Source organism: Variovorax sp. KBW07 (genome assembly GCF_003852515.1).
In the GTDB taxonomy this organism is placed as follows: domain Bacteria; phylum Pseudomonadota; class Gammaproteobacteria; order Burkholderiales; family Burkholderiaceae_C; genus Variovorax.
Map to the genome: position 1 here is coordinate 3,277 of NZ_QAJK01000040.1, position 54,561 is coordinate 57,837.

Here is a 54,561-nt window from a genome sequence, read left to right on the forward strand (position 1 = left end):
GGGCTTCTTTGGCGTCGTGGTGTAGACGCGGGTGCAGACACCGCGACGTTGCGGCGAGTTCTGCATGGCAGGGCTCTTCGAATTGATCTTTTCGACCGTTCGACCCTGACGCACCAGTTGATTGATGGTTGGCATGAATGAATTAGTCCCAAAACAACCCGGCCCTGGTTGCGAAACCGCCCTTGGTCGTGACTCAAGGAAGCCGGGAATAACGAAAACGTGAAACCCTTCGGAAAATTCCGAAAAGCCCACGAGTATAGCAAACGTACCTGAAACGGCAATGTCCGCAGCAACCGGCGCGGGCCGGAACGGCCTCGGCCGCCCTGCCGCCTTACTTGATCCAGAGGCGCACGGCGTCCCAGGCGCGGCCGAAGATGCCCGCCTGCTCAACGGCTTCGAGGGCCACCAGCGGCACGTCCGCCACCGGCTGGTCGTCCAGGGTGACCTTGAGCGAGCCGACGGCTTGGTACTTGGTGAACGGCGCCACCAGCGGGTCGGGGCGCGACACCTGGGTCTTGATCTTGCTGGCGCTGCCGGCTGGCACCGCAACCACGATGGCTTCCGGACGGCCCAGCTTCAGCGTGTTCGCCTTGCCCTTCCAGACCGCCGGGGTGGCGGCCGGTTGGCCGGCGTCGAACAGGCGGACCGCGTCATAGGCGGTGTAGCCCCAGTTCAGCAGCTTTTGCGATTCGTTGGCGCGCACCGTCTCGCCCGAAGCGCCCAGCACGATCGACAGCAGGCGGCGGCCGCCCGTCAGGTTGGGAAAGTCGCGCTTGGCGGTGGCGATCATGCAGTAGCCGGCCGCATCGGTATGGCCGGTCTTCAGGCCGTCGACGGTCGGGTCGCGGAACAGCAACAGGTTGCGGTTGGTGTCGTTGGTCGACGGCGTGCCCGGGTAGCGGTACTTCTTGATCGCGTAGTACTTGGCTTCTTCAGGGAAGTCGCGCACCAGGCGCGTCGCCAGGATGCTCAGGTCGCGGGCCGTGGTCGTGTGGCCGGGCGCGGTGAGGCCTTCGGGGTTCTTGTAGCTCGTGTTCTTCATGCCCAGGGCCTTGGCCTGGGCGTTCATGAGTTCGACGAAGTGCTCCACCGTGCCGCCCACGCCTTCGGCCAGCGCCACCGTGGCGTCGTTGCCCGACTGCACGATCAGCCCCTTGATCAGGTCTTCGACCGGCACCTGCATCTTGGGGTCGATGAACATGCGCGAGCCCGGCATCTTCCAGGCGCGCGGGCTGACCGGGAAGGTCTGCGTCAGCGTGATCTTCTTGGCGCGCAGCGCGTCGAACACGATGTACGCCGACATCAGCTTGGTCAGCGAAGCCGGCTCGACCGGGCTGTCGATGTCCTTCTGCGCCAGGATCTGGTTTGCCGTGACGTCGAGCAGCAGGTAGCTGCGCGCTGCGATCTCGGGCGGCGCCGGCACCTGGGCGGCGGCAATCAGGCTGACGGATGCGATGGCGGTAAAGACCAGCGCGCGGAGCGCGCCTAGAAAACGATTCATGGGGAGTTTGGAAAGAGACGAAAACAAAGCCTGCGAGGCTTTCAAGCAATGCCCGCGCGCAGATGGCGGACAACCAGACTTTTGAGCAGCGGCAATTGTCCGTGAAAGAAGTGGCCGCCCCCGGGGACGACTGTGACAGGAAGTGACTGCGGCCGCGCCCAGTCCATCACCGCGGACAGCGGCACGGTGTCGTCGGCTTCGCCGTGGACCACCAGCATGCGCTCATGGGCCTCGGCCGGCAGCGTGGCAACGGAGAAGCGCGAAGCCGCCGTGCCGATCAGCACGATCTGCTGCACGTCGCGCGCGGCCCAGAGCTTTTCGGCCGCGCAACTTGCAACGAAGGCACCGAACGAAAAACCGGCAATGGCCAGCGGGCCTTCGGGCGCGAGCTGGCCGACGACATTCAGCATGTCTTCGAGTTCGCCACGCCCTTCGTCGTGCACGCCTTCGCTGGCGCCCACGCCGCGGAAGTTGAAGCGCACCGTCGTCCAGCCGCATGCGACGAAGGCACGCGCCAGCGTCTGCACGACCTTGTTGTCCATGGTGCCGCCGAACAGCGGATGGGGATGGGCGATGACCGCGATGCCGCGCGAAGCAGCGTCGGCCGGCAGATCGCGCTGCACCTCGATGGCGCCGGCGGCGCCCTGGAGGCTGATCTTTTCAGTCTGGGAATTCATGGCGCTGTGAGTGTGAGGGGCGCCGGCCAGGCCGGCGTCGTGCACGGTACGAGCACGGGGTCCGCGGGAAAGTTCAGCGGCCCACGTCGGCCGGCAGCAGGAGCCGCTCGACGACCTGCCCGTTCTTCAGGTGCGACTCGACGATCTCGTCGATGTCATCCGCATCGACGAAGGTGTACCAGACAGCCTCGGGGTACACCACCGCCACCGGCCCGCCCGCGCAGCGGTCGAGGCAACCGGCCTTGTTGACGCGCACCTTGCCGGGCCCGGAAAGCCCCTCTTCCTTGACCTTCGCCTTGCAACGGTCGAAGCCTTCCTGTGCGTTGTGCAGCGCACAGGAGTCTTCGCCGTTCTTGCGCTCGTTCAAGCAGAAGAAGATGTGGCGGCCGTAGTAGCCGGACGGCGCGGAAGGGGTGGAACTGGGCATCGGCCGATTTTAGTGACCGGGCTCCCGCGCCGGGGCATCGCCCCCCACCCGTCCACGGCGCGACAGCGCCACCAGCACGTAGGCGAGCACAGCGAAGGGCCAGGCCCATCCCAGCCATTGCGCCAGCCCGTGGAAGCGTATGAAGCGCCCCTGCTCCCAGGTGGCCAGCGTCTGCGCAAAGTAGGCACTCTCGGGCGCCTGGTTCAACAGGCTCAGCTGGAGCACCAGCCCCACCAGCAGCAGGGCCGCGCACAGGCGGCGCGGCGCAAACAGCAGCAGCACGCCGGCGAAGAGCGCGGCCGCCATGCCGACCTGCACCGGCAGGTCCATCCACGCCCACGCATGCGCGGGCCCATAGCTCAGCGCAGCCGACAGCGCCGAGGCCGCGACGCCGGCCAACAAGGTCAGCGGCAGCAAGAAGGCGCGCTGCACGACCGATCGCGCCACCAGGTACCCGAGCAGGCACGGCACCAGCGCGCCAAGCATCACGCACAGCAGCTCCACCGCCGGCACCAGCGGCTCGAGCTCGAACTGGCGCAGCGGCAGCCAGTCGATGAAGGGCGTGTCGAGCAGCCACTCGGAGATCGCGACCTCGAGCCGCTCGAACACCTGGCCAAGCCCGAAGGTGACGGCCGCCGGGAACAGCAGCGCAAAAGGCCAGAGCGCGAGCAGCACCAACGCACCACGGGAATCTTCGATGAACCACTGCGAGCGCGCACGACTCCAGTGAGCCACCGCACCCAGCCGCTCCAGCGCCACCGCCAACACGGCACCGACGATGGTCCCGGCCGTGTTCAGCCCCAGGTCGACATTGGAGGGAATGCGCACGGGCAGGTAGCTCTGCAGCGTTTCCATCGCGAAGGCGATCGCCGCGCCGGCCACGGTGGCGCGCAGCACCGCGCGCCACACGCTGGCGCTGCGGCGCGTGCGCAACACGGCCAGCGCGCACAGGAAACCGAAGGGCACGTAGCCCGCCACGTTGATCGCGAAGTCGAACCCCGTCCAGTACTTGGGCCAGGGCGCCGACAGATAGGCCCACGGCGCAATGCCCTGGTCGCGCCATTCGGCGAACGGGTACAGGCTGGCGTAGACGATCAGCGCCGCATAGGCGAGCGCCAGGGGGAGCGCGGCGGTCTTGTGCGGCCTCTCCACCGTGTGCACCGGGCTCAGAACGGCTTGACGACCACCAGGATCACGATGCCCAGCAGCAGCAGCACGGGCAGTTCGTTGAACCAGCGATACCAGCGGTCGCTGCGTCGGTTGCCGCCCGCCGCGAAGCGGCGCAACAGCACGCCGCAGCCATGGTGATAGCCGATGGCCACCAGCACCAGCGCCAGCTTGGCGTGCATCCATCCGTTGCCCGGCCCGCGGCCGATGCCGTAGCCCAGCCACAGCCACAGGCCGAAGACCAGGGCCGGAACCGCCAGGAAAGTGGTGAAGCGCATCAGCTTGCGCGCCATCAGCAGCAGGCGCTCGCGCTCGGCCACCGACTCCGGCGGAACCATCGCCAGGTTGACAAAAATCCGGGGGAGGTAGAACAACCCTGCGAACCAGCTCGCAATGAAAACAATATGGAGAGATTTGACCCAGAGCATGGCCGGCAGTTTAGTGGCGCACCCCACGCTCGCCCGGGTTTACGGTCATTGGACAAAAGCTTCGGGCAAAAAAAAGCCCGACGTCTGCACGTCGGGCTGGGAAGCCCTTTTGCTGTCACACATCAAGGCACCCGCTCAGGGAGGAAAAGCGGGGAGCGGCAAGCCGCCCGCTTCAGAATTTAACAAAGACGAAACAAGGTTTCAAGCGACTGAGGCACTTTCTTTGACATTTGAAGTAAAAAATCTAACTCTTTTGTCCTACTATTTTTCGTAGTTGTCAGACAACCCGACATTGGAAGCGTCGTACTTCGAAATACTGCTTCAGGCACAATTTTGGATATATGACGTCATCACTTTCTCCCCTGGCCATGTTCCCCGCCGGCCGTCCCCGGCGCCTGCGCCGCAACGCCTTCGCCCGCGATCTGGTGCGGGAACACGCGCTGACGGCAAAAGACCTCATTTACCCGGTGTTTGTGCAAGAGGGCGAGAAGCGGCGCGATGCCGTGCCGTCGATGCCCGGCGTCGACCGCCTGAGCCTCGACCTGCTGCTGCCCGTGGCCGAGCAGTGCGTGGCCGCCGGCATCCCGGTGATGGCGCTGTTTCCCGTGATCGACGCCAGCCTCAAGACGCCCTCCGGCGACGAGGCCTTCAACCCCGACGGCCTGATTCCCCGCGTGGTGGCCGCGCTCAAGGCCCGGTTCCCCGAACTGGGTGTGATGACCGACGTGGCGCTCGACCCCTACACCAGCCACGGCCAGGACGGCCTGCTCGACGACAGCGGCTACATCCTCAACGAGCCCACCGTCGAAGTATTGGTGAAGCAGGCGCTCACACAATCGCAAGCCGGCGTGGACATTGTGGCGCCCAGCGACATGATGGATGGCCGCATCGGCGCCATCCGCACGGCGCTCGAAGCACGCGGCGACATCCACACGCTGATCATGGCCTACAGCGCCAAGTACGCCAGCGCCTTCTACGGCCCCTTCCGCGATGCCGTGGGCTCGGCCGCGACACTGGGCAAGGCCAACAAGAAGGTCTACCAGATGGACCCCGGCAACAGCGACGAAGCGCTGCGCGAAGTCGCGCTCGACATCGCCGAAGGCGCCGACATGGTGATGGTGAAGCCCGGCATGCCCTACCTGGACATCGTGCGGCGCGTGAAGGACGAGTTCCGCGTGCCCACCTTCGCCTACCAGGTGAGCGGCGAGTACGCGATGCTGAAGGCGGCCGCCCAGAACGGCTGGCTCGACCACGACGCCGTGGTGCTCGAAAGCCTGCTGGCCTTCAAGCGCGCCGGCGCTGATGGCGTGCTCACCTACTTCGCGCTTGACGCCGCGCGGTTGCTACAAAAATAATAGCAACTCAAGTCCGACCATCGCCCCAGGGCGATCGGCTGGGCACATACAAGAAGAACCAACGAACGGGGCGACGTCAGGCCATGCGCATCTTCGAAATCAACCGTTCGCAGGTCAGCGAGCACCAGTCACTGGCGCCGTTGACCATGCCGGGCGCGTGCGGCAACAGCGGCTATGCCTGGATCTCGCTCACGCGCGAGGAGTTTCGGACCTCGCTGCCCGAGGTCCAGCAGATCCTGCAGACGCTTTGCCAGACTCAGTTGGTCGACCTGCACGTGGCCGATCTGCTGAACGACCAGTTGCCCTCGCACTACGACTACACCTCGCAGTACGACGTGCTGGTGTTCCGGCGCCTGTCTACGGGCCAGGGCCAGGCGATCCCGGGCAATGGCGGAAGTGGCAGCAACGGCAATGGCAACGGCGAAGCGCCCTCGGCGCCTACCCCGCCGCAGCCCCGCAGCGGCCCGCCCGTGTTGCGCCGCGTCGACACCCGCCCAGTCGGCTTTGCCGTATTCGATCGCATGCTGCTCTCGGTGCACCCCGAGGACGGCGCAGTGCGCGACGCCTTCGCCACGCGCTTGCTGGCCGCCGCCTCGTCCGATGACCGCGGCGCGCCGGCGCTCGACGTGCGCGCCACCTCGGCCCGGCTGCCCACCAGCCCGTCCGACCTGATGCTGCGCGTCGTCAACCAGATCGTCGACGGCTACCTCGACCTGCGGCGCGAACTCACCAAGCAGCTCGACCACTGGCAGACCGAGCTGATCGACCCGCGCAGCCGCTTCACCAACTGGGGCGCGCTGATGGGCGCGCGCCAGTCGCTGCACCACCTGGACGAGATCTGCGAAGACCAGCGCGCCGCCATACAGGACTGGATCGACTCGCTCGAAACCCTGCCTCTGCCCAAGGGCGAGACCGAGCAGCGCGAACGCGAGCTGATCATGATCCGCAGCCGCGACGTGCTCGAGCACATAGAGCGCGTGGTGCACCACGTGCACCGGCTGGAGCAGAACGCCGAGACCGCGGTGCAGATGCACTTCAGCGTGCAGGGCCACCGTGCCAACGACATCATGCGGGTACTGACGGTATTGACCGCCATCTTCCTGCCGCTCAACCTGATCGCCGGCATTTTCGGCATGAACTTCGAGTTCATCCCGCTGGTGCACAAGGCCGACGGCTTCTGGATTGCGATGACGTTGATGCTGGTCATCGCGGTGGCGCTGGTGCTGATCTTCTGGCGCAAGCGCTACCTCGCGCGCACGCGCTGACGCACCGGCCCGGTCCGCGGCGCCAAAGCAAAAAGGGCCACGCTTTCGCGTGGCCCTTTTTGCATTTCAGCTGCCCCGAAGGGCGGCTTCAATTACTTGGCGATAGCGCCCGAGCCTTGTTGGGCTTGCACGCGAGCGTCGATCGGGTTGACCATGGTCGAGATGACCTTGCTGTTGACGCGCGAACCCGAGGTCACGTTCTGGTCGGGAGCGTAGGCGGTGCGAACGGCTTCGGCTTCGACGATGGCACGGTCCTTCGACACGGCCACCGTTTCCGGGCCGCGCGAACCGCGGGTCACGTTCTGGTTCGGAGCCGATGCGGTGCGCACGGCTTCGGCATTCACTTCGTCACGGCTCTTGGTCGAGACGGCGGTGTTCACGCCTTCGTAGGTTTCAGCTTGTGCGCCGGTGGCGGCAAGCAGGGTCAGGGCGGCAGCAGCGATGATTTGCGAAGTCTTCATGATCAGTTTCTCCTAATGTGTTTCGTCGGATGGTTTGTCCACCAGGCTTGCACGTTCGCTTGCCTGTGCGGTGAGTTTCCGGGGGAAACGCCATGCCAAAACGCTCGGATCAGAGACACGGTGTTTCCTCTATTGAAACAATCGCGACATAAAGGCATGCACACGAAAAAGGCCGGGCCGGTTCGCACCGGCCCGGCCTTCTGAATACGCCGACTTTCGGCTTACGGATTCGTCGTGCGGAACTGCGGCGGAACTTCGCTGTTGACGAAGGCGCGGCGGTCCAGGTTCTGGTTCGGCGCATGGGCCGCGGCCACCGCTTCGGCACGAATCGAAGCGCGGTCGCGCGAGCTGGGCCGCGACGTCAGCGGCGCCGGCACGACGTCGCCATAGACATTGCCGCGATGGGCCGCGCCGAGCGCGTCGGCCGCCACATCGGTGCGGCTGGTCACGGCCTTGAGCGGCTGCACGGGCTCGAAACCCTGGGCCTGGGCGCCCGCGACGGCCAGCAGCGACAGCGCTGCGGCGGCAATGATGTTCGAGGTGGTCTTCACTTCGGTTGTTCCTTCCGGCGTTTCAGCGGGCCTTCGAAGACGGGGCTGGACCACGTGTTCGACGCAGGCTGGCTGAAACGTCGGCCTGTAACCCAAGTGTCGCCCAATCAAGCTAGGAAAAACCCGGGAGAATCGAACCATCGCGTTCCCAAAACGGAAACAATAGGCTTTGACATGGACAGTCTCGATCTGATCAGAACCTTCCGGGAGGTCGCATCCCACGGCAGCTTTTCCCAGGCGGCCAAGAAACTCGACATGTCGAAGGCCACGGTCAGCAAGTATGTGGCGGAGCTTGAAACCCGCTTCGGCGTGCGCCTTCTCAACCGCTCCACGCGCTCCGTGAGCCTCACCGACGCCGGGCAACTGCTGCTCGAGCGCAGCACGCCGGTGCTCGAAATGGTCGAGCTCACGCAGGCCGCGCTGCAGGAGCGCGCCAGCCAGCCCGGCGGACGGCTGCGCATCTCGGCCCCGCACGGCATGGGCAACGGCGAGTTTCCCAACCTGCTGGCCGACTTCATGCGCTACTACCCCGACGTGAGCATCAGCCTGCAGCTGACCAATCGCACGGTCGACCTGGCCGAAGAAGGCATCGACGTCGACATCCGCAGCGGCCCCGTCGAAGACGCCAACCTCATCGTGCGCAAGCTGCGCCCCATGAGCATGGTGGTCTGCGCCTCGCCGGTCTACTGGAAAAAGCACGGCAAGCCCGAGCATCCGCGCGACCTGGCGGGCCACGAGGCGCTCACGCATTCGCTGCTCGGTGCGCAACCGGTGTGGCGTTTCGACGATGGCGGCCAGCCACTCGACGTGCAGGTCAAGAGCCGCATGGACTGCACCGAGGGCGCGCCGCTGATCCGGGTCGCCATGCACGGCTTCGGCGTGATCTACCTGCCGTCGCTGCTCGTGCAGTCGCACATCGACCAGGGCGAACTGGTGCCGGTGCTGCAAGACTACGCGCGCAAGGACATGTGGCTCTCGGCCGCCTACCTCCAGCGGCGCCACAACAGCGCGGCGCTGCGCGCGCTGCTCGACTTTTTGCAGACCCGCGTGGGCAACGGCACGGGCGCCCGCAAGTCTTAAGACAAACAAAAAAACCCGGCACTCGCCGGGCTTTGTGTTGGCGGACGCGTTGCGTCAGCCGACGTGCTTGGCGAAGAACGCCAGCGTGCGTTCGCGGGCCAGCTTGGCCGCGTCGGCGTCGTACGAACCGCGCTGGTCGCAGTTGAAGCCGTGGCCCACCGGGTAGACATGCACTTCCACCTCGGGATGCGCCTTCTTGAAAGCCTCGACGGTGTCCAGCGGAATCCAGTGGTCCTGGTTGCCGAAGTGCGCGAGCACCGGCACCTTGGGCTGGCGTGCGGCTTCTTCCGGCATCGTCATGCCGCCGCCGTAGTACGGCGCCGCCGCGGCCAGACCCGGCAGCAGGGCCGCCGCGCGCCAGACCAGCAGCCCGCCCCAGCAATAGCCGACGATGCCGACCTTGCCGGCCTTCGATGCATAGGCCACCGCCGCCTCGATGTCCTGCAGCACGCCGGGCGCCGGCAGCGCCTCGACCGCCGTCTTCAGGCCGAAGCCGTTCTTCATGTCTTCGTCGCTATAGCCCAGCTCGACGCCCTGCTTCACGCGGTGAAAGGTCGCCGGCGCCACCGCCAGGTAACCCTCGGCCGCATAGCCGTCGGCCACCGCGCGGATGTGCGAATTCACGCCGAAGATTTCCTGCACCACGACCACGGCGCCGCGCGGCTTGCCCGCGGGCTCCGCCACGTAGGCGGGAAAGCTGAAGCCGTCCTTGGCTGTGAGATCGATGAATTGACCCATGTTGTGTTTCTCCTTGAGGGAAGCAATTGAATGAATGAATAAATGAATGGCAGTGCTTACGGGCGCAGCGCGCGCTCGACGAAGTCGAGACGGTCCTGCCCCCAGAAGATTTCGCCGTCGATCACGTAGCTCGGCGCACCGAACACCTGGATGTCGATGGCCTCCTGCGTGTAGGCCTCGTAGCGCTCCTGCACCATCTGGCTCTGCGATTGCTCTGAGCGCTTGGCGGGCAGGCCGCATTCCGCGACCAGTGCTTCGAGCACATTCGGATCGCCGATGTTCCGCTCCTGCACCCACACTGCCGCGAACACCGCCGCGCTCATGCGCATGGCGGCTTCGGTTCCGTCGTTGATGTCGACCGCGATGATGAGCCGCGCCGCGTCGTCGCCCGCCACCGGAAAGAACTTCGGCTTGGGGTTCAGCGGCAGCCCGAGGTGCTGCGAGAAGCGCGCCAGGTCGACCAGCCGGTAAGCCTGCCGCTGCGGTGCCCGCTTGCCAAGCGGCAACCCGCCCGACACCGGGAACACGCTGCCCATGTCGATGGGCCGCACGCGCACCGTGGCGCCCGCTGCCTTGGCAATCGCTTCGAACCGGGTATGACCCAGATAAGTCCACGGGCTCTGGGGCGCAAAGTAGTAGTCAATGGTTTTGGTGATATGCATTTAACCTCCGTGCTTTGCACTGCGGTGCGAGCTTGTTTGGGGCGGCCCGGCGCTGCGCTCATGCGCATGCCCTCGATGATGTAATCCAAGCCAACAGTTTTAACTGACACGCAGTTTCTCTGCAGGAGGTGGGATTTGGACCAGGTGCTCTTGATCACGGGTGGCGGACGCGGCATCGGTGCCGCCACCGCCCTGCTGGCCGCGCGGCGCGGCTATGCGGTGGCCGTCAACTACGCCAGCAACTCGCTGGCCGCCGACGAAGTGGTGCGCACCATCCGCGCCGGCGGCGGCACCGCCATCGCCGTGCAGGCCGACGTGGGCGACGAAGCCCAGGTGCTCGCCATGTTCGAGAAGGTCGATGCCAAGCTCGGCCGGCTCACCGCGCTGGTCAACAACGCCGGCGTGGTCGACGTGAAGGCCCGCGTCGACGAAATGAGCGTGGCGCGCCTGGAGCGCATGTTCCGCATCAACGTGCTCGGCAGCTTCGTCTGCGCGCGCGAAGCCGTGCGCCGCATGAGCACCAGGCACGGCGGCACCGGCGGTGCCATCGTCAACATCTCCAGCGGCGCGGCGCGCATCGGCTCGCCCGGCCAGTACGTCGACTACGCGGCCAGCAAGGCCGCCATCGACACCTTCACCATCGGCCTGGCCAAGGAAGTGGCCGACGAAGGCATCCGCGTCAACGCGGTGCGCCCCGGCGTGATCGACACCGACATCCACGCCTCCGGCGGCCAGCCCGGCCGCGCCGCCGAAATGGGGCCGGGCGTGCCCATGAAGCGCAGCGGCACCCCCGAGGAAATTGCCGGCGCCATCCTGTGGCTGCTGTCCGCCGAAGCCAGCTACACCACCATGGCCCTGCTCGACGTCACCGGAGGAAGGTAGTTCCAATGAGCACTTCCATGGACCTCATCAAGCCGCTGGTCACGCTGGTGGCCATCGTCAACCCGCTGGCCATCGTGCCCTTCTTCATCCACTACACGCAGGGCTACACCGACGCGCAGCGCCGCCACACGGTTCGCATGTCGGCCTTCAGCGCCTTCGTCGTCATTGCGGTCAGCGCGCTCATCGGGCTGCAGCTGCTGGCCTTCTTCGGCATCTCGATCGCGAGCTTCCAGGTCGGCGGCGGCCTGCTGCTGCTCATGAGTTCGCTGTCGATGCTGAATGCGCAACCCGCCGAGAGCAAGACCAACGTCGAAGAGTTGCGCGCCACCGAAGTGAAGGCGTCGATGGGCGCGTCCATTGCCGTGGTGCCCCTCACCATTCCGCTGCTCACCGGGCCGGCCGCCATTTCCACCGTGGTGATCTACGCCGACAAGACGCAGCACCTGTGGGAACTCGCGGTGCTGGTGGGGTACGGCGTGGTGGTGGCGCTGGCCACCGCACTGGCCTTCTCGCTGGCCCAGCCGATCGCGCGCGTGCTCGGCAAGACCGGCATCAACATCATGACGCGGCTCATGGGGCTGATCCTCGCGGCGCTCGCGGTCGAGGTGATGGCCGACGGGCTCGGCAAGCTGTTCCCGATCCTGTCGAAGCTCGGCTGAACACCCGCCTGCCGCCGAGCCCGCCGAGGCTGCGTTTTCCTGCGATCAGCCCACGGCAGCCCGACGACGGCGGGGCTTGGCCGCCACGGCGTCGCCGGCCGGCACGTTCGCCCGTGACGAGAAGTCGCACAGCTCCTTGCCGAGCGCGACCATGCGCTCCAGCGCCGGACTGAAATTGTCGTTGCGGTAAACCGCGCTGTAGACCATGGGCGGCGGCATGGGGTCGCTGCGCACGATGCGCAGCAGGCCCGCGGCAATGTCGGGCCGAACGTAGTCCAGCGCAAGCTGGCTGATGCCGAAGCCGCTGATGGTCAGCTCCCGCAGCACCGTCGTGCTGTTGGTGGCAAAGACCTTGTTGAAGCGAAAGCCGTGCTCGGCCATCCAGGCTTCGTAGAACTTGTTCTTGGCGGCACCGGTCGACTGCTCGAGGATCGGGTAGTTGGCAAATTCATGAGGCTTGAGCGCGCGCCGCGGCAGCTTCATCCCCGGGCTGGCCATCCACGGGTCCTGCACCTGCCCCACCTTGGTCGTGGTGTAGGACGCTCCCCAGAAGGTGCCCGGCATGATGGCCAGGTCGATCTTGTTCGACTCCAGCCCCTGGAACAGCGTCAGGCCCGCATCGACCACCGGCTCGAGCACCAGCTCGGGGTGCAGCTCCTGCAGCCGCTTGATGAAGCGCGTGAGCCAGGTCATGGCGATCAGCTCGGTCACGCCGATGCGGAAGGTGCCGCGCAAGGTCTGGTTGGCGCTGACCTCGGTCTCGATGCGCTGCCACAGGCGCTGCGAGTCTTCTGCCAGCGGAAGCAGTTGCCGTCCGGCCTGCGTGATCTCCAGCCCGCGCGGCGTGCGATGCAGCAGCGAAACGCCCAGCGTGTCCTCGAGCTCGGCCACGCGCTTGGACATCGCCGACTGGGTGGTGTGCAGCTTCTGCGCGGCAGCGCTGAAGCTCTGGAGTCGGGCGCTGAAGCAAAAGGCCTCCAGCTGCTTGAAGGTCAGGTTCATTCCGGATCAATGTATCGCAAGACGCATTGCCAGGAAAAAAAGGAATAGCCGCGCTTGCCGATTTCTCGTTTGGAGCCAAGAAAGCGCCGCCGGATACTGAGCCGCAACCGCCACTTCGAACGCGCCACTCCATGCTTTACATTGCCCCTCGCCTGCAACGCATCAAGCCTTCGCCGAGCTCCATGGCCGGCCAGAAGGCCCGCGAACTTCGTGCCCAGGGCCGAGACATCGTCAGCCTCACCGCGGGCGAGCCCGACTTCGAAACCCCGCAGCACATCAAGGAAGCCGCGAACCGCGCCATGGCGGCGGGACACACCCGCTACACCGACGTCGGCGGCACGCCGGAACTGAAGGAAGCGGTCGCGCACAAGTTCCGCACCGAGAACGGCCTCGACTACGCCAGTAACGAAATCATCGTCGGCACGGGTGCCAAGCAGGTGATCTTCAATGCGCTGATGTGCACCGTGTCCAGTGGCGACGAGGTGATCGTTCCCGCGCCGTACTGGGTCTCCTACCCCGACATCGCGCTGCTCGCCGGCGGCGTGCCGGTGTTCGTGGACTGCCCTGCCGAGCGCGGCTTCAAGCTGCAGCCCGAAGACCTGGAACGCGCCATCACGCCGCGCTCGCGCTGGCTGGTGCTGAACTCGCCCAACAACCCGAGCGGCGCCACCTACACGCACGAGGAGCTGGCCGCGCTGGCCGAGGTGCTGCAGCGCCACCCCCACGTGTGGGTGCTGACGGACGACATCTACGAGCACCTGGTCTACGCAGACCGCCCGTTCGCCACCATGGCCTGCGTGGCGCCCGAACTGAAGGAGCGCACGCTCACCGTCAACGGCGTCTCCAAGGCCTACGCGATGACCGGCTGGCGCATCGGCTACGGCGGCGCGCCGGCCGCACTGGTGAAGGCCATGGTCAAGCTGCAGTCGCAAAGCACCTCGGGTGCCAGCTCGCTCGGCCAGGCTGCGGCGGTTGCGGCGCTGACGGGTCCGCAGGATTTCATCGCCACCAACAGGAACGTTTTCCGGCAGCGCCGCGACACCGTGGTGGCCGCGCTCAATGCCATCGACGGCATCCACTGCCACGCCCCGGAAGGCGCCTTCTACGTGTTCGCTTCGTGCAGTGCCCTGTTCGGGTTGCGCACGCCGGGCGGCACCGTGCTTCGCAGCAGCGACGACTGGATCATGCATCTGCTCGATTCGCAGGACCTGGCCGCGCTGCAGGGCAGCGCCTATGGCGTGCCCTCGCACTTCCGGCTCTCGTTCGCAGCTTCCACCGACCACCTGCTCGAAGGCTGCCGGCGCATCGCACAGGCGCGCGCCCAACTCGTTTCCTGACCCTCGCTTTTCTTCCCCGCACCGAGAACCCTCCATGAACCCCAGATCCTTCCTGAGAGCGCTGCCGCTGCTGCTCGCCATGGCAGTGCCGGCCGGCGGCGGCGCGTTCGCAGCCGACGCGTTTCCCACCAAGCCGATCCGCATCGTCGTGGGCTTTGCGCCCGGTGGCTCCAACGACATCGTGGCGCGCCTGATCGCGCCCAGGCTCGCGGAGCAACTGGGCCAGCAGGTGATCGTCGACAACAGGCCCGGTGCGGGCGGCAACATCGCAGCGTCGGCGCTGCTGTCCGCGGCGCCGGACGGCCATACGCTGATGATGTGCACCACCGGCACGCTCTCGATCCAGCCGCACCTGCTCAAGAGCATGCCGTTCAATCCCGAGACCGACATCCTGCCGGTGACGCAGGTCGCCAACGCGCCCTACCTGCTGCTGGTGAACGCCGACCTTCCCGCGAAGAACGTCAAGGAACTGGTCGCTTATGCCAAGGCGAAACCCGGCGTGATCAACTTCGCGTCGTCCGGCAACGGCACCGGCGGCCACCTGGCCGGAGAGATGCTGAAGTCGCGCGCCAACATCGACATCGTGCACATCGCCTACAAGGGCACGGGCCAGGCCATGACCGACCTGCTCGGGGGCCAGGTCGCCATGATCTTCGACCAGCCCGTCAGCTCGATGTCTTATGTGCGTTCCGGCAAGCTGCGTGTGCTGGCCGTGGCCAGCACGCACCGGCTCGCGAGCCTGCCCGACGTGCCCACCGTGGCTGAATCGGGCATTGCCAACTTCGACCCCGTGACGTGGACCGGCCTGTGCGCCGCCAAGGGCACACCGCCCGCGGCCATCGAACGCATCCAGCGCGAGACCGCCAAGGTGCTCGCCATGCCGGAGATCGCGCAGCGTCTGCTGCAGGACGGGCTGGAGCCCGTGGGCAGCACGCCCCAGAAGTTCCGGGAGTTCCTGGCCGCCGACAAGCGCAAATGGGGAACCGTCATCAAGGATTCGAACATCAAGGCCGAATGACCATGACTGCCAACCTTGTTGTCCAACCCGATGTGCTGCGCAGCTTCCCCCGGCTGCCCCCCGCGGTCGTTGCCGCCGCCGCCACCTTTGCGCCGGCCATCCTGGCGGATGTGGCGGGCCGCCGCGGCGCCCTGCATGGCCGCATCGCCGCATTGCATCCGGCGATGCGCTTCGCGGGCAACGCCCTCACCGTCGAGGTGCGGCCCGGCGACAACCTGATGATCCATGCCGCCATGGCCATGGCCCAGCCCGGCGACGTCCTGGTGATCGACGGCAAGGCCGACCAGACGAGCGCGCTCATGGGCGAGATCATGATCAGCTCCTGCCTGCGGCTGGGCTTGGCAGGCGTGGTGATCGACGGTGCCGTGCGCGACAGCGATGCCCTGCGCGAACTCGGCTTTGCGGTGTTCTCTTTCGGCACCAATCCCAATGGCCCGACGAAGAACGTCCCTGGCCGCATCAACCACCCGGTCAGCGTGGGCGGCGTGGTGGTCCGGCCCGGCGACTTCATCACCGGCGATGCCGACGGCGTGGTGGTGGTCGAACGGGAAAAGATCGAAGGCCTGCTGCCGCTGGCCCGGCAGAAGGTGCGGGACGAAGCCCGGCGCATCGAAGCCGTCGGACAGGGTGCGACCAGCGCGCCCTGGCTGGAGGCCGCGCTGCGGCGCGCCGGCGTGCTGGCCGAAGGCGAGGCGCTCTGACCAGCCAGGGCCGGCCTCAGCCCAGCATCTTCTCGATGACCTTCCAGTGCGCCGACTCCACCGGCGTGATCGACAGCCGGTTGCCCTTGCGCAGCACGACCAGTTCGGCCAGCTCGGGCCGGGCGCGCAACTCGGGCAACGCCAGCAGGCGCGTCTTGCGCAGCGCCTGCACGTCGACCAGCAGCCAGCGCGGATCGTCCTTCTTCGCCGCCGCGTCGTAGTACGGCGACTTCGGATCGAACTGCGTCGGATCGGGCTTGATGCCCGAGGCCACGCGCGCGATGCCGGCGATGCCCGGCTCGGGGCAGCTCGAGTGATAGAACAGCACGCCGTCGCCGACCTTCATGCCGTCGCGCATGAAGTTGCGCGCCTGGTAGTTGCGCACGCCGGTCCACGCCACGGTGGCGCCGGGCGCGGCAAGCGCGTCGTCGATCGAGACCTCGTCGGGCTCGGATTTCATCAACCAGTACTGGGGCATGGCGGGCACTCTCGCGATGGGATTTCGCGAAATATAGCCGCTCGCCCCTGTACCGGGGTCTTGCTTACGGTGTCACGTAGTCGGACACCACCACCCACTTGCCGTCCTTGATCTGCGACAGCCGCGACTGGTCGTTGCCCAGGCGCTTGGTGGCGGTGTAGGTGCTCTTCGGGCTGCCGAACATGTCGGGCTCGAAGGTGATGCTGTCCATCGCCTTGATGAAGCTGTCGGTCGTGAGGTTCGGGCCGGCCTTGGTCGCCGCCTTGATGAACGAATCGATGATCACGTAGCCGTACACCGAGAACACGGTCGGGTCTTCGTTGAACTTGGTCTTGTACTTGTTGGCCCAGAAGCGCAGCGGCTGCGACTGCTCGTCGGTGTAGGGGTTCTGCACCGTCATGGTGGCGTACACGCCGTCCATGGCCTTGCCGCCCAGCTTGTGGATCAGGTCGGTGTAGGCCGCGCTGGAGCCGATGAAGGTCGGGTTGAAGCCGGTCTTGCGCGCCTCGCCCACGGTGCCGATGGTCTCGCGGATGATGGTGCCGAGCACCACCAGGTCGCAGTTGGCGGCCTTCATCTTCGCGACCTGCGAGCTGAAGTCGGTGGCGCCGCGCTTGAACGAGGTCTTCTCGGCCAGCTCCATGCCCGCGGCCTTCAGGCCCGCCTCGGCGCCGCGTTGCACCTCGAGCCCGAACTCGTCGTCCTGGTAGATGGTGCAGACTTTCTTGGCGCCCTTGTCCTTGATCATCTTCGGCAGCGCCAGGCGAATCTGGTCGTAGTAGGTGGCGGCGAACGAATACTTCAGCCGGTTCAGCGGCTCGTACATTTCGCGCGCCGCGGTAATGGGCATGTAGTTGATGACATTCTTGTCGAACTGCACCGGCATGGCGGCCATGTTCTGCGCCGTGCCGATGTGGCCCGCCATGATGAAGATCTTTTCCTGGTTCACCAGCTTCTGCGCCGCCAGCACCGCCTTCTTCGGGTCGTAGCCCGAGTCTTCGACGAACAGCTTGAGCTTGCGGCCATTGAGCGTGCCCTGCTCGTTGAGTTCGTCCACGCGCAGCTGCATGCCGTTGCGCGCCTGCTTGCCGAAGCCCGCCAGCGGACCCGACAGGTCCTGGATGGTGCCGATGCGGATCTCGTCCTTGCTCACGCCCTGCTGCTGCGCGGACGCGATCGTCGCGACCAGGCCCAGCACGGCCAGCGTCGTCAGTGTCTTGAGCTTCATGCGGTTGTCTCCTCGGGTTGACGAAAAAAACGGATCAGCGGTACATGGCTTCGATGCGCTCGGCGTACTTCGTTTGCACCAGCTTGCGCTTGAGCTTCATCGTCGGCGTGAGCTCTTCATCTTCGGCACTGAGCTGCGTTTCGAGCAGAAAGAACTTCTTGATCTGCTCGACGCGCGCGAACTTGGCATTGACGCGGTCGATCTCGCCCTGGATCAGGTCCTGCACTTCCTGCGTGCGCGTCAGGCTCTCGTAGTTGCTGAACGGCACGTCGTTGTCCTGCGCAAACTTCTCGACGTTCTCCTGGTCGATCATGACGATCACCGTGAGGTAGGGCTTGGCATCGCCGATCACCACCGCATCGGTGATGTACAGGCTGAACTTGAGCTCGTTCTCCAGCTCGCTCGGCGTCACGTTCTTCCCACCTGCCGTGATGATGATGTCTTTCATCCGGTCGGTGATGCGGAAATACCCGTCCTCGTCCATCACGCCCACGTCGCCGGTGTGCAGCCAGCCTTCGGCATCGATGGTCTCGGCGGTCTTCTCGGGCAGGTTGAGGTAACCCATGAAGACATTGGGGCCTCGCACCAATATTTCGCCGGTGTCCGGCGCGATGCGCACTTCGTTGTAGCCGGTGGCCGGGCCGATGGAACCGGGCTTGATGCGGTTGGCCGGCACCGCCGTCGAGGCGCCGCAAGACTCGGTCATGCCCCACACCTCGAGCATCGGCACGCCCAGCGCCAGGTACCACTTGACCAGTTCGGGAGAGATTGGCGCCGCGCCCGTCACCAGAAAGCGCGAGCGGTGAATGCCGATGAGCTTGCGCGCGTTGTCCAGCGCCAGCAGACGCGCCAGCCTGAACTTCAGCTTGAGCCCCGTGCCGACGGATTCGCCGGCCAGCACTTTGGTCGCAATGGCCTCGCCCACGCCGATGCTCCACTTGTAGGCGGCCTGCTGCAGCGGGCTGGCTTCCTTCAGCGCGATCATCACGCCCGAATAGAACTTCTCCCACACGCGCGGCACGGCCGTGAACACCGTGGGCGCGATCTCGCGCACGTTCTCCGGCACCGTCTCGGGGTTCTCGACGAAATTGAGAATGGAGCCGGTGTACATCGCGAAGTACTCGCCGCCCATGCGCTCGGCAATGTGGCACAGCGGCAGGAAGCACATGCGCTCGTCTTTCTCGTCCTGCGCAATGAGCGTGTTGTAGCCGCGCGCGGTGTACACCAGCCCGGCGTGGCTGTGCATGGCGCCCTTGGGCTTGCCGGTGGTGCCTGAGGTGTAGACGAGGATGGCCAGGTCTTCGGGCCGGCAGCCGGCCACGCGGTGTTCCACGGCCTTCGGGTCGCTGGCCAGGTGCGCACGGCCGAGCGCGCGCAGTGCATCGAGGCTCATGACGCCGGCATCGTCGAGGTCGCGCAGGCCTTCCATGTCGAACACGATCACGCGGCGCAGGCCCGGCAGGCCGGCGCGCACTTCGAGCGCCTTGTCGAGTTGCTCGTCGTCTTCCACGAAGAGGATGGTGGTGCGCGAGTCCTCGCACAGGTAGTGCACCTGCGAGGCCGCATCGGTCGGGTAGATGCCGTTGGACACGCCGCCGCAGCTGAGCACGGCCAGGTCGGCCAGCACCCATTCGATGACGGTGTTGGAAAGGATGGACGCGCACTCGCCCGGCGCGAAGCCGATGGCAATGAGGCCGGCCGATATCTCGCGCACGGCCTCCGCGGTCTGCCGCCAGCTCCAGGTGCGCCAGATGCCGAGCTCTTTCTGCCGCATCCAGATGGTGTCGCCGCGCTGCTCGACGGCGTTCCAGAACATGGCCGGAATGGTGTCGCCGGGCACGACGACGTCGAGCCGGGGTTCGAAGGTGTTGAGGTCCCAGAGTCCTTGCATGGCGGCTATCTCCAGGTCTTCTTCTTTTTCCAGCGCCGCTCGCCGCGCACGCCATCGTCTTTCACGCCGAGGTAGAACTCCTTGATGTCTTCCTTCTCGCGAAGACGCTCGCAGGAGTCTTCCATCACGATGCGGCCGTTCTCGAGCACGTAGCCGTGGTCGGCGGCATTGAGGGCCATGTTGGCGTTCTGCTCGACCAGCAGGATGGTGGTGCCGCGCTCGCGGTTGATGCGCACGACGATCTCGAAGATTTCCTTGGTGAGCTTGGGACTGAGGCCGAGGCTGGGTTCGTCCAGAAGAATGAGGTGCGGCGCGGCCATGATGGCGCGCGAAATCGCAAGCATCTGCTGCTGGCCGCCGGAGAGCAGGCCGGCGTCTTGCGTGGCCCGCTCGCGCAAGATGGGAAAGTAGGTGTAGACGGTCTCCATGTCGCGCGCCACGCCGTCGCGGTCCTTGCGGGTGTAGGCGCCCATCAGCAGGTTGTCTTTCACCGACAGCAGCGGGAACACTTCGCGCCCTTCGGGCACATGGCTCAGGCCCTGCTGGACGATGTACGCCGGGTCCTTGGCGGTGATGTCCTTGCCCTGGAATTCGATGCTGCCTTTTCTGGGGTCGATGATTCCCGAGATGGTCTTCAGGATGGTTGTCTTGCCTGCGCCGTTGGAGCCGAGCACGGTCGCAATTTCGCCTTGCCTGACTTTCAGGCTGACGCCGCGGATGGCCTTGATGGGGCCGTAGGCGCTTTCCACGTTCATAAGCTGGAGTACGGCGTCGCTCATCGCTGGGCTCCTGGTGCGCTTGCTGCCTTCGGGGAACGGCGTTGGAGTCCCTGTCTCCGGCGGGCCGACGTCACCGGCCCTTCGGGCTTCCCTGTGCTGCTCACGACGGGCGGGGTCTCGCAGAACTCGCTGCGCTCAAACAGCTGCGAGCCCTGATCCGCCCATCGCTCCGCTGCTCGGCGGTGCCTCAACGGCCCACCGGAGACAGGGACCCCAACACCGTGGACACGCACAGGGCGAACACCCCCCGGCCAAGCCCGGTGTGCGGTGCGGTGGGGGCGCCCCCTCTGGGCCGCCGAGGAGCGCAGCGTTTCGCGGACAGGGCTCGCAGTTGTTTGAGCGAAGCGAGTTCTGCGAGACCCCGCGAAACGCGAGCACCGCAGGGCAGCCCGAAGGGCCGGCACAGCGGGGGCGACCCCACCGTGCCGCATACCGGGCGCTCTCCAGAAGGTAGCGAACAAAGCCTTCACGCCGCCACCCTCCTCAAGCTGCTCACGTCATCCACGGTCCCAAGATAAGCCTCGATCACGCGTTCATCCGCCTGCACCTCGCGCGGCGTTCCTGTAGCCAGCACTTCGCCCTGGTTCATCGCCAGCACGCGGTCCGACACTTTCGACACCAGCGACATGTCGTGCTCGACCATCAGCACCGAGACGCCCAGCTCATGCTGGATGTCCTGTATCCAGAACGCCATGTCGGCCGTCTCTTCGACATTGAGACCCGACGACGGCTCGTCGAGCAGCAGCAGCTTGGGCTCCGTGCACAGCGCACGCGCCAGCTCCACCACCTTGCGCACGCCATAGGGCAGGCCCGCCACCATCGAATCGCGATGGTGTTGCAGGTCCAGCAACTCGATCACCTGCTCCGCCTTTTCGCGCGCCGCAATTTCGGCGCGCCGCGTGGCCGGCGTGAAGAACACCTCGCTCCAGAACCCCGTCTGCCGGTGCGTGTGACGACCGATCAGCAGGTTGTGCAGCACCGTCGCATGCTCGAACAGCTCGATGTTCTGGAACGTGCGCGCAATGCCCAGCGCGGCAATCGCGTGCGGTGCCTGCTGTGTCAGCGCGATGGGGCTTCCCGCTTCGCCATGCCACGTGATCTCACCGGTGGTCGGCGTGTAGATGCGGCTGATGAGGTTGAACACCGTCGTCTTGCCCGCGCCGTTCGGGCCGATCAACGTGAAGACCTCGCCGCGCCGCACGTCGAAGCTCACCTTGTTGACCGCGAGCACGCCGCCGAAGCGCACGCTCAGGTCTTTCGCCGACAGGAGGATGTCGCTGCTGTTGCCGTTGCTGTTGTTGCTGCTCATCTCAGCCGGTCCGACTTGGTGAACGACTTCTGCCGCTTGAACAGGCCCCGGCGGTAGAACGGAAAGAGCTGCAGCCAGGTGCGTATCTTCAGCCAGCGGCCATACAGGCCCAGCGGCTCGAACAGCACGAACGCGATCAGCACCACGCCATACACCAGCCCCTGCAAGCCGGGCGCCTGCCCGACGACGGCCGGCAGCCAGTCCTTGCCCATGGAAATCAGCTGCGGCATCGCGATGAGGAAGATGGCGCCGAGGAACGCACCGTGCACCGAGCCCAGCCCGCCGATCACCACCATCAACAACAGGTCGATCGACTGCAGGATGCTGAACTGGTCGGGCGAAATGAAGCTCAGCTTGTGCGCGTACAGCGCACCGCCCAGGCCCGCGAGCGCGGCCGAGATGGCGAACGACAGCGTCTTGTAGCGCGCCAGGTGGATGCCCATGCTCTGCGCCGATATCTCCGAATCGCGGATCGCGACGAAGGCGCGGCCGGTCGGCGAGCGCAGCAGGTTCAGGATGCCGAGCGTGGCCAGCACCGCCACCACCAGGCAAAGAAAGTAGAAGCCGTCGCCCGAGCCCAGCGACCAGCCGAAGAGCTGCGGCGACTTCACGTGCAGCCCCGCGTTGCCGCCCGTGACGCTCTCCCACCGCGCGAACACTTCCTCGACGATGAAGCCGAAGGACAGCGTCGCGATGCCCAGGTAGATGCCCTTGACGCGCAACGCCGGCAACGCGACCACCACGCCCACCGCCGCCGACAGGGCCGCGGCGGCAACCAGCGCCAGCGGGAACGGCACGCCCATGTTCGTCAGCACGCCTTGCGTGTACGCACCCGCACCAAGAAAGGCTGCATGCCCGATGGAGAACTGGCCCGTGAAACCAGCGAGCAGCATCAGCCCCAGCCCGACGATGCCGTAGATCAGCACGAAGGTCAGCTGCGCCAGCCAGTACTCGTCGATGAGCCACGGTGCGGCAATGAGGAACGCAACGAGCAGGCTGTACCAGAGCACATGCCCGCCGTGCCGCGCGAGGCGGATGTCCTGGTCGTAGCTGGTCTTGAAGATGAAGCGCATATGGGACTTACACCTTCTTGCGCAGCTTCTCGCCGAACAATCCGTTGGGCTTGATCATGAGCATCAGCAGCACCACGATGTAGGGTGCCGTGTCCTTGAAGCCATCGGGCAGGTAGAAGCCCGCGAACGACTCGACGATGCCGATGATCAGCCCGCCGACGATGGCACCCGGCAGGCTGCCGAAGCCACCCACCACCGCCGCAGGAAAGGCCTTGAGCCCGATGAAGCCCATGTTCGCGTGCACGAAGGTGATGGGCGCGAGCAGCATGCCGGCAATGGCGGCAACCGCCGCCGCCAGGCCCCACACCAGCCCGTTGAGCCGCTTCACCGGAATGCCCATGTAGTAGGCCGCGAGCTGGTTCTGCGACGAGGCCTGCATCGCGATGCCGAGCTTGCTGTAGCGGAACATCGCGAACAGCAGCGCGCAAAGAATGGCCGTGGCGATGATGATGGCCAGCTGCTCGAGGTTGACCACCAGTTCGCCCAGCTTCCAGATCTGGTCCTTGTAGGGCACGGCCAGCGTGTGGGTCTCGGTGCCGATGCCCGGCACCATGGTGATGAGGCCGCGCGCCACGTACGCAATGCCGATGGTGAGCATGACGATCGAGAACTGCGGCTGCCCCAGGATCGGCCGTATCACCACCAGCTCCAGCAGCACGCCGAAGGCCGCCATGGCAATCAGCGCGAGGATGGCCGCGAGCCAGAACGGCAGGCCGAACAGCGACATGCCCGCGAACGCGCCGAAGGCGCCGAGCATCATCAGGTCGCCCTGCGCGAAGCTCACCGTTTCGGTGGCCTTGTAGATCAGCACGAAGCCCAGTGCGATCAGGCCATAGATGCAGCCTTGCGCAATGCCCGACAGCAGGAGTTGAAGAATCTGCATGGGGCTCCCGTGCGCTGGCTTACTGCCGGAAGCCGCCGGCTGCGTCGTGCAGCGCGAGGCGGCGCGAGCCGGCCACGATGTCGCTCGGCTTCAGGCCGTAGACCTGGCGGATCGAATGGCTGAAGTGCGTCGAATCGGGGTAGCCGGTGTCCAGTGCGATGTCGGTCAGCGTGGCGCTCTGCTGCACGTAGCGCAGCAGGCTGCGCGCGCGCTTCCAGGCCCTGAACGCACGAAACGCCATGCCGGTTTCCTGCTTGAACAGATGCAGGAAGCGCGAGAACGAGAGGTTGACCGAAGCCGCGCAGTCTTCGGCGGACATGGCCGCGGCGGGGTCGGCGTTGATGGCATCGATGACCTTGCGGATACGCGCATCGAGCGCACGCGGCACCAGCGCCTGGCCGAAGAACAGCGCATCGAAATCGAAACCGTCGAAGCTCAGCATGCGGCCCGAAGCCGCGAGCAGGTGCGCATGCGCATCGCGCACGCGCTGCACGAAGGCCGGCGCATTGACCGGGCCGCAGTGCTGCATGAAGGCGGGCAGGCGCCCGGGGTCGACCGACTCGGATTCGATCAGCAGGTTGAAGATCAGCGGGCACGCGCTCTCGACATGGTGCGGCACGTGCGGCGGCACCACGATCAGCTCGCCCGATTGCCAGGCACCGCCGCCGATGCGAATGCGGTTCGGCGGTGCGCCGGTGGGCGACACGTACACGCCGTGCCCACCCATCGTGCGTTCGGCGGCGGCACCGAGCAGGCCCGCGTAGAACACGCGCTGCGGTGCCAGCCACATCAGGCGCTCGCCTTGCCGTGCGTCGCTGCCCGAAGGCGGCGCCGTCCTCGTTCGCTGCATGGTGTTTGTCTCCTGCATCGTTCGTTCAACTGCCAACCGGGGTATGGCGTCGCGTTCGCTGGATCGTAGCGGCGCGAGCCGTTTGCGCGGCACCCTTTTGCGCGGGGACTTTCCCTAGGCCGCCGCGAAGGCGCGCCGCAACTCGGTGGCGCAAAGCGCGACCGCGGTGTTGGCCTCGTCGAGCACCTTGCCCATCGGCACGAAGCCGTGGATCTGCCGCTCGAAGCAGACGTACATCGCGCGGTTGCCCGCGGCGGTAAGCGCCTCCGCATAGGCCAGCCCTTCGTCGCGCAGCGGGTCGTAGCCGGCGGTGATCACCAGCGCCGGCGGCAGCTTCGACAGGTCGGGGTGCAGCAGCGGCGAAGCGCGCCAGTCGAGGTCGTGCTTCGCATCGGTGATGTAGTGGTCGTGGAAGTACCTGATGGTGTCGCTGGTCAGCAGATAGCCCTGCCCGTTGCCCTGGTGCGAGGGATGCAGGCGGCGCATGTCGGTGGCCGGGTAGATCAGCAGCTGGAAGGCGATGGGCAGGTCGCCTGAGTCACGCGCGGCAATCGACACCACGGCCGCGAGGTTGCCGCCCGCGCTGTCGCCGCCCACGGCGAGGCGGCTCGCATCGAGCCCCAGCGCGGCGGCCTCGCGGCGCACCCAGCGGGTGGCGGCCAGCACGTCGTCGACGGCGGCGGGAAAGCGGTGCTCCGGCCCCATGCGGTAGTCGACGGCGACCACCGCGCAGCCGGCGCCGTTGGCCAGTTCGCGGCACAGCACGTCGTGCGTGTCGAGGTCGCCAATGACCCATCCGCCACCGTGGTAGTACACCAGCACCGGCAGCGGTCCGGCGCCCGAGCCCAGCGGCCGGTACAGCCGCACCGGGATGGTGCCTTGCGGCCCCTCCGCTGCCAGGTCGCGCACCTCGGCCACCTCGGGGGGCAGGGGCTGCGTGGCGGTGCGCCGCTCGCGGTAGAAGGCCCGCGCATCGGCGGGCGAGAGGGTGTGGGTCGGCGGGATGCCGCGCGCCTCGATGAAGTCGAGCAAGGCGCGCGCCTGGGGATGCAGCATGGTGTCTCCGGTGGATCGGGCAGGCACCCAGTGTGGGATGCATCGGGCATGCGCGGTATCCGCACGCACCCGCATCCGACCGGCGTCCTGGCAAGAGTCCGCACCATGCCCGCGCCCGCGCGGCGCGGCTTGCGAAAACTGGCTACAGCTGTCGCGCGCCGAGCATTCGGCCCGCTCAGGCCTTGCGCGGCTTCACGCGCGAGGCGGCTTCCTTCGCGAGCTTGCGCGCGGTGTCGGTGTCGGCCGCGTGCACCAGCGCCACACCCATGCGGCGCTTGAGGAAGCTCTCGGGCTTGCCGAACAGGCGGATGTCGCTGCCCGGCACCTGCAGCGCCTCGGCCACGCCGTCGAAGGCGATGCCGGTGGCGTCGACGCCGCCGTAGATCACTGCGCTGGCGCCCGGGCTCTTGAGCGAGGTGTCCACCGGCAGGCCAAGGATGGCGCGCGCATGCAGCTCGAACTCGTTCTGCCATTGCGTGGCCATGGTCACCATGCCGGTGTCGTGCGGGCGCGGGCTGACTTCGCTGAACCAGACCTCGTCGCCCTTCACGAACAGCTCGACGCCGAACAGGCCCTGCCCGCCCAGGTCGGCCGTGACGGCCTGCGCGATCTGCTGCGCCTTGTGCAGTGCGGCGGGTGCCATGGGGTGCGGCTGCCAGCTTTCGACATAGTCGCCGCTCACCTGCACGTGGCCGATGGGGTCGCAGAACTTGGTTTCCACGGCGCCCGCCGCGTCTTTCGCGCGCACGGTGAGCAGCGTGATTTCGTAGTCGAAGTCGATGAAGCCTTCGACGATCACGCGGCCGTGGCTCACGCGGCCGCCGGCCATGGCGTAGTCCCAGGCCTTCTGCACGTCGGCCGGGCCGTCGATCTTGCTCTGGCCCTTGCCGGAGCTGCTCATCACGGGCTTGACGATGCAGGGGTAGCCGATGCCTGCGTCGATGGCCGCCTGCAGCTCGGCCAGCGAGTCGCAGAACTTGTACGGGCTGGTCGGCACGCCCAGCGTCTCGGCGGCCAGGCGGCGGATGCCTTCGCGGTCCATCGTCAGGCGCGCGGCGCGGGCCGTGGGAATGACGCGCACCACGCCCGCGTCTTCGAGCTGCTGCAGCATCGGCGTGGCGATGGCCTCGATCTCGGGCACCACCAGCGTGGGCTTCTCGGCCTCGATGAGGGCCTTGAGCGCCTCGGGGTCGCTCATGGTGATGGTGCGCGCGTGGTGCGCCACCTGCTGGCCCGGGGCGTTCTCGTAGCGGTCGACCGCGATGGTCTCCACGCCCAGGCGCTGCAGCGCGATCAGCACCTCCTTGCCGAGTTCACCGGAGCCAAGCAGCATCACGCGGGTGGCGGAGGGAGAAAGGGGGGTGCCGAGGGTGGTCATGGTCGAGGTCGGAAAGGGAAAGGAAAGAGAAGAAAAAAGCAACCGCAGCACTGTAAGCCACCCGCGAGCCCCCGTGTCGCGCGCGGCAACGGAAGCCCGTGGCGGCTGCTTCACAATCGATGTCCTGCCGCGGTGGCGGCCCTCGCGCCCCACCCGCCCACCCATTCCCTTTTTGTTTTTCTCTCAAGGAGTTTTCTCATGGCTATCCAGACTGTCGGCATCATCGGCGCCGGAACAATGGGCAACGGCATCGCGCAGGCCTGCGCGGTGGCCGGCGTGAACGTGGTGATGGTCGACATCGCCCAGGCGGCGGTCGACAAGGGCCTGGCCACGGTGTCGGGCAGCCTCGACCGCCTGATCAAGAAAGAAAAGCTCAGCGCCGAGCAGAAGACCGCCGCGCTGGCGCTGATCAAGGGCTCGACCAGCTACGACGACCTGAAGGGCGCGCAACTGGTGATCGAGGCCGCCACCGAGAACCACGCGCTCAAGCTGAAGATCCTCAAGCAGGTCGACGAGCTGCTGGCACCCGAAGTGATCATCGCGTCGAACACCTCGTCGATCTCGATCACGCAGCTGGCCGCCGCCACCTCGCGCCCCGACCGCTTCATCGGCATGCACTTCTTCAACCCGGTGCCGATGATGGCGCTGGTGGAGCTGATCCGCGGCTACCTGACGAGCGACGCCACGCACGACGCGGTGAAGGCCCTGGCCGAAGCACTGGGCAAGTCGCCCATTACCGTGAAGAACGCACCGGGCTTCGTGGTCAACCGCATCCTGGTGCCGATGATCAACGAGGCCTTCTTCGTGCTGTCCGAAGGCATTGCCACCGCCGAAGACATCGACGCCGGCATGAAGCTGGGCTGCAACCAGCCCATTGGCCCGCTGGCGCTGGCCGACATGATCGGCCTGGACGTGTGCCTGGCCGTGATGGAGGTATACCTCGAGCAGTTCGGCGACTCGAAGTACCGCCCCTGCCCGCTGCTGAAGGAAATGGTCGCCGCCGGCCAGCTGGGCCGCAAGACGGGCCGCGGCGTCTACACGTACTGACATCACTGGCTCGCCCCCAGTCTTCGCGCACTTCGTGTCGCTTCGCCAACCCCCTACCGGGGGCAACACCAGCGGCCCGGCAAAGCCGGTTCCGCGGTGTTCCTTGAAAAGATAAGAAAAGGAGACCGCCCGCATGACCGCCACGCCCACCACCCCACCGGCAGAAGGCTGCATCGACACCCAGGTGCTCGGCCACGTGCTGCTGATCGGCATCAACCGCCCGGCCAAGCGCAACGGCTGGACGCCGCCGATGTTCAGGCAGCTGGCCGAGGCCTACACCCGCCTCGACGACGACCCGAACCTGCGCGTGGGCGTGCTGCATGCCTTCGGCGACCACTTCACGGCGGGCCTCGACCTGCCGGCGGTGACCGAGTACATGAAGCGCGGCGAGAAGGCCATTCCGGCCGGGCTGGTGGAGCCGCACGACTTCGGCCTGCCCGACTACCGCCGCCGCACCAAGCCGATGGTGGTGGCCGTGAAGGGCATCTGCTTCACGGTCGGCATCGAGCTGATGCTGGGCGCCGACATCGTGGTGGCGGCCGACAACTGCCGCTTCTCGCAGATGGAAGTGCAGCGCGGCATCATGGCCACGGGCGGTGCCACGCTGCGCATGGCCGAGCGCGCGGGCGTGGGCAACGCCATGCTGCACCTGCTCACGGCCGACGAGTTCGACAGCGCCGAGGCGTATCGGCTGAACTTCGTGCAGAAGGTGGTGCCGGCCGGGCAGGAGCTCGATGCGGCGCTGGCCATTGCGCAGCGCATCGCGGCGCAGGCGCCGCTGGCCGTGGTCGCCACGCGGCTCAACGTCATCAAGGCGGTCGAGCAAGGTCCGCTGGCGGCCGTGTCGGAGTTCATCGAAACGCAGAAGCGGCTGTCGAACAGCGAGGACGCGGCCGAAGGCGTGCGCTCTTTCGTCGAGCGCCGTCCCGCGCGCTTCAGCGGCCGTTGATTCCATTGGTCCCCGTTGATTAAGTTGGTCTCGTTGATTCATTCCCCCGGAGCCTTGCCCATGTCTTTTTTCAAGCGCACGGCGTTCGCCGCCGCTGCCGCCCTCACCCTGCTTGCCGTGAACACCTCCATCGCCCAGACGCCGGCAACTGCACCTGCACCCACGCCCGCGGCCCCCGCGCTGCCCGACCCCGCCGCCACCTCGGTCGAGGCGCTGGGCTGGATGCAGGGCTTTCCGCCCGCGCCCGACAAGCTCATCACCTTCGACAACCCGGCCGGTGGCGTGTTTCCGCGCACCCGCTGGAGCTTCTCGCACGTGCGCGAGACGGTGCCCACCGCCAACGTGTGGCGCGGCCCCGGCGCGGCCAGCCCACTGCCCTCGGCCACGCCGCGCTTCGACATCGAGAAGGTCACGTTCAAGCCGCTGGGAGGCACGGGCGATGCGACGATGAACTTCGCGCAGATGATCTCCGGCACCTACACCGACGGCATCCTGGTGATGCACCGCGGCAAGGTGGTCTACGAGAAGTACTTCGGCGCGCTGTCGCCCGAGCGGCCGCACATCGCGATGTCGGTCACCAAGTCTTTCGTCGGCACGCTGGCCGCCATCCTCGCGGACGAGGGCAAGCTGGACCCGGCCGCGCCGGTGACCAGGTACCTGCCCGAGCTCAAGGACACGGCGTATGGCGACGCCACCGTGCGCCAGGTGATGGACATGACCATCGGCGTGCACTACTCCGAGAACTACGCCGACCCCAAGGCCGAGATCTGGGACTACGCGCGTGCCGGCGGCATGCTGGTGCAGGGCCCCGGCTATGCGGGCCCGAAGTCGTTCTATGAATTCCTGGTCACGCTGAAGAAGGAAGGCACGCACGGCGAAGCCTTCGCCTACAAGACCGTCAACGCCGAGGTGCTGGCGTGGATTCTTCGCCGTGCCAGCGGCCAGTCGCTGGCCGACCTGCTGAGCGAGAAGATCTGGCGCCGCATCGGCGCCGAACAAGACGCGTATTTCATGGTCGACCGCATCGGCACCGAGTCGGGCGGCGGCGGCCTGAACACCGTGCTGCGCGACATCGCGCGCTTCGGCGAAACCCTGCGCAACGGCGGGCGCGCGTCCAACGGGCAGCAGGCCATTCCGAAGGCGGTGGTGGAAGACATCCAGCGCGGTGGCGACCCGGCCAAGTTCGTCAAGGCCGGCTATGCGCTGCTGCCGGGCTGGTCGTACCGCAACATGTGGTGGGTTTCGCACAACCCGCACGGCGCCTACATGGCGCGCGGCATCCACGGCCAGAGCATCTATGTCGACCCGAAGGCCGAGATGGTGATCGTGCGCTACGCGGCGCACCCGATCGCGGCCAACGGCGCCAACGACCCGCTGACGCTGCCCGCGTTCCAGGCAATGGGCGAAGCGCTGATGCGCTGATGCACCCCTGAGCCGACGCTGGCGCTGAAGCGTTGGCTTCGGTTCAGTTCAGACGGCGGCCCGCTCGCGGGCAATGACCAGCAGCCCGTCCATGATCAGGCTCTCGACCAGCTCGAAGTGCCCGTTCATGACGGGCGCCATCTTCCAGCCCGCGCCGCCGGTCATGTAGCAGGCCGGCTCGGCGCCGCAGTGCGAGCGCACGTGCTGCACCATGCGCTCGACCGCGCCGGCAATGGCATAGGTGCCGCCGCTGGTCAGCGCGTCGCTGGTGTTGGTGGGAAATTCGCGCACCTCGCCGGTCGGCACGTGCAGGCCGGCCGTGCCCGACTCCAGCGCGCGCAGCATGATGCCGTGGCCCGGCAGGATGAGCCCGCCGAGGAACTTGCCGTCGGCGTCGATCGCCTCCACGGTGACGGCCGTGCCGATCATCACCACCACCATCGGCCGCGCCGGCCCCTGCGCGAGCATGCGGTGGCGCGCGCCGATCATCGCCACGAAGCGGTCGGCGCCCAGGCGCGTCGGATGGTCGTAGCCGTTGACGATGCCGGCCTCGCCCGCGCTCGACATCACCCAGCGCGGCGTGCAGTCGAAGCGCTCGTTGATCTGTTCTTCGGCGCGGCGCCGCACCGCGTCGCCGGCCACCACGCAGCCCAGCATCGAGCCCGGTGCCGGCAGGTCGGCCCACGGGCCGTCGGCCAGCCGTTCGATGTGGTCGAGAAATTCGGCGCCCTGCGCCTGCAGCACGGCACCCGGATGGGCCCCGTCGTAGAGCGCCCATTTGAGGCGGGTGTTGCCGATGTCGATTGCGAGGAAGGGGGATGCCATGCGCCGGATTATTGCGACTTTGTTGTTATTCCTGCTGGCACGTCGTTGACACACGCGGCATGGGCCTACGCCCACCCCCGGCTTTCCGCCGCTACATTCGCAAATTCCATCCACCACGGCACAAGGAGAAAACCATGGGATTGCTGAGTTTCATCAAGGAAGCCGGTGAGAAATTGTTCGGCGGATCGTCGGCGCAAGCCGCCACGCCCGACGCAAACGCGGCGGCCGCGGCCGCCATCAAGACCTACATCGAAACGCAGAACCTCGGGCTCACCGGCCTCGAGGTGACCTACGTTGCAAGCAGCGGCGTGGTCACGCTCGCGGGCCAGGCACCCTCGCAGGAAGCCAGTGAAAAAGCTTCGCTGGCGGCAGGCAACGTGGCCAACGTGACGAGCGTGGACAACAACCTCGTCGCACCCGCCGCGCCGCCGGCGCAGTACCACGACGTGGTGAGGGGCGACACGCTGTCGGCCATCTCGAAGAAGTACTACGGCGACGCGAACAAGTACAACGCGATCTTCGAGGCGAACAAGCCGATGCTGACGAGCCCGGACAAGATCTATCCGGGGCAGAAGCTGCGTATTCCAGCGCTCTGATCGTCTCAGACTCGATTTGAAAAAGGCCCGCTGGAAGCAGTGGGCCTTTTTGCTTTCGCCCCCCGAAAACGCCAAGGCTGGCAAGCACTTGGGCGCTTAAACTTCCATCGATGAAATGCAAGTTCGATGCCACCCAATCGTGCCACCCAGCCGTCGAAGGGCGTGCCGGTTGCCCTGCCGGACTGGACCGATGAGCCGACGCGAGCCGACCATCTACGATCTGGCACGGCTGGCCGAGACTTCCGCATCCACCGTCAGCGCCATCCTGAACGGCACCTGGAAAAGCCGCCGCATCGGCGAGGAAACGGCGACACGCGTCCTCGCACTCGCGAAGGACCTGAAGTACACGCTCAACCGGCAGGCCAGCGGCCTGCGGCGCAAGCGCTCCGGGCTCATCGGCATGCTCATTCCGATGCACGACAACCGCTTCTTCAGCGCCATGTCGCAGACTTTCGAACGGCTGGCGCGCGAGCGGCATCTCTATCCCATCGTAGTCAGCACGCTGCGCGACCCGAAGCTGGAAGCGGAGACGGCGCGCACCCTGATCTCCTATCAGATCGAATACCTGCTGGTAACCGGCGCCTCCGCGCCCGATGCGGTGAGCCGGATCTGTTCGCACCACGGCATTGCACACCTCAACGTCGACTTGCCGGGCAAGCTGGCGCCCTCTGTCGTCTCCGACAACCGCTGGGGCGCCCGCGAGCTCACGGCGAAGCTCATCGAACGATCGACGGCGCCGCGCGCCAAGCGGCGCAACCGGTTCTGCTTCGTCGGCGGTATTCCGAGCGACCACAACACGGCACAACGGATCGAGGGATTTTCCGACGCCATTGCCGCAGCGTTCGGCAGCCTCGACGGCGTGGACGTCGACGCCTGCGGCTACGAAGCCGACCAGGCAGAGGCGTCGGTGCGAACGCTGTACGAGCGCATGGGAGGCCTGCCGCGCGGACTGTTCGTCAACTCGACCATTGCGCTGGAGGGCGTGGTGCGATTCCTCAAGACCCTGCCGCTCGAAGAGGTCCACCAGTGCACGATCGGCAGCTACGACTGGGATCCGTTCGCGACCTGCCTTAGCTTTCCCTTGCTCATGGTTCGACAGGACATTCCGGGGCTGCTCGGAAAGGCCTTCGAGATCATCGACTCGGGTCGCTTCGACGCGACCGAGATCATTCAGATACGGCCTGAGCTGGTCGAAGCCTGAGCCGTCGAAGCCCTTGAATGGGTCGGTTTCGCTGTGGCACCGAACCGGCCCGCCATGTGCTCTCGGTAGGCGCTCGGGGTCATGTTCTTCAACCTGCGAAAGTGCCGGTTGAAATTGGAAATGTTGTTGAAGCCGACCAGGTAGCAGATGCTGGACACCGGCGTATCGCTCTTGCTCAACAGTTCGCAGGCCCTGGCAACCCGGACGCTGATCAGGAAGTCGGTGTAGGTGCTTCCGGTCACTCGTCTGAACAGTCTCGAGAAGGTATGGACGCCGACGCCGGCGCAATGGCCGGCTTTCGCCAGCGACAGCCTGTCGGCATAGTTTCGATAGACAAGCGCCCGCACCTTCTCGACGCGCGGGTCCATGACAGCCTTGCGCTGGCCCGGAGCGTCCGGCATCGTCGTCGAGGAGAAAGACCGGGACTCGGGCCACCGGCTCAGGCGTTGCAGCAGTTCGGCCAGGGCACAGAAACGGGCGATGCCGGATGCGTTTTGCACCAGGCGAAAGCGGTCGTGCAGATCCGGGTCCGCGTTCAGGAATTCGACGCCACAGCGATCGCGCTCCAGCAGCGACACCGCGCCATGCAGATCCGCGAAGAGCTCCGCGGCCTTGTGCATCAAGTCCCTTGCGAAATGGATCACGACACTGCGCTCGCCTACACCGGCTGCCGGCGCATCGAGGGAGACGAGATTGTGCGGAACGCGCGGACTGATCAGGACGATGGACCCTGGCTTGAACGCTCCCACATGGTTTCCGACGTAGGTCCGGCCCGAAGTCTGGACGACGAGCTGGAGTTCGTACTCGTCGTGGTAGTGCCATCGCTCCAGGCGGGAGGGCGTTCCATGAACGTAGCAACCGATGCCACCCGACGGCTCGAGCCCCAGTTCGACATTTCGCGCCAACTCGCTCTCGAACATGGCGTCGCGCCGTGCATGAGACAGGTCTTCCATCGGACGTCTTCGGGCGTTGGAGGGAGCGGCCCTGGCGACCGGCTAGCGCACCCTTGAGTCGGCGTTGGCCGACGCGATGGATTTCAACGCATGCATCACGTCGCGGGTGCCGTCATAGAGCTTGCGGTACTGCGCGTACAGGCTGTCGTAGACCTCGCGCCGCGAGGGGTCCGGAACGATGCGGCGCCCGGGCTGGACCCACCGCGAAATGTCGCTGCGCCGCACAAGGCCGGCTGCACAGCCCGCCAGGAATGCATTGCCGAAGCTCGCCCCGACAGTGACGGCCGGCACCTCCTGCTCAACCTGCGTGATGTCGGAGACGATCTGCAGCCAGGTGTTGCCTTGCGCGCCGCCGCCGACGGCCACCACGCGATTGACCTTCGCGCCGATGTCGGCAAAGGCCTCGAGGTTGTGGCGCACGCCGAAACCCACCCCTTCGAGAACGGCCCTGAATAGCTGCTCCCTGGAGTGAGACAGGCTCAGCCCCGCGATCACGCCGCTGGCCCGCATGTCGTTGATGGGGGTCCGCTCGCCGCTGAAGTACGGCAGCACCAGCAGGCCGCCCGCGCCCGGCGCAACGTTGGCGGCGCCGTCGAAGAGCGCGGCGTAGCCGCCAGGTTCATCCAGGTCGCGCGCGAGTTCGTCCTTGAACCAGCGCGTCAGGCTGCCCGTGGTGCTCATGCCGGCGGCCAGGTTGAATTGCCCCTCGTAGGCACCGGCCACGGTCCAGACCCGCGGATCGGGCGTCGGCCTGTCCTGCACCAGCACGAAGAACGTGGTGCTTCCATACATCACCATCAGGTCGCCGGGAGCGACGGCCCCCACGCTGATCGCTTCGCTCAGCGCATCGACCGCCCCCACGGCCACCGGCGTGCCGACCGAAAGGCCGGTCGCTTGCGCGGCCTCCGCGGTGACCTCGCCGGCAATCTCGTCCGACCAGGCCGGGCGGGGCAATGCATCCAACGGCACGAAGGCGCTGTTGAAGCGTTCGTCCCACGTGCCCGTCTGGGGGTTGTACAGGGGCATGTAGTGACTGGCCGTGTGGCGGTCGGTGCAATGCTGGCCTGTGAGGCGGTAGCTCAGGTACGAGCTGGCCGTGGCCAGGTGCGCGGTGGCCGCCCAGACGTCGGGCTCGTGCTTTCGGATCCAGCGGATCTTCGGTCCGATGGCCTGGCTGGTGAGGTCCATCAGCGAGAACTCGCGAATGGCGGCGGCGCCGAACTCGGCCTCGATCTCGGCGATCTCCACCTCCGCGCGCACATCCACGCCGTAGAGAATGGCCGGCCGCAGCGGGCGCATCTTTGCGTCCAGCGGCACCACGCAGGGGCCGATCGCACTGACCGCCAGCGCGGCGACGTCCTGTCCGCTCAAGCCGGTGCCTTCCATCACCGTCTTGCACAGCGCACAGACGTCGTGCCACCAGACCTTGTCGGCGTCCTGCTCCACATGCCCGGGGTGCGGCAGGCTGATGTCGTGGGGGATCGTGGCGGTGTTGAGAATGCGTCCGTCGAGCGTCGTCAGGGTGGCCTTGCTGCTGTAGGTTCCGACGTCGATGCCGAGCAATGCGTGCTTCATGGGTGCAATAGGGGAAATGTGAAAAGGCGACGGCGGGATCAGCGCGCGCGCCGGATCGAAAAGAGCGCGCCGGCCACCAGAATGAACGCGCCCACGATGACCTTCTGCCACGTGCTCGGCACACCCGCGAGGATGAGCACGTTGTTGATCAGCGTGACCAGCAGCACGCCCAGCAGCGTGCCGAGGACGGTGCCGTTGCCGCCCGTGATGCGCGCGCCACCAAGCACCACGGCCGCGATCACGTCGAGTTCGGTGCCGACCAGGTCGAAGGGGTTGGCCAGCCGGTTGCTCGATACGTGAACAACGCCGGCAATGCCCGCCAACAGGCCCGCATAGCCGAACACGAACATGTGCACCACGCGCAACCGATAGCCCAGGCGTTCGGCAATGCCGAGGCTCCCGCCGATGGCATACACGGCGCGGCCGATCAGGGTGCGATTGAGGATGAACCAGGTCAGGCCCGCGGCCCCCGCCAGCACGAGCACCGATGCCGGAAGCACGGACATCGCGCCCTGCTCGGTGGCGTGGCGCAGCAATGCGGCGCGGCCGAAGCTGTCCATCGGATCGGGAATCTCCATGAAGAACACCGTCCCGACGAAGGTCAGAAGAAAACCGCGGAACAGGTACTGGGTGCCGATGGTGACGATGAGCGACGGCGCCTTGAGCCAGTCGACCAGGCAGCCGTTGAGGATGCCCAGGAGCACGCCACCGGAGGCGCCGGCCAGCAGGATCAGGGGCATCGGCGCCTGGGGCCACCAGAGCGTCACCGCCTTCGTGATCGAGTACATGGTGAGCGCCGCGATCGCCGTGAACGACACATCGATGCCGCCCGCTGCCAGCACGACGAGCACACCGAGCGCGAAGATGCCCACGACCGTGCTGGAGCGAAGAATGTCGAACAGCATCCCGACCTGAAGGAAGTCGGGGTTGAGGAAGGCCACCACGATCGCGACCATCGCGATCATCAGCGCAGTGAAGAATTCCGGGCGCTCGCCCAGGAGGTGACGTTGGCGCGCGGGCGCCTGTACGGCCGGCGAGGCGCGGAGCTCTGTCGATGTCATGGCAATCGTTCTTCGATTCAGTTCGGGAGGGTTTCCGACAGCAGTGCCCGGTAGAGCGTGCTCTCGTCCAGTTGCCGTGCGTCGAACTGCGAGACGAGCCGGCCTTTCTTCATCAGCAGGATGCGGTCGCAGTTCTGCAGCAACTCGGGCAGGTCGTCGCTGACCAGGATCACGGACAACCCTTCCTCGGCCAGGCGTTGGACGAGGCGATAGATGATGTCCTTCGATCCCACGTCGACGCCCACGGTCGGGCCGTGCAGGATCAACAGGCGCGGCTTGATGGTGAGCCAGCGCCCGATGAGCACGCGCTGCTGGTTGCCGCCCGACAGGGACTGCACGGGGCGCAAGACGTCGGGCGTGGCGACCTGCAGGTCCCGCACGATGGATTCGGCCAGCGCCTGGCCGCGCTGCGGCTCCAGCAGCCCGAAGCGGCCCCGCAGCTTCGAGATCACGACCGAGACGATGTTTTCCTGGATGGACTTGTCGAGAAACAGCCCTTCGCCGAGCCGGTCTTCGGGCACGTAGCCGATGCCCAGCCCGATGGCATCGCCGGGCTGCCGCAAGGCGACGGCCTGGCCGTCGAGTGCGATCGACCCGGAGTCCGCCGGCGCCACGCCGGCCAGGGCATGCGCGAGCTCGTTGCGCCCCGAGTCGAGCAGGCCCGTCACGCCAAGAATTTCGCCACGGCCGAGCACGAAGTCGACGTCTGCAAACGCGCCGCGACGGCCGAGGCCCTGGACCTTCAGCAGAACCGGGCCATCGGCCGGCGATGTCCGGTACCGCTGGGTCGCGATGTCGCGCCCTGTCATGAGGCGTGCGATCTCCGCCTTGTCGAAGCCGGCAATGGGGCCCTGCGCCACCTTCTGTCCATCGCGGAACACGATGACCTCGCCGCCGATGGCATAGCACTCGTCGAGCTTGTGGCTCACGAAGAGCACCGCCACGCCATCCGACTGGAGTTTGCGCACCACGGCGATCAGGTTGTCGACCTCGCGCTTGGTGAGCGCCGTGGTCGGCTCGTCCATGATCACCATGCGCGCGTTGGTGGCGATCGCGCGTGCAATGGCGATCAGTTGCCTTGTCGCGATGGGCAGCGACTCCACCAACGTGCGCTGAAAGCCGGCGGAATCGGGAAGGCCGACCGTCGCGAGCGCGCGAGAGGCTGTCTGGGCCAGCTTTCGACGGTCGAGCCGGCGTGAAAGCCGACCCTGGTTTGCGACGAGCTGCTCGGTCAGCCCGATGTTCTCGGCAACACTCAGGTTGGGCAGGAGAGACAGGTCCTGATAGACCGTCTCGATGCCGGCCGTGAGCGAATCCAGGGACGACAGCGCGGCAAAGCGGACACCGTTGATGCGCAGTTCGCCTTCATCGGGAGGCTGCACGCCCGAGATGATCTTGATCAGCGTGCTCTTGCCGCATCCGTTCTCGCCCAGCAGGTGATAGACCTCGCCGGGCCGGATGGCCAGCGAGACGCCCCGGAGCGCGTGCACCCCGGCGAAGCGCTTGTGCACGCCCACCACCTCCAGGAACGCACCGGTGGCGGCCGTTCCTGCGCGGCCTCCGGCTTCGTGTTCGCTCGCGGGCGAGCGCGTTTTTTCTTCTGCAACCTCGGTGGACGCCATGCTTCAGGTCTCGTTCAAATTCGCTCGAGCCGGGCGGCCTCAGAACGGGTATTGCTTGTAGTTGCTCTTGTCGACGTCGACCCAGGCCTGGCCGCGAACGATCACGCCGCGCCCCGGTCCCTTGGAGACCTGGACCTTCTCGTAGCCCTTGACGCCGAGGTTCATGCCCGTCTCGGGGCTCTTGCCGTCGAGCAGCAGCTTGGCCATCTTGTTCATGACGATGCCCGCGTCCTTCGGGTCCCAGAACGAGATGCCGGTGATGGCACCGGACTCCAGGAGCTTGGCGGCTTCACCGGGCAGGCCGGTGCCGTAGACACACACCTTGCCCTGCTTGCCCGCTTCTTCCACCGCGCGGCCGATGCCCAGGACGTCGAGCGACGACGAGCCCTGGAAGCCCTTGATGTCCGGGTACTTGCGCAGCAGTTCCTTGGTCTTTTCATAGGCCTTGGTCGCGTCGTTGAACGACTCGTTCTTGGCGGCGACGAGCTGCAGGCCCGCATATTTCTTCGACGCATTGGCAGCGCCGGCATCGGCCCACTGCACGTGCGACTGGCTGCCCAGCGACCCGACGAAAGAGGTCCACTTGCCGCTCTTGTTCATGCACTCCGCCATGCGGTCGTTCAGGCGCGCGCCGTAGTCGGCGTTGTCGAAGGCCTCGATATCGATCTGCGTGTTCTTCTGGTTGTCGGCCTCGTGGGTCACCACCTTGATGCCCTTGTCGATGGCGCGCTTGAGCACCGGCTCGAGCGTCGGGGGATCGAAGGGCACGACCGCGATCGCACTGACGTTTTTGGCCACGAGGTCTTCGATCACGCGCAACTGCTGCGCGGCATCGGCCTGGCCCGGGCCCGTCTGGAAGGTCTTGACGCCGGCGTTGTCTGCGCCGAACGCCTTGACGCCATCTTCCATCCGGTTGAACCAGCTGATGCCCGTGATCTTCACGACGGTGGCGATGGTCTGCTCTTTTCCTTGAGCGTGAATTGCACCCACGGCGGTCGCTGCTGCAACCGCGATCAAAGCGCATGGAATCAGTTTTCTGGTGTTCATCATCTTTGCTGTCTCCTTGAAAAGTCGCCCTTCGACATACATGCCCGGCGCAAGAAGGGATTGCACCGAGGCCTTCAGTGAAATGAATGCCTTGCCCGCGAGGTCAGTTCCGGCGTGGCAGCCAGCGCTTGAACTCGAAGCGCGACGACGCCAGGAACAGCAGCAACATCAGCCCCCAGGCGCAGTCGCGGAAAAAGTTGGAGATGCCCACCAGGTTGAAGGCACTCGAGAGAACCTGCAAAGCCGTGGCGGAGAAGAAAAGACAGGTCATGCGGCCGTATCCGCCGGAGGGCCTCACGCCGGCCATCACGGCAATCAGGATGGTGATGAGCAGGTACGAGCCGCCGTAGTCCCACTTCACGCTTGCGGTACGCGATGCGATGAGCACGCCGGCCAGCGCAGCCAGCGTGCTGCTCAGGATGTAGGTGGTCAGCAGGACCCTGGTCGGCGAAATGCCCGTGAAGCGCGCTGCCTTCGGATTGGTGCCCATCAGGTAGAGCCGCACGCCGTATGCGGTGCGGCCGAGAACCAGGCCCAGCAGCAGCGTGGCCAGGAGAAAGATGGCGAAGCCGATGGGAATGCCCAGCACCGTGTCGTTGCCGATGGCCGACAGCGGCTCCACGTACCCGAGCCGCACGGCGGAACCGTTGGTGAGAACGACCGCGATGCCGGTGAACAGCAGTTGCGTGCCCAGCGTGGCCAGGATCGGCGTGAGGCCCAGGCGCGCAATGAGCAAACCGTTGAACGCTCCGCCCACGATGCCCGTGACCAGCGCCACGACCACGAAGAGTGCGGTGAACAGTACGGGCGCGTCGTCGGCTGACACGAAGTGCGGCACGACGAGAGCCCCCACCACGCCGGCCAGGTTGGCCATGGCGGCGCCGGACAGGTCTATGCCGCCGTTGCCGGAAATCATCGTGAGCATCACGCCGATGGCGAGCAGTCCGATTTCGGGCAACTGGCTTGCCATCGACTGGAGGTTGTCGGCGCTGGCGAACTGCCCGCGGGACCAGACGGTCGCGACCACGATCACCAGCAGATTCACCAGCAGCAGGAACGACAGTTGCGGGTCACGAGGAAGGCCGAGCTTCATGGTCTGGCGATGGCGCAGCGAGCGGGGCCGCTGCGTCAAAAGAAGAGGTTGATGTGTTTGCACAATCGATTGTGCAGATGGGCGCAATCGTAGAGACGTGAGGGCGACAGGACCATCAGGGTTTACCTCAAGGGCCTGCAACCCGCCTGGCAGGTGCGATGTCTCGGTGGTTGTTCGCCTGGGCTCGGAGAGCGAACCCTAGTTCTGCTTCCATGGCAACCCGCGCTTGCGCCAGCCGCCGAGTTGCCCTCGATGCCCGTCCGCATCGGGGTTCCCCTCGAAGCCTTCGAGGATGTTGTAGGCCTCAAGCCCCAGTTCGGTGGCGCGCTTGGCGGCCGCAATGGAGCGCACGCCGCTGCGGCACAGCATCACGAGCTTTTTCTTTCCCTCGCCCGCGGCGCGCACACCCTCGTCGAAAGACGGGTTCAGCGCCATGCCCGGCCATTGCTTCCATGCCAGCGGCACGGCGCCGGGCACGAAGCCGACCCACTCGCGCTCGGCGTCGGTGCGCACGTCGACCAGCACCGCCTCGCCGCTAGCGAGCCACTGCGCGGCCTGCTCGGGCGTCACGTCGCCGGCGTAGCCTTTGTCTTCAACCGTTGCTGCATTCATCTTTCTTCGTCCTTCGATCAAGAGGGTTAGTCCGGGGCGGCGGGCGTCTTTACCTGTCGCGGCGTCCGCCGGATGGTGGAATTTTTCACCAGTTCGTGAAAACCCTGTTTGTCACGTTTTCCTGAGCCCCAAAGATGGCGGCTTGGCCTGTCAAACATAACTCCAAGACGGCGGCCTGGGTTTCCCAGAACGAACGCTATGGAGTGAGACAACATGACAGACAGCAAATTGCCCCGCCGCCGCGGGCTGCTCAAGGGTGCGGCCGTTGCCGCGGGCGCCATGTCCGTGCCGATGGTCAGCATGGCGCAAACCACATCGCTGCGCTTCCAGAGCACCTGGCCGGCCAAAGACATCTTCCACGAGTACGCCAACGACTTCGCCAAGAAGGTCAACGACATGGCGGGCGGGCGCCTGAAGATCGAAGTGCTGCCCTCGGGCGCGGTGGTGCCCGCCTTCCAGCTGCTGGAGGCCGTGAACAAGGGCACGCTCGACGGCGGCCACGGCGTGGTGGCCTACCACTACGGCAAGAACTCGGCACTGGCGCTGTGGGGTTCGGGGCCAGGCTTCGGCATGGACGCCAACACCGTGCTGGCCTGGCACAACTACGGCGGCGGCAAGGCGCTGCTCGACGAGATCTACAAGAGCCTGAACATGGAAGTGGTGTCGTACCTGTACGGCCCCATGCCCACGCAGCCGCTGGGCTGGTTCAAGAAGCCGGTGGCCAAGGTCGAGGACATGAAGGGCCTGAAGTTCCGCACCGTCGGGCTGGCGGTCGACATGTTCACCGAGATGGGCACCGCGGTGAACCCGCTGCCCGGCGGCGAGATCGTGCCCGCGCTCGACCGCGGGCTGATCGACGCGGCCGAGTTCAACAACGCATCGAGCGACCGCGTGCTGGGCTTCCCCGACGTGGTGAAGAACTGCATGCTGCAAAGCTTCCACCAGTCGGGCGAGCAGTTCGAGGTGCTGTTCAACAAGGGCAAGTACAGCGCGCTGTCGCAGGAGCTTCGCTCGATCATCGACTACGCCGTGCAGGCCGCGAGCGCCGACATGAGCTGGAAGGCGGTGCAGCGCAACTCGCAGGACTACGCCGACATGAAGAAGGCCGGCATCAAGTTCTACAAGACGCCCGACACGGTGCTGCGCGCGCAACTCGCCGCATGGGACAAGACCGTGGAGAAGAAGGCCGGGGAGAACCCGCTCTTCAAGAAGGTGCTGGCGTCGCAGCGCGAATTCGCCGAGCGCGCGCTGCAGTGGCAGAACGACTACGGCGTCGATTTCAAGATGGCCTACGCCCACTACTTCGGGAAAAAGAAGGCCTGAGGAATCAGCCGCGGTGACGGTTCGCGCCAGCCATCCGGAGTGCTCCGGCTGGCTGGCTTTTCGATGCGTGCTTTCTTTCTGCCTGCCATGCCTTCATGACCATCCAACGCTTTCTCCACGCCGTCGACCGGTTCAGCATGGTCGTGGGCAAGACCTTCTCGTGGCTCATCGTGGCGCTGATGCTGCTGGTGTGCGGCGAGGTGTTCAAGCGCTATGCGCTCAACGCGCCCACCGCCTGGATCTTCGATGCCAACAACATGCTCTACGGCACGCTCTTCATGATGGGCGGCGCCTACACGCTGTCGCAGGCCGGCCATGTGCGCGGCGACTTTTTCTACGGCAGCATGAAGCCGCGCACGCAGGCCGCGCTCGACCTGGTGCTGTTCGCGCTGTTCTTCCTGCCCGGCGTGGTGGCGCTCACCTGGTCGGGCTGGACCTACTTCGGTGAATCGCTCGCGATGCGCGAGCAGACCTTCAATGCCGACCCGATTCCGGTGTACCCCTTCAAGTTCGTCATTCCCGTGGCCGGCGCGGTGTTGCTGGTGCAGGGCATCGCGGAGATGGTGCGCTGCGTGCTGTGCCTGAAGACCGGCGTATGGACGCCGCGCCTGAAGGACGCGGAAGAAATGGACGTGGTGAGCGAACAGCTTGCAGGCAGCAGCTATGTCGACGAAGCCGACAAGCGCGAGGTGATCGACAGGGCCAAGTCCATCGAGCAGGCCGCGCAGCAACGCAAGAGCGACAGCACGGGAGGTACAGCATGAGCGAACCCGCACTCGGCCTGCTCATGCTCGGCCTGATCGTCGTCGTGATCATGCTCGGCTTTCCCACCGCGTTCACGCTGATGGGCCTGGGCATGTTCTTCGGCTTCATCGCCTTCTACGACCCGTCGATGCCCTGGCTCGACAACAGGGTCTTCGACCTGATGGTGCAGCGCGCCTTCGGGGCCATGACCAACGAGACGCTGCTGTCCATTCCGCTCTTCGTGCTGATGGGCTACGTGATGGAGCGCGGCGCGCTGGTCGACAAGATGTTCCACAGCGTGCAGCTGGCGTTTCGCCGCGTGCCGGGTTCGCTGGCGGTAACGACGCTCATCGTCTGCACCTTCTGGGGCATTGCCAGTGGCCTCGTCGGCGCGGTGGTGGTGCTGATGGGCGTCATCGCGATGCGGCCCATGCTCAACGCGGGCTACGACACGCGCCTGGCGGCGGGCGTCATCACGGCCGGCGGCACGCTCGGCATCCTGATCCCGCCCTCGGTGATGATCATCGTGTACGCAGCCGTGGCCGGGCAGTCGGTGGTCAAGCTGTATGCGGCCGCGATGTTCCCGGGCTTCTTCCTTGCGTTCCTTTACCTGATCTACGTGATCGGCTGGGCGGTGCTGCAACCGAAGGTGGCGCCGAAGCTCTCGCCCGACAAGCAGCGCGCACCAATCACCCCGTGGGTCGCGCACATCGCGGACAGCTATTCGCAGCGCATGCTGCCGGCGCTGCTCACGGCCGTGGTGTCGCCGGGGCGCGCACTGCGCGGTGCGGCCGAAGGCGTGCGCATCACATGGTGGCTGCTGCTGCGCAGCCTGCTGAACGCACTGGTGCCGCTGGCGCTGGCGGCGGCCACGCTGGGCTCTGTGTGGTGGTACGTGACGATCTACTCGCAGAAGGACAACAACGCGCCCGCCGTGCAGCAGCAGGCGACGCAAAAGGCCGAAGCGCCTGCAGCCGCGGCTGCAACGGCTCCGGCAGCGCCCGAGGCCTCCGGCACCGGCCTGGCCGAACCGCCGACCGACGACGCACCGAAGGAGCCGGGCGCGGAAGGCGGCCTGCAGGAGCCGCCCGGCGGCGCAGAGGAACCACCCGGCAGCGAAGCCGCTGCCGCGCCCGCGCCGGCCGCCGAGGGCGGACTACAGCAACTCGGCGACGCCGTCGAAGCGCCCAAGACCGCCGCGGTGCCCGAGGCCTTCTACACCGGCTTCCTGCTGGCCAGTCTCTTCACGCTCGCGCTGCTCGCCTGGTACTACTGGCATATGGACGCGGAGCAGTTCGAAATCTTGCGCATGCTGGTGTCGTCGGTCATGCCGCTGGCCACGCTCACGCTGGTGGTGCTGGGCGTGATCCTGTTCGGCATCACCACCGCCACCGAGTCTGCGGCGGTGGGTGCGGCCGGCGCGTTCCTCATGGCATGGCAGGCCGGCACGCTGGACTTCAAGAAGACCAAGGAGGCCGTGTTCCTCACGCTCAAGACCACTTCGATGGTCTGCTGGCTGTTCGTGGGCTCGGCGCTGTTCTCGGCCGTGTTCGCGCTGCTCGGCGGTCAACGCATCATCGAGGAATGGGTGCTGGGCATGAACCTGACGCCGCTGCAGTTCCTGCTGCTGTCGCAGGCCATCATCTTCGTGCTGGGCTGGCCACTGGAGTGGACCGAGATCATCGTGATCTTCGTGCCCATCTTCCTGCCGCTGCTGGCGCACTTCCAGATCGATCCGCTGCTGTTCGGCGTGCTGGTGTTCGTGAACCTGCAGGCGGCGTTCCTCTCGCCACCGGTGGCGATGTCGGCCTTCTATCTGAAAGGAGTGTCGCCACCGCACGTGACGATCAACCAGATATTCGCCGGGATGATGCCGTACATGCTGATCGTGATTCTCTGCATGGTGTTCATGTACATCTGGCCGGGGCTGACGCTTTGGCTGCCGCAGTACCTGTATGGGTGAGATCGCCGCGAGACATCCGTAGCCGTGGGCCGGGCCGGACGTTCGCAACGGTGCGAAATCCGGCGCCTCTCTGACGCGCTTGTCTTGATTCAATTTACGCCGTATATTTTACGTTGTAAATTAATCAAGGACACGGATGCGAAAAGCACTCTCCGACGAAGAAGTCCAGGACTTCCGCCAGCGCCTCCTGGCCGTGGCGGAACGCTCCTTCGCCGAGCACGGCGTCGATGGCGTCACCGTGCGCCAGCTCGCGCAACAGCTAGGCTGCAGCGCCATGACGCCGTACCGGTATTTCCGGGACAAGAACGAAATTCTTGCGGCGGTCACGGCAGCGGCGCTGGACCGTTTCTCGGCGTCGCTGGAAGCGGCGTTCGCGGTTCCAGGCAGCGCCTCCGAACGATCGGCCGCCGTGCGCACGGCCTACCTTCGCTTCGCCTTCGAAAACGCGGGGGCCTACCGGCTCATGTTCGATTTGCCGCATCCGGAGATGGCGCACTTTCCGGACCTGGCGCGCGCCGCGCAACGTGCCGAGCAAATCATGACAGCACCGCTCGAACGCCTGGTGGAAGACGGCGTCGTCAAGGGTGACCCTCGCCTGCTCGGCCGCGTTTTCTGGAGCGCCATTCACGGCGCCGTGTCCTTGCAACTGGCCGGAAAGTTCGATGCGTCTCCCAGCTTCGAGAGCGTGCTCAGCCACATGCTGGGCTTCATCGTTGCAGGTGCCGCGGCGGCCGCCCATGACAAATAGAACGCCCACCATGCTGACCGTCGATGGCTCCCGGGTGCACGTGGTCGACGAAGGCGAAGGCCCGCCGGTGCTGTTCCTGCATGGCAACCCCGACACCTCCGACATATGGCGCGGTCTCATCGACCGGCTGCAGCCGAACTACCGGTGCATCGCGCCCGACCTGCCGGGCTACGGAGAGTCGGGCGCCGCGCCGGACTTCGATTGCTCGCTGGAACACCTGGCCGCGTTCGTCGACGGCCTCGTGCGCCAGCTCGGCTTGCGCGAGCCGATCAACCTGGTGGTGCACGACATCGGCGGCCAGTTCGGACTGGCATGGGCCGTCAGGCATCCTGAGAAGGTCAGGCGCATCACCATCTTCAACACCGCCTTTTCGCCGGACTACCGCTGGACACGCCTGCACAAGATCTGGCGCACGCCCTTTCTCGGCGAACTGGTTCAGCGCCTGACGAACCGGCGCGCGTTCACCAGGGAAATGAAGAAAGGCGCGAGCCGGCTGACCAGTGAACAGATCGACCGGATCTACGACCGCATCACGCCGGCCATGAAGCAGATGGCGCTGCGCTTCTTTCGGGCCACCGAGTTGTCGCACTTCGAGGGCTGGGACACGCAGTTGCGCGGACTCGCGTCACGCATTCCTATGCAGGTTCTGTGGAGCGACGACGACCCGTACATCGCACCGGAATTTGCCGACCGCTTCGGCGCGCAGACGGTGCGGCATTTCCAAGGCTACGGGCATTGGCTGCCGCTGGAAGCCACTGCGCTTGTGGGCAAGGAGCTCGAGGACTTTCTCGCCCGCGCAGGCTGAAAAGGCCGGGTTCGCGCTGCCGGCGCTGTACTCAGGCCTTCGAACCGGATGACCGCTGACTGGCCAGCGCCCGGCTTTCTTTCTTCAATGCCTTGGACACAGGACAGACGGCCTGCACGAAGCCTGTGAGGGTGTTGGCCAGGCTTTCGCGCTGCAGGCTGTAGAACACGAACTGCCCCCGCTTCTCGGCCTTCACGAGCCCCGCGCCTTCCAGGATCTTCAGATGCTTGGAAAGCGACGGTTTGGACATCTCGAAGCGCGTGGCGATATCTCCGGCCGAGAGCTCCGTCTCCGACAGGTACGCCAGGATCTTGCGCCGGGGCGTGGACGCGAGCGCTTCGAAGATTTTTTCCATCGGTCGATTTTACGCTTCGCGTAGTCGGTTCGCTAATTAGTTATTTAGGCATTTAGCTAAATAGATGGCAGAATCGGCGCAACAGGAGCCGACATGCAAGAACCCTCTGCCTTGAGCCCTCCCCGACCGGTCGTCTACTACAACAGCGCCTGCCCGGTCTGCGATGCGGGCGTCTGCGCCATGCGCGACAGGCTGCCCGGCGACAGCGTGGAATGGATCGACGTGCATGCCAGGCCGGAGGTGCTCTCACCCCTGGGCCTGCAACTCGAGGACGTGCGCGAGCGCCTTCATATGGTCGACGCGTCCGGCGATACGCGCATCGGCGCGGACGCCATCGCCGGCGTGCTGGCGCTGTCGCCGCGATGGCGCTGGCTGGCCAGGCCCATGCAATGGCCCGGTCCGCGCGCACTCGGCGCGTGGGTCTACAACGCATTCGCGAGGCAGCTGTACCGCTGGAACCGCTCGCGAGGCCATTGGTAAGCAACCACCAGGAGAAACATATGAGCTTCGTGAATTTCGATCCCGCCGAACTTGCCAAATTCCAGGCCCTGGCCGACCGCTGGTGGGACCCGCGTTCGGAATTCAGGCCGTTGCACGAGATCAATCCGCTGCGCCTGGAATGGATCGACGGGCTGGTCCCGCTGAATGGGCGAAAGGCTCTGGACGTCGGCTGCGGCGGCGGGATTCTTGCCGAGTCGATGGCGCGCAAGGGCGCCGACGTGCTGGGCATCGACCTGGCAGACAAGCCGCTGAAAGTTGCCGCACTCCATGCGCAGGCGAGCGGCGCGACTGTGGCCTACCGAGCGATCTCCGCCGAAGCCCTGGCCGATGAATGCGAAGCCGGATTCGATGTCGTGACCTGCATGGAAATGCTGGAGCACGTGCCGTCACCGAACGCAGTGATCGAGGCCTGCGCACGCATGGCCAAGCCGGGCGGGTGGGTCTTCTTCTCGACCATCAACCGCACGCCGTGGGCCTGGCTGATCGCGATCTTCGGCGCGGAGCAGGTGTTGCGCATTCTTCCGCGCGGCACGCACGACTACCGCAAACTGATCCGCCCCGACGAGCTCAAGCAGGCCGCCTCGCGCGCCGGCCTCGAACTGCGCGACCAGCGCGGACTGGGCTACAACCCGTTCACCCGCAATTTCAGGCTGCATCGCTCCCTGCACGTGGGGTATCTGCTGGCCATGCAGAAGACCTGACCGCCTTCAACGCCGCCGCTCCACATACGGCCGCGCCTGCAGCAGCACGATCCTGTCCCCCACCGTCGCCCACTCGATGTCCTGGTCGACCGCGTTGAAGGTGCGCTTCACCGCCGCGCCCACGTTCGCCAGCCGCACCACCAGTTCGTCGGTCAGCACGTTGCGCCCCGCCTCCACCGGCACTTCCTTCACGCCGCCATCCTTGTCGAGCTGCAGCGACGTTTCTTCGGCCGAGCGGCTCAGCACCTGGATCGCTTTCGACCAGCTCGAATACATGACCTGCTCCGCCACGCGCTTGCCTTCGACCACGCGAATGCCGATGCCGCGCTTGGCGGAGATGTAGGTGACGTGCGGGTGACCGGCGTCGAAGGGGTCGCGGGTGATCATCACGCCGGCGTTGGTGGAGTCGATGGCGGTCTGCACGAACACGCCCATCAGCACCGACTCGGCACCGAAGCCCGCGGCGCTGCGCGCCTCCCAGGCCTCGGGGTTGAACACGGAGGCCCAGACTTTCTTCACCGCGACTTCGAGCGCGTCGCCGGTCTTGACGTTGGGCACGGTGGTGTAGAGCCCCGCGCCGCTGAAGCCCGGCAGGTCTTCGGAGTTGGACGAGCTGCGCACGAACACGCCGCCACCGCCCAGCTGCGCCTGCCACGCGGCGCGCCATGCCGCCGCGGTCGATGCATCGACCGGCCACTTGACGATCTCGTCGCGCAGTTGCGCCAGCGCCTTCTGCCGCAGCTGCGGGTCGCTCGCGAAGCCGGGCTGCTGCTGCATGCGCGCGATGCGATCGGCCAGGCCGTTGGCGCGCATGAAGCGGTCGTATTGCGCGAAGGGAATGCAGAAGCCGTCGGGCACGGAGGTGCCCGGAATGCGCGCGGCCTGCATGGCGCCGAGGTTCGCGGCCTTGGTGCCGCATTGCGCGCTGTTTCTCGCACGCAATGCAGCCAGCGGCAGCAGGCGGCTTTCACGCAGGTCGGGCCGGGTGGCCTTGGCACCGCCGGGCGTGGCGCCGGTGGACGCGGTGCGCACGGCGCGCGGCGGCAGCGCCGCGATTTCTTCGGGCGTGAGGCGGCGCACCTGGTAACCCGAGGCTGCGACCTTCAGTGCCACCCACTGGCCCGCGTGCTCTTTCAGCACGGCGGCGGCGTCGCGCACGTACGCATTCGGAATGCCCCAGCCCTTGGCGAGCAGGTTGACGTGCGACAACGCGGTCGATGGCCGCTCGGTCAGCACGCCGGCCACGGGCGGCAGGTTGATCGGCACCTGGCGCAGCACGGCGATGTCGTCGGGCAGCAGCGCGTTCAGGGCATTGGTGCCCACGGCGTCGTCCACGATGCGCACGCGGCCGGTGGCGGTGCCGAGGTTCATGGGCATGTAGGGCTGCTCGCGGATCAGCGCTTCCTGGCTCACGAAGTCGATGCCGGTTTCTTTCGCGATGCGCTCGTGCAGCGTGGAGTTGGTCTTGAACTTCACGGGCCCGAAGAAGCTGGCCTTCACCTGCGCATCGGCCTGCCGCAGCAGCGGCGCGGTGAGCTGGTCGCCTTCCCAGAATTCATAGGTGAAGGTGCCGATGTTCTGCTGCCAGCTGAGCGTGCCGAACAGAAAGCGGCGGTCGGGCACGAGGTAGTTGCGGTCAATCTCGCGCTTGAGGGTGTGGGGCGTGAGGCGGGTCTCTCGCAGGAAGCGCACGTGCAGCTGGTAGCGCGGCGTGTCGATGTAGTACATGCGCGGCGCCGGCCGGGCCTGGCGGTCGATCGCGAACAGCACATGGGCCAGCTGCATGGGCGTGCCGGCGTCGTAGACGCGCGCCAGCGAATCGAAGTCGCCCTGGCTGCGCAGCGCGGGCAGCGACGACGGCACGGAAGCGCGCGGCGCCATCTGCGCGGCCGCGCCCTCGGGCTGTGGCTGGTTCTGTTGCTGGTAGTAGGAAGGCTTGCGCGCAAGCTGCGCGGCGGCCGGCACGGCGGCCACGGCCATCGCGCAGAGCGCAAGGCCGGTGCGCCATGCCGGTGCGATGCGCGCCGTTGCGCGGACGCTGGTGTGGGCGCGATTGCTTGCCTTGCCCGCCGATTCCGCGGTGCGGTCATTCTTCATGGAGAGTCTCCCTCATTGCCGACGAGCGCGAATTCTCGCTCGCCGCGGATGCGGGAACCCTGCCTCCTTCGCGACTCAGCCGCGCGGCGCTGCCTCCGAAGACGACTGGCCGCACTGCGCACAGAACTTCGCGCCGGCCTGCATGGTGGTGCCGCACTGGCGGCACGCGGCCGGCTGCATCGACGTGCCGCATTGCTGGCAGAAGCGCGCGCCCGGCGCGTTGGCCGTGCGGCAGGCCGGGCACGCGATGCCGGCGCCACCGCCGCCACCGTTCGCCGGCGGAGGCGCGCCGTTTCCATGGCCGCCCTGGCCACCGTGCCCGCCATACCCGCCATAGGAACCGTGATGGCCACCACCGCCGCCGCCATGCCGCGCACCGCCGTGACCACCGAAAAGCCGTTCCAACATGCCCATGTACTTCTCCCGTTCTGCCTGGCCGAAGGCTGCGGCAACGTCGCCGGTGGCGATGGATTCCCGCAGGGCCTGGTGACAGTGGAATCCCTGAAGCAGCTTCAGGGTCAAGCGCGTGTTTTCAATAACCCTCGGCAGGCTGGGCCTGTTGCGCAAGTCCCGCCGGAAGCGCTGCCTTCGAGCGGCCGCTAGAGTGGGCGCCCAAGGAGTTTTTCATGCGCACATTCGACTTCGATCTCTTCGTCATTGGCGGCGGCAGCGGTGGCGTTCGCGCCGCGCGCATGGCCGCGCAGACCGGTGCCCGCGTGGGGCTGGCCGAGGCCGCCGAGCTGGGCGGCACCTGCGTCAACGTGGGCTGCATCCCGAAGAAGCTCTACAGCTACGCGGCCGGCTATGCCGAGTCTTTCGAGGAAGCGGCGGGCTACGGCTGGACGCTGCCCGAGGCGCCGCGCTTCGACTGGGCGCACCTGAAGACGCAGCGCGCGAAAGAGATCACGCGGCTCAACGGCATCTACGGCTCGCTGCTGAAAAATTCGGGCGTCACGCTCATCACCGGCTGGGCGCAACTGGTCGACGGCCACACGGTCGAGATCGATGGCAAGCGCCACACGGCGCGCCACCTGCTGGTGGCCACCGGCGGCACGCCCTTCGTGCCCGACATTCCGGGCCGCGAGCACATCGTGACTTCCGACGCCATGTTCGACCTCGATCCGTTTCCCAAGCGCCTGCTGGTGGTGGGCGGCGGCTACATCGCCTGCGAGTTCGCATCGATCTTCAACGGCCTGGGCGCCAAGGTGACGCAGCTGCATCGCCGCGCGCACCTGCTCACCGGCTTCGACGACGACGTGCGCCAGTTCCTCGCGAAGGAGATGGACAAGGCGGGTGTCGACCTGCGGCTCAACTGCGAAGCCTCGTCGATATCGCGCGGCCCGCACGGGCTTACCGTGACGCTGGCGCGCGGCCAGCAGGTCGAGGCCGACACGGTGCTCTTTGCCACCGGCCGCGTGCCCAACACGCAGGGCCTGGGCCTCGAAGCCGCGGGCGTGAAGCTCGACGACAAGGGCGCCATCGCGGTCGATGCGCACTACCGCAGCTCGGTGCCGTCGATCTACGCGGTAGGCGATGTTTCCACGCGCGTGCAGCTCACGCCAGTGGCACTGGCCGAGGCCATGACGGTGGTCGATGCGCTGTTCGGCAAGGGCAAGCGCAGCGTCGACTATGAGTTCATTCCCACGGCGGTGTTCACCCATCCGAACATCGGCACCTGCGGCTACAGCGAGATCGATGCGCGCGCGAAGTTCGGCGAGGTGACGGTGTTCTCCAGCGAGTTCAAGTCGCTGCGCCACACGCTCTCGGGCCGCAGCGAGCGCACCTTCATGAAGCTGGTGGTGGACAAGAAAAGCGACCGCGTGGTCGGCCTGCACATGGTGGGCGCGGACGCGGGCGAAGTGGTGCAGGGCTTTGCGGTGGCAATGCGCGCGGGCGCCACCAAGGCCATGTTCGACAGCACCATCGGCATCCACCCCACGGCGGCCGAAGAGTTCGTGACGATGCGCGAGCCGATGCCAGGCTAGGCGCCGGCCTTTTGCTGCTTGCCTTCGAGCAGCTTCACCAGCACGAACAGCACGCGGTTGGCGGGCGTGGGCACGCCCAGCGCCTCGCCGCGCCGCACGACGAGGCCGTTGAGGTGGTCGATTTCGCTGAGCTTGCCGCGTGCGAGGTCTTGCGCGGTCGACGAGTACTGCGAGGGCATCGACTGCGCGATGGCGCGAATGGCGGCGTCGGTGTCGCCCACCACGTCGATGCCTTCGGCCTTTGCCACGGCAAGGCACTCGGCCACCACGTCGCGAATCACGTCGGTCACGCCCGTGCCTTTCACGAGCACGCCGTAGGGCAACTGCGTGATGGCCGACAGCGCGTTGTAGGCGCAGTTGAGGATCAGCTTGGCCCAGAGCGAGCCGCTCACGTTGTCCGAAATCTGCGTGGGCACGCCGGCCGCGACAAGGTGCCGCGCGACCTGCTCGCTGGCGCGCGAAGGCGCGATCACCAGTTCGCCGCGGCCGTGGTGCCTGACGTGGCCGGGGCCGGCCATCTCGGTCGCCACGTAGACCACGGCGGCCGCCACTTCGTTCGACGGCAGCACCGAGCGCACGCGCGCATCGTTGTCCACGCCGTTCTGCAGCGTGAGCACCAGCGCATCGGGCGACAGGTGCGGCTTGATCAGCGCCGCGGCCGATTCGCTGTCGGTGGACTTCACGCAGAACAGCACGAGGTCGGCGCCCTGCACCGCGCTGGCTTCGGTGCTCGCGCCGAGCTTCACGTGTTCGTCGAACGCCTTGGTCTCCAGACGCAGCCCGTTGGCGCGAACGGCCTCCACGTGCGAAGCCCGGCCGACCAGCACCACCTCGTGGCCCGCGCGCGCCAGCATGGCGCCGTAGTAGCAGCCGACCGCGCCGGCACCCATCACTGCGACTTTCATCGATTCACTTCCTTGGTTGTTCGTGTGCGGTTGCACAGGTTAGCGAAGACCGTAGCTTCATGCTTCATGCCTCGGCGCCGCGCGATGCCACGCCTTCTTCGAGCAGCCATTCGCGAAACGCCGCGAAGGCCGGCAGGTCGAGGCGGTCGGGCCGGTAGCAGAGGTAGTGCCCCTGGTTCACGCTCACCGGCGTGCCGCAGGGGCTCAGCAGCGAGCCTTCGGCCAGCTCTTCCTGCACCAGCAGCTTGGGCACGAGGCCGATGCCCAGCCCGTTGAGCGCTGCCTGGATCAGCGCCGAGTACTGCGCGAAGCGCGGGCCGGCCACGGTCTGCACTTCGGCCACGCCATGCTGCGCGGCCCATTGCCGCCACGCCGTGGGCGCGCCTTCGTGATGCAGCAGCGTGTGGCCCACGATGTCGGCCGGCTGCGCGATGCGGTGCCGCCCCTCGACCAGCGAACGCGCCACGATCAGCACGAACTCGCGCCCCGCGATGTATTCGGACACCACGCCCGGCCAGCCGTCGGGGCCATAGCGGATGGCCGCGTCGACACCGGCCGGAATGCCATCGCTCGGCTCCAGGTGGCGGCTGAAGCTCAGCATCACGTGGCGGCTTCTCTGGCTGAAGGCAGGGAGGCGCGGAATGAGCCACTTGGTCAGAAAGGTGGGCACGCTGGCCAGCGTGAGCAGGCCGGCCCCGGCATCGCCCGAGCGCGCCTCGAAGGTCGCCGTTTCAATGGCGCGCAGGCCACCGGAAATCTTCTGCCAGTACACGCGTCCCTGCGGCGTGAGCTGCACGCCGCGGCCGTTCTTCTGCAGCAGCTCGCGGCCAAGAAAAGCCTCGAGCCCCGCGATCTGCTTGCTGACCGCGCTCACGGTGATGCACAGGGCACCGGCCGCCAGCGTGATGCTCTCGTGGCGCGCCACCGCATCGAAGGCCAGCAGCTCCTGGATGGTGGGGCAGTCACGCTTCATGCATGGCTCCGGTTGATGAAAACCTGGTGAAAAACATTTTCCAATTGCTCAAGTGTCGTCATCCAACTTTCACCCATAGGTTCTCAGGTGCTTCCTAGAATTCGGGGAACGCTGCGGCACGCCTTGCGCAGACAGTAGCGCATCCGGAAAGTATGCCGGGTGTCCATGACACTGGAGACAACCTTGGTTCGCGGCATCTCGCTCATCTACGGCCTGTACCTGCTGCTGCCCATCGCCCTGCTGCTGGTCGGCAGCCTTGGCGGCAACTGGACCAACACGCTGCTGCCCACGGGCGTCACGGGCCAGTGGTACGTAGACCTGTGGCTCGACACGTCGTTCCGCAAGGCCTTCGTCAGCAGCCTCGTGGTGGCCCTGTCGGCCTGCGCCATCAACACCGTGCTGGCATTGCCGCTGGCCTACGCGCTGTACCACGGCGCCCGGCGCGGCGGCAGCCTGGCGGCGCGCATCGTGAGCGCCACGCCGGTGGCGGTGCCGCCCATCACCATGGCCTTCGGCTACATGATCGTCTTCAACACCGACCTTGCGCCCTGGCTGGGCTCGATGCCGTTGCTGATCGCGGCGCACGCGATTCTCACGCTGCCCTACCTCACGAACACGCTGC

General features: G+C 66.4%; 56 protein-coding genes and 1 pseudogene (1 of these 57 only partly in view). 23 read left to right on the forward strand and 34 right to left on the reverse strand.

The window, feature by feature from the left end; translation table 11 throughout:
- From rpsL to DBV14_RS08630, 6 genes and pseudogenes are all read right to left on the reverse strand, one after another.
- Nucleotides 1–135, reverse strand: a pseudogene (gene rpsL, locus DBV14_RS08605) (30S ribosomal protein S12); the annotation flags it as partial.
- Between the two features lie 196 nt (nucleotides 136–331).
- Nucleotides 332–1,501 carry a D-alanyl-D-alanine carboxypeptidase family protein gene (locus DBV14_RS08610; RefSeq protein WP_124458772.1) on the reverse strand — a complete coding sequence of 390 codons (1,170 nt, stop codon included), beginning with the start codon at nucleotides 1,499–1,501 and terminating at the stop codon, nucleotides 332–334.
- A gap of 41 nt (nucleotides 1,502–1,542) precedes the next feature.
- The gene (locus DBV14_RS08615; RefSeq protein ID WP_124458773.1) at nucleotides 1,543–2,178 is read right to left on the reverse strand and encodes an alpha/beta hydrolase; all 636 of its coding nucleotides are present in this window, start codon (nucleotides 2,176–2,178) and stop codon (nucleotides 1,543–1,545) included.
- 73 nt (nucleotides 2,179–2,251) lie between these two features.
- Nucleotides 2,252–2,605: a ferredoxin gene (locus DBV14_RS08620; protein ID WP_124458774.1), complete on the reverse strand. Its 354-nt coding sequence runs from the start codon at nucleotides 2,603–2,605 to the stop codon at nucleotides 2,252–2,254.
- A gap of 9 nt (nucleotides 2,606–2,614) precedes the next feature.
- The gene (locus tag DBV14_RS08625) at nucleotides 2,615–3,757 is read right to left on the reverse strand and encodes a VanZ family protein (protein ID WP_124458775.1); all 1,143 of its coding nucleotides are present in this window, start codon (nucleotides 3,755–3,757) and stop codon (nucleotides 2,615–2,617) included.
- Between the two features lie 14 nt (nucleotides 3,758–3,771).
- Nucleotides 3,772–4,200 carry a CopD family protein gene (locus DBV14_RS08630; RefSeq protein WP_124458776.1) on the reverse strand — a complete coding sequence of 143 codons (429 nt, stop codon included), beginning with the start codon at nucleotides 4,198–4,200 and terminating at the stop codon, nucleotides 3,772–3,774.
- Here DBV14_RS08630 and DBV14_RS08635 point away from each other — a divergent pair.
- The 3 genes from DBV14_RS08635 (at nucleotide 4,187) to DBV14_RS08645 (ending at nucleotide 6,820) form a co-directional block, all read left to right on the forward strand.
- The gene (locus DBV14_RS08635) at nucleotides 4,187–4,474 is read left to right on the forward strand and encodes a hypothetical protein (protein ID WP_148092433.1); all 288 of its coding nucleotides are present in this window, start codon (nucleotides 4,187–4,189) and stop codon (nucleotides 4,472–4,474) included. The genes DBV14_RS08630 and DBV14_RS08635 overlap by 14 nt on opposite strands.
- A gap of 94 nt (nucleotides 4,475–4,568) precedes the next feature.
- A complete protein-coding gene (gene hemB / locus DBV14_RS08640) occupies nucleotides 4,569–5,555 on the forward strand; it encodes a porphobilinogen synthase (RefSeq protein ID WP_124458829.1) in 987 nt (328 codons plus the stop codon).
- A gap of 83 nt (nucleotides 5,556–5,638) precedes the next feature.
- On the forward strand, nucleotides 5,639–6,820 hold the full coding sequence (locus DBV14_RS08645) for a magnesium transporter CorA family protein (RefSeq protein ID WP_124458778.1): 1,182 nt from the start codon (nucleotides 5,639–5,641) through the stop codon (nucleotides 6,818–6,820).
- 92 nt (nucleotides 6,821–6,912) lie between these two features.
- On the opposite strand, the gene DBV14_RS08650 is transcribed toward DBV14_RS08645, so the two are convergent.
- Nucleotides 6,913–7,281 (reverse strand): DUF4148 domain-containing protein, encoded by a 369-nt coding sequence (locus DBV14_RS08650; RefSeq protein WP_124458779.1) that lies wholly within the window; start codon nucleotides 7,279–7,281, stop codon nucleotides 6,913–6,915.
- Between the two features lie 221 nt (nucleotides 7,282–7,502).
- On the reverse strand, nucleotides 7,503–7,832 hold the full coding sequence (locus DBV14_RS08655) for an alpha/beta hydrolase (RefSeq protein WP_124458780.1): 330 nt from the start codon (nucleotides 7,830–7,832) through the stop codon (nucleotides 7,503–7,505).
- 174 nt (nucleotides 7,833–8,006) lie between these two features.
- On the opposite strand from DBV14_RS08655, the gene DBV14_RS08660 reads away from it, so the two are divergent.
- On the forward strand, nucleotides 8,007–8,912 hold the full coding sequence (locus tag DBV14_RS08660) for a LysR family transcriptional regulator (protein WP_124458781.1): 906 nt from the start codon (nucleotides 8,007–8,009) through the stop codon (nucleotides 8,910–8,912).
- Nucleotides 8,913–8,966: 54 nt separating this feature from the next.
- Here the strand turns inward: DBV14_RS08660 and DBV14_RS08665 are convergent, their stop codons facing one another.
- Together DBV14_RS08665 and DBV14_RS08670 are read right to left on the reverse strand one after the other, a co-directional pair.
- A complete protein-coding gene (locus tag DBV14_RS08665; RefSeq protein WP_124458782.1) occupies nucleotides 8,967–9,650 on the reverse strand; it encodes a dienelactone hydrolase family protein in 684 nt (227 codons plus the stop codon).
- A gap of 56 nt (nucleotides 9,651–9,706) precedes the next feature.
- Nucleotides 9,707–10,312: a 2-hydroxychromene-2-carboxylate isomerase gene (locus tag DBV14_RS08670; protein ID WP_185545970.1), complete on the reverse strand. Its 606-nt coding sequence runs from the start codon at nucleotides 10,310–10,312 to the stop codon at nucleotides 9,707–9,709.
- 135 nt (nucleotides 10,313–10,447) lie between these two features.
- Here DBV14_RS08670 and DBV14_RS08675 point away from each other — a divergent pair, with 135 nt between their 5' ends.
- Nucleotides 10,448–11,194, forward strand: a complete 747-nt coding sequence (locus DBV14_RS08675) for an SDR family oxidoreductase (protein ID WP_124458783.1) — start codon at nucleotides 10,448–10,450, stop codon at nucleotides 11,192–11,194.
- A gap of 5 nt (nucleotides 11,195–11,199) precedes the next feature.
- Nucleotides 11,200–11,853, forward strand: a complete 654-nt coding sequence (locus tag DBV14_RS08680) for a MarC family protein (protein ID WP_124458784.1) — start codon at nucleotides 11,200–11,202, stop codon at nucleotides 11,851–11,853.
- A 45-nt stretch (nucleotides 11,854–11,898) separates the two neighbouring features.
- Here DBV14_RS08680 and DBV14_RS08685 read toward each other — a convergent pair whose 3' ends face one another.
- A complete protein-coding gene (locus DBV14_RS08685) occupies nucleotides 11,899–12,855 on the reverse strand; it encodes a LysR family transcriptional regulator (protein WP_124458785.1) in 957 nt (318 codons plus the stop codon).
- Nucleotides 12,856–12,986: 131 nt separating this feature from the next.
- Here DBV14_RS08685 and DBV14_RS08690 point away from each other — a divergent pair, with 131 nt between their 5' ends.
- From DBV14_RS08690 to DBV14_RS08700, 3 genes are read left to right on the forward strand one after another with little or no spacing between them, the layout of a single operon-like run.
- Nucleotides 12,987–14,192 (forward strand): pyridoxal phosphate-dependent aminotransferase, encoded by a 1,206-nt coding sequence (locus DBV14_RS08690; protein ID WP_124458786.1) that lies wholly within the window; start codon nucleotides 12,987–12,989, stop codon nucleotides 14,190–14,192.
- Nucleotides 14,193–14,226: 34 nt separating this feature from the next.
- Nucleotides 14,227–15,210, forward strand: a complete 984-nt coding sequence (locus tag DBV14_RS08695) for a tripartite tricarboxylate transporter substrate binding protein (RefSeq protein ID WP_124458787.1) — start codon at nucleotides 14,227–14,229, stop codon at nucleotides 15,208–15,210.
- Between the two features lie 2 nt (nucleotides 15,211–15,212).
- Nucleotides 15,213–15,911: an RraA family protein gene (locus tag DBV14_RS08700; protein WP_124458788.1), complete on the forward strand. Its 699-nt coding sequence runs from the start codon at nucleotides 15,213–15,215 to the stop codon at nucleotides 15,909–15,911.
- 16 nt (nucleotides 15,912–15,927) lie between these two features.
- On the opposite strand, the gene DBV14_RS08705 is transcribed toward DBV14_RS08700, so the two are convergent.
- The 10 genes from DBV14_RS08705 to purT all read right to left on the reverse strand — a co-directional run bounded on the left by DBV14_RS08705 (nucleotide 15,928) and on the right by purT (nucleotide 26,836).
- A complete protein-coding gene (locus DBV14_RS08705) occupies nucleotides 15,928–16,389 on the reverse strand; it encodes an EVE domain-containing protein (protein ID WP_124458789.1) in 462 nt (153 codons plus the stop codon).
- A gap of 64 nt (nucleotides 16,390–16,453) precedes the next feature.
- Nucleotides 16,454–17,617, reverse strand: coding sequence for an ABC transporter substrate-binding protein (locus DBV14_RS08710; protein WP_124458790.1), 1,164 nt, complete (start codon nucleotides 17,615–17,617; stop codon nucleotides 16,454–16,456).
- A gap of 34 nt (nucleotides 17,618–17,651) precedes the next feature.
- The gene (locus DBV14_RS08715) at nucleotides 17,652–19,508 is read right to left on the reverse strand and encodes a long-chain fatty acid--CoA ligase (protein WP_124458791.1); all 1,857 of its coding nucleotides are present in this window, start codon (nucleotides 19,506–19,508) and stop codon (nucleotides 17,652–17,654) included.
- A 5-nt stretch (nucleotides 19,509–19,513) separates the two neighbouring features.
- Complete coding sequence (locus DBV14_RS08720) at nucleotides 19,514–20,287, reverse strand: ABC transporter ATP-binding protein (protein ID WP_124458792.1); 774 nt, start codon at nucleotides 20,285–20,287, stop codon at nucleotides 19,514–19,516.
- A 466-nt stretch (nucleotides 20,288–20,753) separates the two neighbouring features.
- Nucleotides 20,754–21,596, reverse strand: coding sequence for an ABC transporter ATP-binding protein (locus tag DBV14_RS08730; protein ID WP_124458794.1), 843 nt, complete (start codon nucleotides 21,594–21,596; stop codon nucleotides 20,754–20,756).
- Nucleotides 21,593–22,669 carry a branched-chain amino acid ABC transporter permease gene (locus DBV14_RS08735; protein WP_124458795.1) on the reverse strand — a complete coding sequence of 359 codons (1,077 nt, stop codon included), beginning with the start codon at nucleotides 22,667–22,669 and terminating at the stop codon, nucleotides 21,593–21,595. Before DBV14_RS08735 ends, DBV14_RS08730 begins: the two co-directional genes overlap by 4 nt.
- Before the next feature lie 7 nt (nucleotides 22,670–22,676).
- On the reverse strand, nucleotides 22,677–23,552 hold the full coding sequence (locus tag DBV14_RS08740) for a branched-chain amino acid ABC transporter permease (protein ID WP_124458796.1): 876 nt from the start codon (nucleotides 23,550–23,552) through the stop codon (nucleotides 22,677–22,679).
- A gap of 19 nt (nucleotides 23,553–23,571) precedes the next feature.
- Entirely contained in the window at nucleotides 23,572–24,402 is an 831-nt protein-coding gene (locus DBV14_RS08745) for an AraC family transcriptional regulator (protein WP_124458797.1), read from the reverse strand.
- A 114-nt stretch (nucleotides 24,403–24,516) separates the two neighbouring features.
- Nucleotides 24,517–25,458: an alpha/beta hydrolase gene (locus DBV14_RS08750; protein ID WP_124458798.1), complete on the reverse strand. Its 942-nt coding sequence runs from the start codon at nucleotides 25,456–25,458 to the stop codon at nucleotides 24,517–24,519.
- A 175-nt stretch (nucleotides 25,459–25,633) separates the two neighbouring features.
- On the reverse strand, nucleotides 25,634–26,836 hold the full coding sequence (gene purT / locus DBV14_RS08755) for a formate-dependent phosphoribosylglycinamide formyltransferase (protein ID WP_124458799.1): 1,203 nt from the start codon (nucleotides 26,834–26,836) through the stop codon (nucleotides 25,634–25,636).
- A 198-nt stretch (nucleotides 26,837–27,034) separates the two neighbouring features.
- Between purT and DBV14_RS08760 the strand changes: the two genes are divergently transcribed.
- From DBV14_RS08760 to DBV14_RS08770, 3 genes are all read left to right on the forward strand, one after another.
- Complete coding sequence (locus DBV14_RS08760; protein ID WP_124458800.1) at nucleotides 27,035–27,883, forward strand: 3-hydroxybutyryl-CoA dehydrogenase; 849 nt, start codon at nucleotides 27,035–27,037, stop codon at nucleotides 27,881–27,883.
- A gap of 133 nt (nucleotides 27,884–28,016) precedes the next feature.
- The gene (locus DBV14_RS08765; RefSeq protein WP_124458801.1) at nucleotides 28,017–28,832 is read left to right on the forward strand and encodes a crotonase/enoyl-CoA hydratase family protein; all 816 of its coding nucleotides are present in this window, start codon (nucleotides 28,017–28,019) and stop codon (nucleotides 28,830–28,832) included.
- A gap of 60 nt (nucleotides 28,833–28,892) precedes the next feature.
- Complete coding sequence (locus tag DBV14_RS08770) at nucleotides 28,893–30,254, forward strand: serine hydrolase (protein WP_124458802.1); 1,362 nt, start codon at nucleotides 28,893–28,895, stop codon at nucleotides 30,252–30,254.
- A gap of 48 nt (nucleotides 30,255–30,302) precedes the next feature.
- Here DBV14_RS08770 and DBV14_RS08775 read toward each other — a convergent pair whose 3' ends face one another.
- Nucleotides 30,303–31,079: a type III pantothenate kinase gene (locus DBV14_RS08775; RefSeq protein WP_124458803.1), complete on the reverse strand. Its 777-nt coding sequence runs from the start codon at nucleotides 31,077–31,079 to the stop codon at nucleotides 30,303–30,305.
- Between the two features lie 134 nt (nucleotides 31,080–31,213).
- On the opposite strand from DBV14_RS08775, the gene lysM reads away from it, so the two are divergent.
- Entirely contained in the window at nucleotides 31,214–31,675 is a 462-nt protein-coding gene (gene lysM / locus DBV14_RS08780; protein WP_124458804.1) for a peptidoglycan-binding protein LysM, read from the forward strand.
- Nucleotides 31,676–31,865: 190 nt separating this feature from the next.
- The gene (locus DBV14_RS08785; RefSeq protein WP_124458805.1) at nucleotides 31,866–32,876 is read left to right on the forward strand and encodes a LacI family DNA-binding transcriptional regulator; all 1,011 of its coding nucleotides are present in this window, start codon (nucleotides 31,866–31,868) and stop codon (nucleotides 32,874–32,876) included.
- Here DBV14_RS08785 and DBV14_RS08790 read toward each other — a convergent pair.
- The 7 genes from DBV14_RS08790 to DBV14_RS08820 form a co-directional block, all read right to left on the reverse strand.
- Nucleotides 32,846–33,829, reverse strand: a complete 984-nt coding sequence (locus tag DBV14_RS08790; RefSeq protein ID WP_124458806.1) for an AraC family transcriptional regulator — start codon at nucleotides 33,827–33,829, stop codon at nucleotides 32,846–32,848. The genes DBV14_RS08785 and DBV14_RS08790 overlap by 31 nt on opposite strands.
- Nucleotides 33,830–33,871: 42 nt before the next feature.
- Nucleotides 33,872–35,404: an FGGY-family carbohydrate kinase gene (locus DBV14_RS08795; protein WP_124458807.1), complete on the reverse strand. Its 1,533-nt coding sequence runs from the start codon at nucleotides 35,402–35,404 to the stop codon at nucleotides 33,872–33,874.
- Nucleotides 35,405–35,442: 38 nt separating this feature from the next.
- Nucleotides 35,443–36,465 carry an ABC transporter permease gene (locus DBV14_RS08800; RefSeq protein ID WP_124458808.1) on the reverse strand — a complete coding sequence of 341 codons (1,023 nt, stop codon included), beginning with the start codon at nucleotides 36,463–36,465 and terminating at the stop codon, nucleotides 35,443–35,445.
- A 17-nt stretch (nucleotides 36,466–36,482) separates the two neighbouring features.
- Nucleotides 36,483–38,087: a sugar ABC transporter ATP-binding protein gene (locus DBV14_RS08805; protein ID WP_124458809.1), complete on the reverse strand. Its 1,605-nt coding sequence runs from the start codon at nucleotides 38,085–38,087 to the stop codon at nucleotides 36,483–36,485.
- A 39-nt stretch (nucleotides 38,088–38,126) separates the two neighbouring features.
- The gene (locus DBV14_RS08810; protein ID WP_124458810.1) at nucleotides 38,127–39,137 is read right to left on the reverse strand and encodes an autoinducer 2 ABC transporter substrate-binding protein; all 1,011 of its coding nucleotides are present in this window, start codon (nucleotides 39,135–39,137) and stop codon (nucleotides 38,127–38,129) included.
- Between the two features lie 100 nt (nucleotides 39,138–39,237).
- Entirely contained in the window at nucleotides 39,238–40,227 is a 990-nt protein-coding gene (locus tag DBV14_RS08815) for an ABC transporter permease (protein ID WP_124458811.1), read from the reverse strand.
- 198 nt (nucleotides 40,228–40,425) lie between these two features.
- On the reverse strand, nucleotides 40,426–40,839 hold the full coding sequence (locus DBV14_RS08820) for a rhodanese-like domain-containing protein (RefSeq protein WP_124458812.1): 414 nt from the start codon (nucleotides 40,837–40,839) through the stop codon (nucleotides 40,426–40,428).
- Nucleotides 40,840–41,052: 213 nt separating this feature from the next.
- Between DBV14_RS08820 and DBV14_RS08825 the strand changes: the two genes are divergently transcribed.
- The 5 genes from DBV14_RS08825 (at nucleotide 41,053) to DBV14_RS08845 (ending at nucleotide 46,422) form a co-directional block, all read left to right on the forward strand.
- The gene (locus DBV14_RS08825) at nucleotides 41,053–42,162 is read left to right on the forward strand and encodes a TRAP transporter substrate-binding protein (RefSeq protein WP_124458813.1); all 1,110 of its coding nucleotides are present in this window, start codon (nucleotides 41,053–41,055) and stop codon (nucleotides 42,160–42,162) included.
- A gap of 95 nt (nucleotides 42,163–42,257) precedes the next feature.
- Nucleotides 42,258–42,926 (forward strand): TRAP transporter small permease subunit, encoded by a 669-nt coding sequence (locus DBV14_RS08830; protein ID WP_124458814.1) that lies wholly within the window; start codon nucleotides 42,258–42,260, stop codon nucleotides 42,924–42,926.
- Nucleotides 42,923–44,869 carry a TRAP transporter large permease subunit gene (locus DBV14_RS08835; RefSeq protein ID WP_124458815.1) on the forward strand — a complete coding sequence of 649 codons (1,947 nt, stop codon included), beginning with the start codon at nucleotides 42,923–42,925 and terminating at the stop codon, nucleotides 44,867–44,869. Before DBV14_RS08830 ends, DBV14_RS08835 begins: the two co-directional genes overlap by 4 nt.
- Before the next feature lie 136 nt (nucleotides 44,870–45,005).
- Nucleotides 45,006–45,617: a TetR/AcrR family transcriptional regulator gene (locus DBV14_RS08840; protein ID WP_124458816.1), complete on the forward strand. Its 612-nt coding sequence runs from the start codon at nucleotides 45,006–45,008 to the stop codon at nucleotides 45,615–45,617.
- Between the two features lie 10 nt (nucleotides 45,618–45,627).
- Nucleotides 45,628–46,422 (forward strand): alpha/beta fold hydrolase, encoded by a 795-nt coding sequence (locus DBV14_RS08845; RefSeq protein ID WP_185545971.1) that lies wholly within the window; start codon nucleotides 45,628–45,630, stop codon nucleotides 46,420–46,422.
- Between the two features lie 31 nt (nucleotides 46,423–46,453).
- On the opposite strand, the gene DBV14_RS08850 is transcribed toward DBV14_RS08845, so the two are convergent.
- A complete protein-coding gene (locus DBV14_RS08850; RefSeq protein WP_124458818.1) occupies nucleotides 46,454–46,777 on the reverse strand; it encodes a metalloregulator ArsR/SmtB family transcription factor in 324 nt (107 codons plus the stop codon).
- A gap of 93 nt (nucleotides 46,778–46,870) precedes the next feature.
- On the opposite strand from DBV14_RS08850, the gene DBV14_RS08855 reads away from it, so the two are divergent.
- The gene (locus DBV14_RS08855; protein WP_124458819.1) at nucleotides 46,871–47,257 is read left to right on the forward strand and encodes a thiol-disulfide oxidoreductase DCC family protein; all 387 of its coding nucleotides are present in this window, start codon (nucleotides 46,871–46,873) and stop codon (nucleotides 47,255–47,257) included.
- Between the two features lie 20 nt (nucleotides 47,258–47,277).
- A complete protein-coding gene (gene ubiG / locus DBV14_RS08860; RefSeq protein ID WP_124458820.1) occupies nucleotides 47,278–47,979 on the forward strand; it encodes a bifunctional 2-polyprenyl-6-hydroxyphenol methylase/3-demethylubiquinol 3-O-methyltransferase UbiG in 702 nt (233 codons plus the stop codon).
- Between the two features lie 6 nt (nucleotides 47,980–47,985).
- Here the strand turns inward: ubiG and DBV14_RS08865 are convergent, their stop codons facing one another.
- Nucleotides 47,986–50,076, reverse strand: a complete 2,091-nt coding sequence (locus tag DBV14_RS08865) for a PEP/pyruvate-binding domain-containing protein (protein ID WP_124458821.1) — start codon at nucleotides 50,074–50,076, stop codon at nucleotides 47,986–47,988.
- A 75-nt stretch (nucleotides 50,077–50,151) separates the two neighbouring features.
- Nucleotides 50,152–50,598 carry a zinc ribbon domain-containing protein gene (locus DBV14_RS08870; protein ID WP_260396879.1) on the reverse strand — a complete coding sequence of 149 codons (447 nt, stop codon included), beginning with the start codon at nucleotides 50,596–50,598 and terminating at the stop codon, nucleotides 50,152–50,154.
- Nucleotides 50,599–50,702: 104 nt separating this feature from the next.
- Here DBV14_RS08870 and gorA point away from each other — a divergent pair, with 104 nt between their 5' ends.
- Nucleotides 50,703–52,061: a glutathione-disulfide reductase gene (gorA, locus tag DBV14_RS08875; RefSeq protein WP_124458822.1), complete on the forward strand. Its 1,359-nt coding sequence runs from the start codon at nucleotides 50,703–50,705 to the stop codon at nucleotides 52,059–52,061.
- On the opposite strand, the gene DBV14_RS08880 is transcribed toward gorA, so the two are convergent.
- The gene (locus DBV14_RS08880; RefSeq protein WP_124458823.1) at nucleotides 52,058–52,966 is read right to left on the reverse strand and encodes a ketopantoate reductase family protein; all 909 of its coding nucleotides are present in this window, start codon (nucleotides 52,964–52,966) and stop codon (nucleotides 52,058–52,060) included. The genes gorA and DBV14_RS08880 overlap by 4 nt on opposite strands.
- Nucleotides 52,967–53,030: 64 nt before the next feature.
- The gene (locus DBV14_RS08885) at nucleotides 53,031–53,939 is read right to left on the reverse strand and encodes a LysR substrate-binding domain-containing protein (protein WP_124458824.1); all 909 of its coding nucleotides are present in this window, start codon (nucleotides 53,937–53,939) and stop codon (nucleotides 53,031–53,033) included.
- Between the two features lie 165 nt (nucleotides 53,940–54,104).
- Here DBV14_RS08885 and DBV14_RS08890 point away from each other — a divergent pair, with 165 nt between their 5' ends.
- Nucleotides 54,105–54,561: the 5' portion of an ABC transporter permease gene (locus tag DBV14_RS08890; RefSeq protein ID WP_124458825.1), read on the forward strand. 329 nt of this gene lie beyond the right edge of the window; the window shows 457 of its 786 coding nt (coding positions 1–457); it begins with the start codon at nucleotides 54,105–54,107; the stop codon falls past the right edge of the window.

Coding starts and splice junctions, on each gene's coding strand:
- DBV14_RS08610 (WP_124458772.1), bottom strand. CDS start 1,501: ATGAATCGTTTTCTAGGCGCGCTCCGCGCGCTGGTCTTTACCGCCATC.
- DBV14_RS08615 (WP_124458773.1), bottom strand. CDS start 2,178: ATGAATTCCCAGACTGAAAAGATCAGCCTCCAGGGCGCCGCCGGCGCC.
- DBV14_RS08620 (WP_124458774.1), bottom strand. CDS start 2,605: ATGCCCAGTTCCACCCCTTCCGCGCCGTCCGGCTACTACGGCCGCCAC.
- DBV14_RS08630 (WP_124458776.1), bottom strand. CDS start 4,200: ATGCTCTGGGTCAAATCTCTCCATATTGTTTTCATTGCGAGCTGGTTC.
- hemB (WP_124458829.1), top strand. CDS start 4,569: ATGTTCCCCGCCGGCCGTCCCCGGCGCCTGCGCCGCAACGCCTTCGCC.
- DBV14_RS08645 (WP_124458778.1), top strand. CDS start 5,639: ATGCGCATCTTCGAAATCAACCGTTCGCAGGTCAGCGAGCACCAGTCA.
- DBV14_RS08650 (WP_124458779.1), bottom strand. CDS start 7,281: ATGAAGACTTCGCAAATCATCGCTGCTGCCGCCCTGACCCTGCTTGCC.
- DBV14_RS08660 (WP_124458781.1), top strand. CDS start 8,007: ATGGACAGTCTCGATCTGATCAGAACCTTCCGGGAGGTCGCATCCCAC.
- DBV14_RS08665 (WP_124458782.1), bottom strand. CDS start 9,650: ATGGGTCAATTCATCGATCTCACAGCCAAGGACGGCTTCAGCTTTCCC.
- DBV14_RS08670 (WP_185545970.1), bottom strand. CDS start 10,312: ATGCATATCACCAAAACCATTGACTACTACTTTGCGCCCCAGAGCCCG.
- DBV14_RS08680 (WP_124458784.1), top strand. CDS start 11,200: ATGAGCACTTCCATGGACCTCATCAAGCCGCTGGTCACGCTGGTGGCC.
- DBV14_RS08685 (WP_124458785.1), bottom strand. CDS start 12,855: ATGAACCTGACCTTCAAGCAGCTGGAGGCCTTTTGCTTCAGCGCCCGA.
- DBV14_RS08690 (WP_124458786.1), top strand. CDS start 12,987: ATGCTTTACATTGCCCCTCGCCTGCAACGCATCAAGCCTTCGCCGAGC.
- DBV14_RS08695 (WP_124458787.1), top strand. CDS start 14,227: ATGAACCCCAGATCCTTCCTGAGAGCGCTGCCGCTGCTGCTCGCCATG.
- DBV14_RS08700 (WP_124458788.1), top strand. CDS start 15,213: ATGACTGCCAACCTTGTTGTCCAACCCGATGTGCTGCGCAGCTTCCCC.
- DBV14_RS08705 (WP_124458789.1), bottom strand. CDS start 16,389: ATGCCCCAGTACTGGTTGATGAAATCCGAGCCCGACGAGGTCTCGATC.
- DBV14_RS08710 (WP_124458790.1), bottom strand. CDS start 17,617: ATGAAGCTCAAGACACTGACGACGCTGGCCGTGCTGGGCCTGGTCGCG.
- DBV14_RS08715 (WP_124458791.1), bottom strand. CDS start 19,508: ATGCAAGGACTCTGGGACCTCAACACCTTCGAACCCCGGCTCGACGTC.
- DBV14_RS08720 (WP_124458792.1), bottom strand. CDS start 20,287: ATGAGCGACGCCGTACTCCAGCTTATGAACGTGGAAAGCGCCTACGGC.
- DBV14_RS08730 (WP_124458794.1), bottom strand. CDS start 21,596: ATGAGCAGCAACAACAGCAACGGCAACAGCAGCGACATCCTCCTGTCG.
- DBV14_RS08735 (WP_124458795.1), bottom strand. CDS start 22,669: ATGCGCTTCATCTTCAAGACCAGCTACGACCAGGACATCCGCCTCGCG.
- DBV14_RS08740 (WP_124458796.1), bottom strand. CDS start 23,552: ATGCAGATTCTTCAACTCCTGCTGTCGGGCATTGCGCAAGGCTGCATC.
- DBV14_RS08745 (WP_124458797.1), bottom strand. CDS start 24,402: ATGCAGCGAACGAGGACGGCGCCGCCTTCGGGCAGCGACGCACGGCAA.
- DBV14_RS08750 (WP_124458798.1), bottom strand. CDS start 25,458: ATGCTGCATCCCCAGGCGCGCGCCTTGCTCGACTTCATCGAGGCGCGC.
- purT (WP_124458799.1), bottom strand. CDS start 26,836: ATGACCACCCTCGGCACCCCCCTTTCTCCCTCCGCCACCCGCGTGATG.
- DBV14_RS08760 (WP_124458800.1), top strand. CDS start 27,035: ATGGCTATCCAGACTGTCGGCATCATCGGCGCCGGAACAATGGGCAAC.
- DBV14_RS08765 (WP_124458801.1), top strand. CDS start 28,017: ATGACCGCCACGCCCACCACCCCACCGGCAGAAGGCTGCATCGACACC.
- DBV14_RS08770 (WP_124458802.1), top strand. CDS start 28,893: ATGTCTTTTTTCAAGCGCACGGCGTTCGCCGCCGCTGCCGCCCTCACC.
- DBV14_RS08775 (WP_124458803.1), bottom strand. CDS start 31,079: ATGGCATCCCCCTTCCTCGCAATCGACATCGGCAACACCCGCCTCAAA.
- lysM (WP_124458804.1), top strand. CDS start 31,214: ATGGGATTGCTGAGTTTCATCAAGGAAGCCGGTGAGAAATTGTTCGGC.
- DBV14_RS08785 (WP_124458805.1), top strand. CDS start 31,866: ATGAGCCGACGCGAGCCGACCATCTACGATCTGGCACGGCTGGCCGAG.
- DBV14_RS08790 (WP_124458806.1), bottom strand. CDS start 33,829: ATGGAAGACCTGTCTCATGCACGGCGCGACGCCATGTTCGAGAGCGAG.
- DBV14_RS08795 (WP_124458807.1), bottom strand. CDS start 35,404: ATGAAGCACGCATTGCTCGGCATCGACGTCGGAACCTACAGCAGCAAG.
- DBV14_RS08800 (WP_124458808.1), bottom strand. CDS start 36,465: ATGACATCGACAGAGCTCCGCGCCTCGCCGGCCGTACAGGCGCCCGCG.
- DBV14_RS08805 (WP_124458809.1), bottom strand. CDS start 38,087: ATGGCGTCCACCGAGGTTGCAGAAGAAAAAACGCGCTCGCCCGCGAGC.
- DBV14_RS08810 (WP_124458810.1), bottom strand. CDS start 39,137: ATGATGAACACCAGAAAACTGATTCCATGCGCTTTGATCGCGGTTGCA.
- DBV14_RS08815 (WP_124458811.1), bottom strand. CDS start 40,227: ATGAAGCTCGGCCTTCCTCGTGACCCGCAACTGTCGTTCCTGCTGCTG.
- DBV14_RS08820 (WP_124458812.1), bottom strand. CDS start 40,839: ATGAATGCAGCAACGGTTGAAGACAAAGGCTACGCCGGCGACGTGACG.
- DBV14_RS08825 (WP_124458813.1), top strand. CDS start 41,053: ATGACAGACAGCAAATTGCCCCGCCGCCGCGGGCTGCTCAAGGGTGCG.
- DBV14_RS08830 (WP_124458814.1), top strand. CDS start 42,258: ATGACCATCCAACGCTTTCTCCACGCCGTCGACCGGTTCAGCATGGTC.
- DBV14_RS08835 (WP_124458815.1), top strand. CDS start 42,923: ATGAGCGAACCCGCACTCGGCCTGCTCATGCTCGGCCTGATCGTCGTC.
- DBV14_RS08840 (WP_124458816.1), top strand. CDS start 45,006: ATGCGAAAAGCACTCTCCGACGAAGAAGTCCAGGACTTCCGCCAGCGC.
- DBV14_RS08845 (WP_185545971.1), top strand. CDS start 45,628: ATGCTGACCGTCGATGGCTCCCGGGTGCACGTGGTCGACGAAGGCGAA.
- DBV14_RS08850 (WP_124458818.1), bottom strand. CDS start 46,777: ATGGAAAAAATCTTCGAAGCGCTCGCGTCCACGCCCCGGCGCAAGATC.
- DBV14_RS08855 (WP_124458819.1), top strand. CDS start 46,871: ATGCAAGAACCCTCTGCCTTGAGCCCTCCCCGACCGGTCGTCTACTAC.
- ubiG (WP_124458820.1), top strand. CDS start 47,278: ATGAGCTTCGTGAATTTCGATCCCGCCGAACTTGCCAAATTCCAGGCC.
- DBV14_RS08865 (WP_124458821.1), bottom strand. CDS start 50,076: ATGAAGAATGACCGCACCGCGGAATCGGCGGGCAAGGCAAGCAATCGC.
- gorA (WP_124458822.1), top strand. CDS start 50,703: ATGCGCACATTCGACTTCGATCTCTTCGTCATTGGCGGCGGCAGCGGT.
- DBV14_RS08880 (WP_124458823.1), bottom strand. CDS start 52,966: ATGAAAGTCGCAGTGATGGGTGCCGGCGCGGTCGGCTGCTACTACGGC.
- DBV14_RS08885 (WP_124458824.1), bottom strand. CDS start 53,939: ATGAAGCGTGACTGCCCCACCATCCAGGAGCTGCTGGCCTTCGATGCG.